The sequence below is a fragment of the Amycolatopsis sp. NPDC031561 genome, from assembly GCF_055580625.1.
Genome location: NZ_JBVILA010000011.1, coordinates 116,187 through 172,251 on the forward strand (window position 1 = coordinate 116,187; position 56,065 = coordinate 172,251).

The window sequence follows — 56,065 nt, forward strand, 5'->3', positions numbered from 1 at the left end:
TTGCCTCTGTTCTTTTCGTTTGTTTGGTTTTTTTTTTTTTTTTCCCTCCCCCCTCCCCCCCCCCCCCCCCCCCCCCCCCCCCCCCCCCCCCCCCCCCCCCCCCCGACGCGCTACCGGCACTTTGGTCGCCCCAAGTACATGAAGGACCCCTTCCTTGCGTCTAGCGCAGTGAAGGGGTCCTTCATGTACTTGGGAAGGTGTGAAGGTCGAGTTCCTTCGGCTGAGCCGAGGGAAGGGGGCCTTCACGCGCAGGCGCTGTGCTTGCTGGGGCGGAAGCGGCGACCATCGAGTCCGTGAAGGCCTCCTTCGCTACCTTCAGAGTAGGAAGGGGGCCTTCACGGACTCTCCCCCGTCCGACCGGCCTCAGGCGTCGCCCGCGTCGGGCCACTGCTGCCCCCGGGTCCAGGAGTCCAGCACCATCAGCGTCTTCGTCCCCGTCACCTGGTGATGCCGCCGGATCTCGTCGATGGTGTGCTGCAGGTGGCCCATGTCCCGCACCCGCAGCCAGACGAGCGCGTCGGGATCGCCCGCGATGGTGAACACCGCCTGGGCTTCCGGCATCCGGGTGGTAGTCCGGACGATCTCGCCGACCTTGGTGGTCCCGGTGAACCGCAGTTCGGTGAACGCCTCGATGCCCCAGCCGAGTTTGGCGTGGTCGATCTGGACGGTGTAGCCGACGATGACACCGTTTTCCTGCATGCGGTCGATGCGGCGTTTGACCGCCGCGGTGGACAGCGTGACGCGGGCCCCGATGTCGCCGAGGGTGCGCCGGGCGTCTTCCCGGAGCAGTTCGAGGATTTCGCGATCGGTCTCGTCGATGAGCTGGTCCGCCATGAGCCAGGATGGTACGCAGACGCAACAGATATCGGCTACCGGCGAAGGTGGGCCGGATATTTTGCGTGATCGGGGGCAATAGACTGCCGCTTGTTGCGGCGGCCCGCGCGGTCGGGTCTCCTGTCGTGACATCGCGTGGGGGTGCCGAAGGAGGCAGGTCTGGTGGAGCAGTTCACGTTGGAGGACCGGTATCTGCGGGAAGACGGCACCGTCTACCTCAGCGGGGTCCAGGCCCTGGTCAGGATGCTGTTCGACCGGGTGCGGCACGATCGCGCCGCCGGGGCGTCCCCCGCGGTGTTCGTCTCCGGCTACGAGGGCTCCCCGCTGGCCGGGTACGACCTCGAGCTCGGCCGCCGGTCGGTCCTGCTCGACAAGCACGACGTCGTGCACCGCCCGGGCCTGAACGAGGAAATCGCCGCGACGGCGGTCATGGGCAGTCAGCTCACCGCGTCGATCGGTTCTTCGCGCGGCGGGGTCACCGGGTTCTGGTACGGCAAGGCACCCGGCCTGGACCGGGCGACGGACGCGCTGCGGCACGCCAACCTCGCGGGCACCGACCCGGCGGGCGGCGCGGTGGCGCTGGTCGGCGACGATCCGAACGCCAAGTCCTCTTCGGTGCCCTGCGCCTCCGAGCTCGCGCTGGCCGATCTGGCCATGCCGGTGTTCTTCCCGTCCGACTCCCAGGACGTGCTGGACTTCGGGCTCCACGCCGTCGAGCTGTCCAGGGCGAGCGGGCTGTGGTCGTCGATGAAACTCGTGGCGAACGTGGCCGACGCCGCGAGCACCGCCCACGTCCGGCCACAGTGGACGGCTCCGGAGCTGGCGTTGCCCGCGTACCGGCACAAGCCCAGTTCCCGCCTGCTCGGCACCACGCTGATGGCGCTCGAACGCAGTCTCTACACCGAACGCCTGCCGCTGGCGCTGGAATACGTGCGGGCGAGCGGGATCAACCGGATCGTCCAGGAAGGACCCGCGGACCGCGTCGGCATCGTCACCGCCGGAAAGTCCTATTTGGACTTGATGCAGGCGCTGCGGCTGCTCGGCCTGGACGCCGACGCGTTGTCCCGGCACGGGATCCGGATCCTCAAACTCGGTGTCATCCATCCGCTCGAACCGTCGATCGTCCGCCGGTTCGCCGACGGCCTGACCGAGATCGTCGTGGTGGAGGAGAAGCGGTCCTTCGTCGAATCGGCGATCAAGGAGGTGCTCTACGGCACCGCCGGCGCGCCCGCCGTGTACGGCAAGACCGGCCCGGACGGCCGCACCCTGTGCACCGAACTCGGCGAACTCGATCCGGACGCGGTCGCCAGGGTGCTCGCCGGGCGGCTGACCGAGCATCACGAGATCCCGTCGGTGACCGCGTGGCGGGGACGACGGAGCCGTGAGCGCATCTCGGTGCCGCTGCTGACCAGGACGCCGTACTTCTGTTCCGGCTGCCCGCACAACTCGTCGACGAAGGTGCCCGAAGGCACCGTGGTCGGCGGCGGCATCGGCTGCCACGCGATGGCGCTGTTCATGGAGCCGGAACAGGTCGGGGACGTGGTCGGCCTGACGCAGATGGGCGGCGAGGGCGCGCAGTGGCTCGGGATGGAGCCGTTCGTCGAGGCCTCGCATTTCGTGCAGAACATCGGCGACGGCACGTTCACCCATTCCGGCAGCCTCGCGGTGCGGGCCGCGGTGGCCGCAGGGGTGAACATCACCTACAAGATCCTCTACAACGCGACCGTCGCGATGACCGGCGGACAGGACGCCGTCGGCGGGCTCCCGGTGGAACGGCTGGCGTCGCTGCTCCTGGTCGAAGGTGTCGCCAAGGTGGTCGTCACCAGTGACGAGCCGAAGCGGTTCCGCGGCGTCCGCCTGCCCGACGGCGTGGAGGTCCGCTCCCGCGACGAACTGCTGAGCACGCAAGAGGAACTGGCCGCGGTGCCCGGGGTGACGGTGCTCATCCACGACCAGGAATGCGCCGCGGAGAAGCGCCGCAAACGACGTCGCGGCAAGCTGGCCACCCCGGCCGCCAAGGTCGTGATCAACGAGCGGGTCTGCGAGGGATGCGGCGACTGCGGCGAGAAGTCGAACTGCCTGTCGGTGCAGCCCGTCAGCACCGAGTTCGGCCGCAAGACCGCGATCCACCAGTCTTCGTGCAATGTGGACTACTCATGCCTGGAGGGGGACTGCCCCTCGTTCATGACGGTGGTGCCCACCGGGAAGAAACACCGTCGGCAGGCCGGGGAGATCACCGCGGCGGACCTGCCGGATCCCGAGACCGGGAGCACCGACTTCTCCGTGCGGATCACCGGGGTCGGCGGGACCGGCGTGGTCACCGTCGCACAGATCCTCGCCACCGCAGCGGTGATCGAGGGCAAGCAGGTCCGGACGCTGGACCAGACCGGGCTCGCGCAGAAGGGCGGCGCCGTCGTCTCGGATCTGAAGATCACCGCCGAGCCGACGCCGCAGGCCCCGAAACTCGCGGCCGGGGAATGCGATCTCTACCTGGCCTGCGACGTTCTCGTCGGCGCAGACCCGGCGCATCTGGCGGTGGCGGACCCCGGCCGGACCACCGCCGTCGTCTCCACGACCGAGGTGCCGACCGGCCGTATGGTCGTCGACACCACCGTCTCCTTCCCTGACGCGGCGGCCGTGCGGGGCGCGATCGCGGAGAGCTCTGCGCGAACCGTGGTGCTCGACGCCAGGGCACTGGCCGAGACCCTGTTCGACGACGACCAGTTCGCCAACATCCTCCAGCTCGGCGCGGCCCACCAGACCGGCGCCATCCCGCTGGCCGCGGCCAGCCTGGAACGCGCGATCGAACTCAACGGGGTCGCCGTCGCGGGCAACCTCCAGGCGTTCCGTCGCGGCAGGCAGCTCGTCGCGGATCCCGACGGCCTGCACGCGGCTGTCGCTCCTCCCGTCGCCGCGACCCCGACGCCGTCCGAGGCCGCTCTCCGCGCCCGCGCGCTCGTGCACACCGAGCCGGGTTCGGAACTCGCGCGCCTGCTGGACATCCGCGTCCCCGAACTCGTTCAGTACCAGGACGCCCGCTACGCCCGGGCGTACGCCGAGTTCGTCGAGCGGGTCCGGGTGCTGGAGGGGGACTCGACCACCGTCACCGAAGCGGTGGCGCGCAATCTGCACAAACTGATGGCCTACAAGGACGAGTACGAGGTCGCGCGGCTCTCGCTCGATCCCGCCGTGCTCGCGGGGATCGAGGCGGAATTCGGGGTCGGCAGCCGCTACGCCTACCGTCTGCACCCGCCCGTGCTCCGCGCGCTCGGGATGAAGCGGAAGATCGCGCTGGGCGCGGGTTTCCGCCCGCTGTTCGTCGCGCTGCGCGCCGGCCGGAAACTGCGCGGCACCCGGTGGGACCTGTTCGGCAGGGCACACGTCCGGAAGGTGGAGCGGGAGCTCGTCACGCAGTACCGGGAAACGATCCTCACCGCGTTCGGCACCGAGAACGCCGATCGCGGCAGGCTTCTGGCCCTGGCCGAGTTGCCCGACCTCGTCCGCGGCTACGAGGACGTCAAACTGGCGAACGTCGAGGCCTACCAACGGGAACAGGCCGCGATCCTCGCCGAGCTCGTCCCGGCGGACAAGCTCGGCGTGAGCGGGTGACCCTGGCGGTCACTGAGCCGGGAACTGCTCGTACCGCTGCGCACGCAGCTGGGCGATGCCGACGTGGTGGTGGTGCCCACGGGAGTTCTTTCGATCGTGCCGTGGGGGTTGCTCGAGCCCTTCCGGGGCCGTCCGGTGACGGTCACGCCGTCGCCTTCCGCGTGGCTCGCCCTCTGCGCGGTGCCCGCGCGCGACACAGCGGACCACGCGGCGATGCTGACGGTCGCCGGTCCCGGACTCGAGCACGCCGTGAACGAAGCGGACCGCGTCGCGGAGGTCTACCCTCGCGCGGAAGTGCCGGCAGGCAACGACGCCACGATCGAGGCGACGTCGAAGCCCTCGCCGAATACGACTCGGTGCATCTGGCCGCGCACGGGCACCATGAACAGGAGAACGTGCTCTTCTCCCGCCTCGACCTCGCAGACGGCCCGCTGATGGCCTACGACGTCCAGCTGCTCGAATCCGTGCCGGACCATGTCGTCCTGTCCGCCTGCGACATCGGCCAGGCGGTGGTCCGTCCCGGGGACGAGATCCTCGGGTTCACCGCGGCGTTGCTCTACAGCGGAAGCAGGACGGTGATCTCCAGTGTGGCCAGGGTCGATGATCGGGCGGTCGTCCAGGTCATGGAGTCCTACCACCGGGCGCTGGCGCGGGGGACGGTGCCCGCGAGGGCGCTGGCCGACGCCACCCGCGGCGAAATGCTGATGCCGTTGGTCTGCTTCGGTCAGTGAAGGAATTGTCCATATCGCTTCCGCAGGCGCAGTTCGTCGATCTGCCGCGAAGTGTCCAGCGTGACACTGACGAGGAACACGAGAACCACCTGCAGGGTCACACCGCCGAAGGGGAGTCGCGGGCTCGCGTCCAGCAAAGCGAGTCCGGCGACCGGGATCAGCGCGATCACTCCGGCGTAGACCGCGCCGAGGAAGGTGATCCGGTGGTACACGTAGCCGAGGTAGTCGGCCGTCCAGTTGCCCGGCCGGATCCCGGGGACGAAACCACCCGTGCGCACCAGGTCTCGGGACACCTGCCCGACGTCCAGCGTTCCCGCCGCCCTGACGAAGGCGAAAAGACCGGCGAGGACGACGTAAACCGCGATCCGCCAAGGAGTTCCTTCGTCGCGTAGCCGGGATCCGGTCCACTCGAGCCAGGTCACGGTGGGCCAGAGATCCGCCGCCAGCACCGGCAGGGACAGCAGCACGGCGGCGAGGACGGCGGGGCTGTTCGCCTGGGCGATCCGCAGGGGTATGTAGGACGGGGTTCCGCCGTAGGCACGCACGCCGATCATCCGCTTCGCGTGCTGGATCGGGATACGGCGTTGTGCCTGCGCGACGACGATCGTCGCCACCATGACCGACAACGCCACGACGGCCATGACCGCGATGGCGGCCCAGCCCTTCGCTTCGTAGAGGCGCAGGAACTCCGCCGGCAGCACCGCCAGGACCTGTACCAGGAGCAGAATCCGGACCCCGTTACCGAAGCCGCGGTCGGTGATCACCTCGGTCAGCCGCAGGACCAGCGCGGTACCCGCCGTCATGCACGCCACCGTGACGGCGATGGAGACGGCGCCGTGGTCGTCGAGGACTTCCCGGCCTCGGAACATGACCACGCCGACAGCGCCGACGAGGCCGAGCAAGACGGTGAGCCGCCGCTGGTATCGAGTCAGCAGGCGTGCGCCGGCTTGACCTTCGGCCCGGAGCGCCGCCAGCCGCGGGACCAGGACGATCAGCGTGCGCAGAACCGGAGCCGCGGCCAGGCAAGGAAGGACACCGAACACGAACACCGGCAGGGTGGACAGCCCGCCACCGGTGAAGAGGTCGAGTAGCCAGTACCAGGGGTCGTCGGTCTTGGGGATTGCTTCGAGCGCGCGGGTGTCCACGTGGGGAGCGGGCAGGTCCTGCCCGAGCCGGAACACCACGATCGCCAGCAGGGTGACCAGGATCCGGTGACGGACGGAGCCGCTGCCCGCCGTCCGCTCGGCACTGTCGTTCATCGGTTGCTGAGGCCTCCGTCGTCGTCCTGCCCGCCATGTGTGGACCACGCTAGGAAGGGCGGATGAAATCCCGATGACACGGCCAGCCTCATGGCGCGGGACGGAGCCGCTCGGTCAGGTAGGCGAGGATCTCGTCTCTGGCCCGCAGCGTGGGATGCCCGTCGGAGTCGACGAGGTGGGCGGTGACGACGCTGTGCGGCGTGCCGACCACGTCACGGAAGAACGGGGGAGGGTCGGTGTTCGCGGCGCCGTCCGGCAGGACACGTCCGTCGAAGGCGTCGCCGAGGAGGGCTTGGTAGGCGGCGAAGCGCTGGCCGGTGCACCAGCGATCACCGTCGAAGCGGTAGGCGAGGACCTTGAGACCGTCACGCGAGACGCGGTCTCGGATCGCGAGCGCGTCTTCGTCGCTGAGTTCGAGTCCGCCGGGGTCGTCCAACGGCAGTGACGGATGATTGACCACGGACGCGATGACGGCGGGTTCGAGCGCCATCGTGAGGGCGAAGTTCCCGGTGAAGCACAGGCCGATCGCGCCGACTCCAGGACCGCCGCACTCGGCGTGGGCCAGCCGCGCCAGCCCGCGCAGCCATGACGTGACGGGGCTGGTGCCGCCGCCGGCGAACGCCCTGAACTCCGCGCTGACACACGCGCGACGGACCACCTGCCGGCCCTCCTCGGCCGTCGGGTAGGCCCCGTCCGTTCCGAAGAGCGACGGCAGGTGGACGGTGAACCCCGCGTCCCGCACCCAGCGCGCGAACCGCAGGACGTGGGGGCTGATGCCCGGCATCTCGGGCATCAGCACCACGGCGGGACCGGAACCCGCGACGTACACCGTCTTCGTCACGCCGTCCACCTCCCGAAGACCGCGGGAGAAATCGGTGATCGCATCGTCGAGGTTTCCGTCCACACTCGTAGCCTGGACCACCGCACCCACCGACGGCGATGGGCCGGATCGCCAGATTCAGGGGTAATCTCGCCATATGCTGCGAGTCGGTGTCCTGGCCTATCCGGGCTGTTTCGCGTCCGAGGTGTTCGGCGTCCCCGATCTCCTCACCATGGCCACGCACGTCGCGGGCCCGGACAACGCCGGATACGAGGTGTCCGTCGTCTCGCCGCGCCGTCGAGTCGTCGCATCGGGCGGTGTGGCGTTGACCGTCTCGTCGCTGCGTGAGGTGGACGTCCTGGTCGTGCCGGGATTCGAGTTCATACCCGGCCAGGACCTCGACGCGAAGATCGCGGGCCTCTCCAAGGAAGTCGCGGCGATCCGGTCCCACGCCGACGCGGGCAACGTCGTAGTCTCGATCTGTGTCGGCGCGTTCCTGCTCGCCGAAGCAGGGCTCCTGGACAGGCGCCGCGCCACCACCTCCTGGCTCTTCGCGGATGAACTGGCTCGACGCCGCCCTGAAGCCGATGTCCGGCCCGAGCACCTGGTCGTCACGGACAAGGGAGTCACGACGACGGCGGCCTTCAGTGCCATGTACGACTTCGCGCTCGGACTGATCCGTGAACACAGCGGCGCCGAAGTGGCGCGGACGACAGCGCGGGTGGCGCTGGTCGACGACGCGCGGTCGTCCCAGACCCCCTACGTCGACGCGCGGCTCCTTCCGCAGCGCGGCAACGAGTTCTCCCGCCAGGTCATGCGACGGCTAGACCAGAACCTGGCCGCCCGATACGACCTGGCGGCCTTGGCGGACACGTTCAAGGTCAGCACGAGGACGTTGCTGCGGCGTTTCGCGGAGGAGGCGGGTCAGAGCCCGCTCGAATACCTGCATTCCTCACGTGTCCGGCGCGCCCGCCATCTTCTCGAAACGACGGACCGCACCGTCTCCGGAATCTGTACCGCGGTCGGATACCGGGACCCTGGGACCTTCGCCGCCCTGTTCGCCAAGCACACGGGACGACGTCCGAGGGACTACCGCGCGGCGTTCCGTCGCGGCGCGGGCGGATAGCCAGGTCAGGCGGTTCCGCCGGGGTTCGAAGGCGGCTCGTCGGCGGCGCCCGCGACGAACCTCTCGGCGGCCGCCGCGTCGACGCCCAGTGAGGACAGCAACCCGGTGCCGTTCTCCACTTCCAGCAACGCCAACAGGATGTGGCCGGTGCCGACGCCGTCGTCGTCGAGCCGCAAGGCCGTCCGGAAGGTCAGCTCGAGCGCTTTCTTCGCACGGACGTCGTACGGAATCATCACCGGATCGGCGTCGGTGCGTGGCGGCAGGGTCGCGACCACCGTTTCCCGTGCGCGGTCGAGATCGACATTCTGCGCCCGCAAGGCATCGGCCGCGGTGCCCTCGGTGCCGAGCAGGCTGAGGACGAGATGCGCGGGGATGATCTCGGCGTTGCCCGCCAGCTTGGCCTCTTGCATGCTGGAGATGACCGCGGCGCGGGCGGGCTGGGAGAACTTCTCGAAACTGTGCGACGGGTTGGCGTCGGGTTTGCCGACGAACCTTTTCTGCGCGGCCTGTTTGGTGACACCCATGCTGCGGCCGATGTCGGTCCAGGACGCGCCAGAACGACGGGCTTGGTCGACGAAGTGGCCGATGAGATGGTCGGCGACCTCGCCGATGTGGTCGGCCAGCAGCATCGCTCCGGCAAGTTGGTCGAGGGCGTCGGTGTGGTTCTTGGTGATCGCCGTGATCAGGTCGTCGAGCCTGACCGGCGGGTTTGCCTGTGTCATATCGTCAACCCTAGGTTGACTAGACCGGTTTCGTCAACCTAGGGTTGACACCTGAGGAGCGGCTGATCCCCGACTTGCGGGTCCGGCGATGTCGTGTCACCAATGGACACGCTCCACTCCAGTGACGTCCCTGAGCCGCGAGAGGACATGTACAGCCTGTGGACCTGACCCTCGTCGTCGTGCTCGGTGTCATCAGCATCGTGGCCGTGGCCGCGTTCTCCGAGCGGCTCAACCTGGCCGCGCCGCTGAGCCTCGTGCTGGTCGGCATCGGCCTGAGCTTCCTGCCGGGCGTCCCGCACCCGGAGGTGGAGCCCGAGCTGATCCTCGCGGGGGTGTTGCCTCCGCTGCTGTATTCGGCGGCGGTGAACATGCCGATGGTCGACTTCCGGCGGAACATCCGGCCGATCACCGGCCTCGCGGTCCTGCTCGTGGTGGGGTCGACGCTGGGCGCGGGCTGGCTGTTCCACTGGCTGATCCCGGACATCGGCTGGCCCGCCGCGTTCGCGCTCGGCGCGGTCATCAGCCCCACCGACGCCGTCGCGGCGACTTCGGTGGGACGGCGGCTCGGCTTGCCGCCCCGGCTGCTGACCGTCCTCGAAGGCGAAGGGCTCGTCAACGACGCCTCCGCGCTCGTGCTGCTGCGGTCCGCCGTCGCGGCGGTCGCCGGGTCGGTGTCCGTCTGGGGCATCGTGGGGGAGTTCTTCTACGCGGTCGCCGTGGCGGTCGGGATCGGGCTCCTGGTCGGAGTCGTCAACGTCCGGGTACGCGCGTTGCTGGGCAACGCCGTGCTCAACACCGCCATCTCCTTCGTGGTTCCGTTCATCGCCTTCCTGCCCGCCGAAGAGGCGGGTGCCTCGGGCATCCTCGCCGTCGTCGTCGCCGGACTGGTGACCGGTCACCTCGCCCCGCGGCACCTGCGTGCGACGGATCGTCTCGCCGAGACCGTCAACTGGCGCACCGTGGCCTTCCTGCTGGAGAGCGGGATGTTCCTGCTGATGGGACTCAGCGTCAAGACCCTCGTCGACGAGGTGCACGAAGACGGCTCGAGCGCTTGGCGCGCGCTCCTCATCGGCCTGGCCGCCTCGGTGCTCGTCATCGTCGCGCGCATCGTCTTCGTCGGACCGCTCGTCGCCGGTCTCTACCGCGAACAACGAAGAGCGGCGCGATTCAAGCCTCGCCTGGAAACGACCCAGGCGGTTCTGCGGGGCGACGAGTCCCATCCCGCCGTCACCGAGCGCCTGGACAAAGCATCACCGCGGCGGGTGGAGAATCTCCGGAAACGGCTCGATCGTGCCGCCGCGGACGTCGAGTTCCGGCTCACCGAAACCCTGGGCTGGCGCGGCGGCGTGGTGCTCGGCTGGGCGGGGATGCGCGGGGCGATCACCCTGGCCGCGGCGCAGACCCTTCCGCAGGACACACCGGATCGCGCGCTGCTGGTCCTGATCGCCTACGTGGTGGCGACCACCACGCTGCTGGTCCAGGGCTTGACGCTCCCGGCGGTCATCCGCGCGGCACGCGTACCCGAAGAGGATCCGGACCGGTTGCGCCGGGAGTACGTCGGTCTCATGACCGAGCTGACCGAGGCGGCCAAGTCCTTTTTGGACGATCCGGCGCTGGAAGACCCGGGCAACGGGCCGTTCAACGAGCGGGTCTTGGACCGGGTGCGGTCGGATGTGCGCATCCCGTCCGGAGCGCGGGCGGGCCGCCCGGAACCGGATCAGGCCGAAAGCGTGTTCCAGTATCTGCGGCTGCGGTTGCGTGTCCTCACCGAGCAGTCCGAACGCCTCCAGCGTGCGCGGTCGAGCGGCCACTACAGTTCGGAGGCCTTGAGCCGCGCGCAAACCTCCCTGGACGTGGAGATGGCCCGCCTCGAGCAACTGGGGGACAAGCCCGCCTCATGACCGGCGACGGCCGCCGCTGATGGTGGTGGCGCCGGCGTAACGGGCCTCGGTGCCGAGTTCCTCTTCGATGCGGAGGAGCTGGTTGTACTTGGCCGTGCGGTCGGAGCGCGACAGCGAGCCGGTTTTGATCTGGCCGCAGTTGGTGGCGACGGCGAGATCGGCGATGGTGGTGTCCTCGGTTTCGCCGGAGCGGTGCGACATCACCACGGAGTAACCTGCCTTGTGCGCGGTCTCGACCGTGGTGAGGGTTTCGGTGAGCGTCCCGATCTGGTTGACCTTGACCAGGATCGAGTTCGCGATGCCGCGCTCGATACCGTCCTCGAGCAGTTTCACGTTGGTACAGAACACATCGTCGCCGACGAGCTGGACGCGATCGCCGATGGCGCCGGTGAGTTGCTCCCAGCCGGTGAAATCGTCCTGGGCGATACCGTCCTCAATGGACACGATGGGGTAGCGCGAGGTCAGGTCGGTGAGGTAGGCCACGTGCTCCTCGACGCTGCGCTTGCGGCCTTCTCCGGTGTAGTCGTAGACGTCGCCGGTGTAGAACTCGGACGCGGCCGGGTCGAGCAGCAGGGCGATGTCTTCACCGGGGGTGTAACCGGACTTCTCGATCGCGCGCAGCACGAACTCGAGCGCCTCGTCGGCGGAGTTGAGATTCGGCGCGAAGCCGCCTTCGTCTCCGACGTTGGTGCTGTGCCCGGCTTCGTGGAGCGAGGCGCGCAGGGTGTGGAACACCTCCGAGCCCATCCGGACGGCGTCGGTGAAGGTCTCGGCGCCGAGCGGGCCGATCATGAACTCCTGGAAGTCGATCGGGTTGTCCGCGTGGGCGCCGCCGTTGATGATGTTCATCATCGGCATCGGCAACAGATGCGCGGATACGCCACCGACGTAGCGGTACAGCGGGAGGTTCCTGGCGGCCGCGGCGGCTTTGGCCACGGCGAGCGAGACGCCGAGGGTGGCGTTGGCGCCGAGCCGGGCCTTGTTCGCGGTGCCGTCCAGTGCGATCAGCGCGCGGTCGACGTCGGCCTGCGCCTCCGCGTCGCGTCCGACGATCGCTTCGGCGATCTCGGTGTTGACGGCGTCGACGGCCTTGCGCACACCCTTGCCGTGGAAGCGGGTCTTGTCCCCGTCACGGAGTTCGACCGCTTCCTTGGTCCCGGTGGAGGCGCCCGACGGTACGGCGGCCCGGCCGAGTGAGCCGTCCGCAAGTTCGACGTCGACCTCGACGGTCGGGTTGCCCCGGCTGTCGAGGATCTGGCGGCCGTGGACCCGGGTGATGACGGTCATGTTCGCTCCTCGATGAGTCGCGCCGGAACACCGGGCCCGAGACGGCCACGGCGTATCGGCTGCGGCGCGACACCCCAGTGAGCCGCGAGACATCCGGGAGACTAGCAGAGATCCACTGAATCGATCCCGAATTCTGTCCGGCCGGCTCGGGGAGCAGGACGCACCCGCCTGACGCGACTACGTTCGCGAAGCTCCCCTGATCGTCTTGCGCCGGGTCTCACGGGCCTTCCGGATGACCTTCACCGATCCCCACCAGGCGAAACCGGTGACGCGCAGCACCGGCGCGCCGATCGCCGACCGTTGCCGCGTCCGGCTGCGGCCGGTCCCGAATCCGCCCATGAGCCCGATTCCCCGGACGTCGACGACGAAGTCCTCCGGGACCACGATCGTGACGCCGCCCATGATCGCGACGGCCCTGATCGTGGAGGGATCGGCGGTGATCTCGGCGTGCCGCAGATCGAGGCGCACGCTGCCCCAGAAGGCGCGGCTGACGTGTTTCGACGGCAGTGGCCCGTCGAACCGTCGTCGAGTGCCCGACATGACGGCGATGGAGGACCGTCCGCCTCGTGAGTCCTCGGCGTCGGTGCTCACCGGAGAGAGATCCGCGACGACCGGCTCGAAGTCCGCGAAGGTCTTCGCCGAGTAGACGGCGTCGAGTCTCGCCTCCAGTTCGGCGGTGGTGATCCGGCCCGCCCCCATGGCCTCGTACAGCAGCTGAGCCACCCTTTCGCGGTCGGAATCAGCCACTCGCCTCGCCGATCGCTCCACTTCAGACATGGTCGCGATTGTAGGGGTCGAGGCCGTTTTTCCTTACCTGTGAAGAAAAAGTGGTCCGACGACCGTGACGCAGGTGAGTGGGTGCCGGAGACGCGGGATGACGGGCGTGACAAAACCTGGCCACGTTACGCCATATAGGGTTCGGGGTATGAGCCAGCAGATCCCCTTCGCCGACCTCAACTTCAAGCTCGCCGTCGTGCAAGAGCTGATGTACAACCAAGACCTCCTGCCGAGGTTCAACCTGCGGGAGTACGCCGCCGCGCAGGGTTTCACCTATGACGACGGGAGCGTCGAGGCAGTACCCGAGGCTCTGGCGTACTTCGAGGCGCTCGAGGTCCCTGTCGAGCTCGCGGAGAAGATCACCGAGATCGAGATGGACGGCGGCAACGAGATCTACCTGGAGATCGCGCCGAACTGGGACGGCGAGGACGGGCTGTTCGACGTCGACGAGTTCGCCGACCTGCGGCACTTTCCCCATCTGAAGTCGATGACGCTGCTCTACACGGGCAACGAGGAGGCGCTGGAGACGTTGCGTGCCCGCGGAATCGAGGCAGACTGGCTCTGAGGCTTCCTTCTCCTCTTGATGTGGAGAAGGAAGCCTCGCGGATCACAGTCGCTCACCCAGTAGTTTCGCCACCTGGGTGTAGACGTCGTCGCGATGATGGGGGAGATGGAGGTCCACCATCCTCGTCTCTCCGTGGACGCGCTTGGCGATGGCGAGCGTGGTCCAGTAGTCGTCCAGTTCGCAGTACATCGCGGCGTCTCCGACTCCGGGAAGCGGTGTGCTCGGGCCTGGGCAGTTCTTGGCCGTGGTGGAGACCGGAGTGTTCGGGTCGGCTTTGGTGAAAGCGAAGAAGTAGAGCCGTGGCGCCGATTCGAGCGGCGGATCGCCGGTTCCGTAGGCACAGGTGTACTTCGGTGCCGTGTCGGTCTTTCCGGGTGCTTCTTCCTTGGCGACGATGCCTGAGGTACCGATGATCTGGGCGAGTTCGCCGGCCCCGAGGAACGGGCAGGCGGCGGTCACCTTCGGAGGGGAAACCGCCGGCGTGAAGGTGGGCGGCGTGCTGCTGGTGGCGGGTTTGCTCGGCGGCGGTTTGCTCGTCGACGACGCAGCCGGCGGCGTGGGACTTTCGTCCGGACCGCCGCAGGCCGAGGCCGCGAGCAGCAGACCGAGCGCGGCGAGAATCCCCCAGGATCTGTCCATTCAGGAAATCTAGCCCTGAGACGCGGGAACTGCCAGGTTTTCGGCAGGCGTGGGGACGCTCATGGTTCGTCAGGTCTTCTTCTTCACTTGTGTGTTGCACATGCCGCTACGGCATGTGCTGTCCTTGGAGGAACCACAGCACGAGAGGCGCCGTTTGCGATGTACCTTTCCTTCACGTCTCCCCGCCACGTCAAGATCGGAGATGCCGCCGCTTTCGCCGGGACAACCCCGCGCGCCATCCGCCACTACCACCAGATCGGTCTGCTTCGGGAGCCTGAGCGCGGTGGGGACGGCCGCCGCCGCTACTGCTACGACGACATGATCCGTCTGCTGTGGATCCGCAAGATGGCAGAGGCCGGCATCAAGCTCGGCGACATGCGGGCCGCGTTCGACGAAACCCGGGACATCGAGGAAAACCTGGACCTCCTGGATGAAACCCTGGCCGCCCAGGAGGCCAACATCCGACGTCAGCGCGCAGCCGTCCAGCGCTTGCGGGCCGTGGGCAGCCCACTGGGACTGCTTTCCGACCTGGTGACGGACAGGCTCAGTCACCTGCCCCCTGGCGCGCTGCGTCCCTCCGACCTGGAGGCCCTGCTGGTCACGGAACGGATCTTCGGCCCGCTGGGCGCCGCCATCCAGGCCGGCCTGTTCATCGCGCTGGCCACCCACCCCGATCTGCGGGCTGAGGAAGACCGTCTCGACTCGGCCGAGGCCGCCCTCGACGACGGTGTCGAGCCGGACGATCCGCGCGTCGAAGACCTTGCCATCCAGCGATACACCCATAACAAGGCCGTGTGGCAGGCCATCGAGGCTGCCGGGCTGGACGCGGACGAGGAGAAGCTCTTCGAGAGCTACGAAGACCCGGACGAGGGAAACGACACGCAGATGAGCGCCCTCGAAGCGTTCACCAAGATGCCGTACGACTTCTCACCCGCCCGGATGCGCTGTATCGAGCGCGCGGGACAACTCCTCGGTCAGGATCTCGTAGACGGCTGACGCCGTCATCCGTGTCGGATCGCGTCGATCAGCATGTGCACGAGTTGCTCCACGGTGACCTGCCACTTGTCTTTCGCCAGATGGCCGCTGAGTTCCATTCCCGCGATGCCGTGCGCACTCGACATCAGCAGTGCGCCGTACCGAGGAGCGTCGGACTCGCCGACCACATCCGCGACCAGCGCCAGGAATACGCCTTCGAGACGGCCCGCGGCCTCCAGCGCGGCAGGCGTATCGGCCGGAGCGCTGAACATCAGCGCGTATCGGTGCGGCAGGCGGCGAGCGACGTCGATCAGCGCCAGAATGGCTCGTTCCAGCCGTATCTCCGAAGTGGACTCGAGGTTCGCGCGAAGGTGCTCGACGTCGTCCGCCAGGGAACCCCACGCGTTGATGGCGAGCTGTGCCAGCAGATGTTCCTTGTTCTCGAAGTGCCCGTAGGGAGCACCTCGTGAGACTCCGGCCCGGGCTCCGACCGCGCGCAGGGTCACAGCGTCAGGGCCGCCCTGGTCGAGCAGCTCGGAAGCAGCGCGGACAAGAGCTTGCCGCGTGGCCTCGGCGGTCTCGGTGCGTGTCACGCCGGCCATTCTAGTTGACAGTGTCATCCGAACTGGGCAGGCTATCCATATGACAGTGTCATATGAGTTGCCCGATCTGACGGGTCGCACCATCGTCGTCACCGGGACGACCTCCGGCCTCGGTTTTGCTCTCTCCGGTGCGCTGGCGACGGCCGGTGCCCGGATCCTGATGACCGTTCGCGACGCCGAACGTGGAGCGGCGGCCGTCGACCAGGTGCGAGCCGGGATCGACGGCGCCGGGTCGGCCGAACCCGTTCTGCTCGACCTGGCAGACCTCTCCTCGGTACGGGCCGCCGCCGCGGAGATCCGGGAACGCACCGGGGACCGGATCGACGCGCTGATCAACAACGCCGCGGTGTCGCTGGGGCCGCACAGCCGGACCCGGGACGGGTTCGAGCTGCAGATCGGCACCAACCACCTCGGCCCGGCCGCGCTGACCTGGCTGCTGATGCCCGCGCTGCGGGCAGCCGGAGACCGTGGGCGCCCCGCACGGGTCGTGACGACGTCCAGCCTCGGCCACCGCACCGGAGGACTCGACCTCGCTGACCTGCATTGGGAGCGTCGGCGTTATTCTCCGACCCGCGCCTACGGGGCCTCCAAGCTCGCGAACCTCCTGTTCGCCGCGGAGCTCGATCGACGGTTGCGCGCCGCCGGCGACCCGGTGCTGTCGATCGCCGCTCACCCGGGACTGACGACGTCACAGCTGCTGACCAACGCGCTCGCCCGCGGGAGCACGTGGAGGTCCCGCCTTCTCGTGCTGCCGGACCGTTACCTCTCGCAGCCGGTCACCGCCGGTATCGCACCCCAGCTCATGGCCGCCACGGGACCGGTCGAAAGCGGCGACTATCTGGGCCCGACCGGACCGTTCGAGATCCGCGGCCCGGCCGGTCCGGCACGCCACTCGGCGGCTGCCAAGGATCGGGGGCTCGCGAACGAGCTCTGGGAGATCACGAGTACCGCCACCGGGGTCGCTCCAGATCCCGGGCCCGCAAGTGACACGTGACCGCGACGGGGAGATGCTGATCCGGGCTTGAAGTCGAGCCGGGGTGCGGGGAGCAATCATTCTCCGGGTATCTCAAAGGGTGCGGGTCATTCAGGTGAATCAGGAGAAGGATCACCGTCGGTCTCGGTGACCGCTGTTAATGTTTCACCTTATATCAGGCGGATCTGGGAAAATCGGTCACCGTGATGCGTTTTCCTGCCGTCGATACAGGGGAGGGCACCACGCATGCGCACTATCGCACTGCACAGAATCGCGGCCGTGGCATCAGCTGCGGCGATCGGCGTCTCACTGCTGGTAGCGCCGCAAGCGTCAGCGGCGACGTGTCCAGCCGGGCATTCCTGTTTTTGGTCGAACGCCAATTACGCCGGCCATAAATGGAACGACGGTGGTCGTAGTACCACCAACTTGGGGGGCAGTCCGCTACACGGGCACGAACATTCCGTTGTACGGTGGCGACGGACTGGAGACCAACGGCAGCTCGATGATCAACCGCGACGGGAATTCGTACGTCGCGGTGTACTACAACTCCGGATACCGCGGTCCCTGTGCCTTCGTGGTATCGAATGGCAACGTGCCCGACTTCAGCAGGGTGCGCTGCCGAACGGCACGCCAATGAACGACCGGATGAATTCCCATCGCTACAACGATCGCTGCGGCTGACGCCCATTCCCGGAGAACTCGAAAGGGCGTAGTCGCGATCGGCCACAAACCGCCGCGCGGCGTGCATCGGGACGGAACGCCTTCAATCTCGCTCTGGTCGGAGCTACCGTGGGGGTACGTCGCCGGGCGGGGGAGCTGTCCCCACCGGATCGAAAAACTTCAGAGCCGGAGTTGATGCATCATGGAACGTCGCTTGTCGGTTGCTACGCACTGGGGCACTTTCGTCGCTGTAGTCGATTCCGGCCGGTTGGTGCGAATCGAGCCGAAGGATGACGACCCTGCGCCATCTCCCATCGGCCCCGGTATGGTGGCGGCGGCCGAGGACAGCGCTCGTGTGCTGCGCCCGGCAGTGCGCAAGGGCTGGCTGAACGGCGAGCCGCGCGTCCCCGGCACGAACAGAGGTACGGACGCCTTCGTGGAGGTGAGCTGGGACCAGGCGATCACGCTGGTGAGCGATGAACTCCGTCGAGTTCGTTCACAGCACGGGAACAACGCGGTGTTCGGCGGATCCTACGGTTGGGCTAGTGCGGGCAGGTTCCACCACGCGCAGGGACAACTCCACCGGTTCCTGGCGTTGGGCGGGGGATACACCGATTCCCGCAACACTTACAGCACCGCGGCTTTGGAAGTCATCCTTCCCCATGTGCTCGGTGGTCATCCGTGGAGCTACCAGAGCCGGATGCCGATGTGGGACGAGATAGCCGAAAACTGTGAGCTCGTGGTGGCGTTTGGCGGGCTGGCCCTGAAGAACAGCCAAATCAACCCCGGGGGGCTGGCCAAGCACCAGACACAGAACCTGCAGCGCCAGTGCCGTGAGGCCGGGGTGCGGTTCGTGAACATCAGCCCCATTCGCAGCGATGTCGCCGACTTCCTCGACGCCGAATGGCTGCCCGTCATCCCCAACACCGACACCGCCGCGATGCTCGGCATCGCACACACGATGCTGGTCAACGGATGGCACGATGAGGACTTCCTGCGCCGGTGCTGCGTCGGGTTCGACCGCTTCGCCTCCTACCTGGTCGGCGAACTCGATGGCATTCGGAAGGATGCCTCCTGGGCGGCGAAGATTACGGGCATCGGTCACGACACGATCACCGACCTCGCTCGGCGCCTCGCCACCCGACGTTCTCTCATCATGGTGAATTACGCGGTTCAGCGGGCAGACCACGGTGAACAACCGATCTGGATGTCCGTCGTGCTGGCCGCCATGGCGGGCTCGATGGGCCGGCCTGGATGCGGCTGGGGCGCAGGTTACGCGACGATGGACGCGACGGGCGTCGTCCCAGACCGCGCCTCCGTGGCGACGATACCGGAGGTCTCCAACCCGGTTCCGGATTTCATCCCTGTCGCGAGGATCGCCGATACCCTGCTGCATCCGGGCGAGGTGATCGACTACGACGGCAGACGCCTCACCTTGCCCGAGCTCCGCCTGATCTACTGGTGCGGAGGGAACCCGTTCCACCACCACCAGGATCTCCATCGGTTGACCCGCGCTTGGCAGACCCCTGACACGGTGGTGGTTCACGAAGCCTGGTGGAACACGACGGCCAAGTTCGCGGACATCGTCCTCCCCGTCGCCACCAGCTTGGAGCGTGACGACTTCGCCGCCGGGTTTTCGGACCCGCACCTCGTCGCGATGCCGAAAGTTCGTGAGCCGGCGGGGGAGTCGCGTACCGATCACCAGATTTTCGCCGCCTTGGCCGCTCGGCTCGGATTCGAGCGGGAGTTCACGGAGTCGCGTTCGGAGAGCGAATGGGTCCGGCATCTTTATGAGCAGACGAGGGCCAAGCTCGGCGCCGATGCCGGATTGCCGGGCTTCGACGAATTCTGGCGAAGCTCCACCGCCGAACTGCCGGCGTTGACCGGACCGTTTCCGGGCAGTTTCGAGGCTCTCCGCTCGGATCCGCGAAGTTTCCCCCTGACGACGCCGTCGGGTCGGATCGAGATCTTCTCGGAGACGATCGACTCGTTCGGCTACGACGACTGCGCCGGGCATCCGAAATGGTTCGAACCGGCGGAGTGGCTTCGTGCAGGTCTGTCGGCCCGGTTCCCGCTGCACCTGATCTCGAATCAGCCCGGCTCACGCCTGCACAGTCAGTACGACAACGGTGGCCACAGCCTCGGTACGAAGATCCGTGGCCGTGAGCCGGTGACGATCAATACGTCGGACGCCGCGTCGCGCGGAATCGAGAGCGGAATGATCGTGCGCGTCCACAACGACCGAGGCAGCTGTCTCGCGGGCGCGATCCTTTCGGACGACGTCATGCCGGGCGTCATACAACTGTCCACAGGAGCGTGGTGGGATCCGGTCCAACCGGGTCTGAGCGGAACACTGGACCGCCACGGCAATCCGAACGTCCTCACCGCTGATCGACCGTGCTCGCGCCTGTCTCAAGGGCCGAGTGCTCTCAGTACGCTAGTCGACGTCGAGACATACGACGGCCCCCTTCCCGATGTGCTCGCCTTTTCACCACCAAGCCTCGCCACTCGAAAGAATGATCCGACCGCCCCCTTCGTCGCACCTCTGGACACCACGTGAAGACTTGAATACCTTGCGTGGCCATGACTGGAGTTCGGGATCTCAAGTACCGCCAATGGTTCAGGGGCGCGGACGTCGACGGCGACGGGGTGATCACCCGTCAGGACGTCCGGTTGATGGGCGAGCGCTACATCGCGGCCCGCGGTGCCGTGCCGGAGCCCGCGACCGCCCGCCGACTGACCGAGGGGCTGGACGCGTTCTGGACCGCCGTGATCGCGCCGATGGACCAGGACGGTGACGGGAAGGTCGATCTGCGGGAGATGACCGAGGGATTCCAGCGGGCGCTGGCCGATCCCACCCTGTACCCGCACCAGGTCGGGCCGGTGGCCGACTGCTATTTCGACCTGATCGACCTCGACGGCGACGGCGAGGTCGATCAAGCGGAGTTCGGGGAGATCTTCGGCCTGGCGGGCAATGTGTCCCCGAAGGACTGTGCCGCGGTCTTCGATGCGTTGGACGAGGACGGCTCAGGAAGGCTGGATCGCACCGAATTCCACCAGGCGCTCGCGGAGTTCTTCTACGGCGACGACCCGGACGCCCCCGCCGCGCACCTGTTCGGCAAGATCCCCGGCTGACCGATCGTTCCGTGTCGCCCGCGGCCCTTTGGTAGATCCAGGTGGGCCATCGTCCTTTGACGACTGAAGCCCTGCCCCTCCGAAGAGGGACAGGGCTTCAGTCCTGCGATAAGCGATGGTGCGCGATACTGGGATTGAACCAGTGACCTCTTCCGTGTCAGGGAAGATCGATCTAGCTCCTGAACAGGCATTTTCTCTGTTTTCACAGGTCTGTGGTCTCTCGTTCCCCCTTGTTGGGGCGGCGTTCGGTCTCCGGCTCGGCGTATCTGGCTGGATGGCCCCCGCTGGTCGCGTCTGCCGTAGACCTGTCGGTCCTGGCGCTGCTGATCGCGATCCGGCAGCTGTCGCTGCGTGGCGCCTCCGCCGAGGTGATCCGACCAGCGCGTCGACACTGCTGGTCTCGAGCGTCGTTACGCTGGCCCTGAACGTGGCCGAACCATTCATCGCAGGCGGGATCGGCCGTGCGCTGTTCGGATGCAGTCGGCCCGGAGTTGCGGGCGCCCGTATGGCGTTCCAGCCGGCCGATCTCAGTGGCCGGGGCAGGCGCTGATGTGCGCCCAGGATGCGGCCGTCGGGACTGAGGGCCACCCCGTACACCGCGCTCCGAGTGTGGGCGGTCAGCGCGGCGAGCTCGGCCGGGGCACGCGGGTCGGTGATGTTCCAGATCCGGGCGGTCAGTGCTCGCCGATATCGTTGTTCGACGTCGACCTGTTTGCAGGTTTCCGACATGTGCGCAGAGGACATGGGCAGCACGATTCGCCGCTCGATCGCCAGAGTGATGATGCGCTGTGCTGCGGCGCGTTCCTGTTCGTTGGGGACACGGTGGGGCTCGTGGATGGTGTTGGTGAGCGTGCTCCAGCGGTTCTGGTCGAGGTAGATCGTGGGGCGGTCGTCTAGCGGGGCGAGTTCGGCCAGTTCGGCCAGTTCGGGGAGTTCGATGACGATGTTGTCGCCGCGTTTGGCCCGAAGATGCAGCTGGTGCGAGTGCGGGTGGTAGGCGGACGAGGTGATGGCGCTGGTCGGTTCGAAAATCTCGCGGGTGCTGGATGCGGACACGACCCGGCCGTCGACGAAGACGATCTACATCGCGCCATCGCGATCGATCCGCATCACCGAAATCGTGTCGAAGAAGGACCGGCTCACAGCGGCGACCGTACAACGCGCCACCGACAACTCAGGCATTCAGAATGCCACTAGGGAAGACCCGATCGCGTGTGGTCGCTGAACTGCCGGTTTCCGTCGAGATGGTCATGCGATGCTCACCGCCTATGTTGTTTCGGCTGACGTATTTCTGCAGCCGCGGAGTCGGTTAGTCGATGCCGGTGAATCCGCTGACAGCGACGACCATGGAATCCGTGGTGTCACGTCCGGTGGCGGACGTCGCGGCAGGTGTCACGAGAGAGGTGCACGCGAATCTCGTTACCGTCAAAGGCAGAACGTTACGAAATTCGCGCCTTTCACAATATGCACTCTCGATAGCTCATGTTCAGGTCTCCCTCCTTGTCGGAACCACCCCTTTGGTCAGGGACCGTTGTCGAGTTCCTCGGCGAAGATGGTCTCGATCTTGGAGTCCGCGTGGCGCAGAAGCCGGCGAACATGGCGGATCAGCATCATGCTCCCGCCGGCGGCCACGACCGCCATCGATCCGAGGGCCGGATCGATGGGCACGAGCACGACCGCGAGCACCAGCATCGTGATCACGATCGCCCACGGGCGGGATCTGCGCGCGTGCCGGGGGCGGTAGCGGAACGCGTGGACGGCTCGAAGAACCGGGGAATAGATATGGCTGCTCATTGTGGGCGTCACCTCAAGGGAATCACTTTCAGTGGAACGCGGGCCACTACGCACCACGCTGCGTCACTTCAGAACGCTCGAATAGGTCGACCTGCAGTGTGTTTCGTTTACACATCGTCGCGACGTACACCTGATCGGCCGATCTGGTTCACTCCAACGCGCACGTGGAACGTCTCAGATGTCGATTCAGGCACAATCGCGGAGGGTTGCAAGTCCTGTGCCACAACTCGACCTTGGTTCGCTGACCTGCCGTTTTCTGTCGCGATGGTCATGCGATGCTCACTGCCTGTGTTGTTTCGGCTGGCGTTTTGATCGTGGTGCGGTTGTGTGGCTGGCTGGGTCCGCTCACTTGTTCCTCGACGGCCAAGGATGTCGAGGTCCTGGTGCTTTGCTACGAGCTGTCGGTCCTGCGCGCCAGGTCGGCCGGCTGCGGCCCTCGTGGCCGGATCGCGCGATCTTGTGGGCACTGACGCGGCTGCTGCCCCGTCAACTGCGCCGGCACCGCATCGTGACACCGGGCACGCTACTGGCATGGCACATCGCCGTCTGATCGGTTCGGTGTGTCGGTCGAGTCCAGGTCGCTGCCTGGGCAGATGAGGACCGGATCGCCTCATGACCCGAGAGTTGTATTGACCGACCGCCCGTCTGGTTGATGTGTCCAGCCTCGGTGTGTTCGCCCTCCGACGCGCACGCGCACGGTCCCTCGATAGTCGGCTTGGGGAATATTCGGATAGCCGTGGCGAACAACGGCTCGATAGATGTCTTCGGATATAGCCGAAAGGCGGTGTCGAGTGCTTCGCCCAAACACCCTTGGCGGTCGTAGTGGATATCTCCGGGTGTTCCTCGGCGTCACCGGGTAACCCGAACGTTCGGCGATAGTCATGACCGAACTTCTGCGACCACACGCCGTGGTTGCCGAAGAGTCCTTGGTCCCTCTGGATCGAGTCTCCCGATTCTTTCCACACAGGAGAAGGAGCACGAGATCCGTTCCCCTCACGGTGTAGGTGACTGGACGATCAGAAGTGGGCAGGTGGCGTGGTGGATCAGCGCCTGGCTCGTCGACCCCGTCAGCATGCCGGAGAAGCCACCGAGGCCCCGGCTCCCGACCACGAGCAGCTGGGCGCCGGCGGAGTGGTCGAGCAAGCAGCGCACTGGATGGTCCCGCGCCACGACGCGCCGCACCGCCACGTCCGGGTACTTTTCTTGCCAGCCGGCGAGCCGTTCCGCCATGAGTTCACTTTCCTTCGCCTCCATGGCATCGACATCGTTGAGCAGCTGCCTGCCGAGGGTGTGCGCGAAGCCCGCGGAGAGCGAAAGCCAACTGTGCACCGCGACCAGATCCGCTCCTCGCGACGAGGCCTCGTCGAAGGCCACCGCGATCGCGGGCTCGTTCGCCGGTGAGCCGTCCACACCGAGCACGACCGGGCCGTTTTCACGGCCGCCGCCGCGGACCACCACGATCGGGCACCGGCCTCGTGCGACCATCGCCACCACGGTGGAGCCGGTCAGCATGCCGCTGAACCCGCCCAGTCCCCGGGAGCCGAGCGCGACCAGCCGGGCGCCTGCCGACGCCTCGAGCAGCTCGGTCACCGGGCCGCCCGTCGTCAGGTCGGCGTTGATCTCCAGATCGGGATGGGCCGCCCGGATCGCGGCGTCGGCGTCGGCGAGCCACTGACGGCCCTGCGTTTCCAGTACCTCGGAGAACTCGTCCGGTGGCCGGGCACCGGTGCCGTAGGACAGCGCGGGCGGCGACACGGCATGCACGACTCGCACCGGCAGATGCCGGCGCGCGGCCTCGTCGCCCGCCCAGCGCGCGGCCTGGAGTGCCGAAGCCGATCCGTCCACGCCGACGACGATCTGCTGCCTGGTTGTGTTGTCGGCCATGAGAGGAACTCCTCGAGTGTCGCGAACTTGTGGAAACCCGAGTGTGTTCCTCCGGGAAACCTTGGCACTAGAGGATTCCACCGCGTTTCCCAGGGACCTTCCTCCCGGTGATCCGGGGACTCCGGCACCAGCGTCCAGTCCGCATGACGGCCCATGCTCTGGGCACAACCGAAAAGGAGCCCATGATGTCCGTCCAGGACCGCGGCCCGTCCCTGACCACCCCCTTCATTCCCGACCAACCGCAGCAGAGGACAGCCGGACGGCCTCAGCCGGCCTCCGCCGCTTTCGGCTCGGCACTGGCCGTCCTGCGCATCGTGATGGGCCTGACGTTCCTCTGGGCCTTCCTCGACAAGATGTTCGGGCTGGGCTACTCCACCAGCTCGGCGCAGGCCTGGATCAGCGGCGGCTCGCCGACCAAGGGATTCCTCGGCCGCGTCCAGGTCGGCCCGATGCAGTCGATGCTGCGCGACTGGGCCGGTGCCGGCTGGGCCGACTGGCTGTTCATGCTGGCTTTGCTCGGCCTCGGCGTCGCCCTCCTGCTCGGTGTGGCCTTGCGCCTGGCCGCTGCCGCGGGCACCGTCCTGCTCGCTCTCATGTGGATCGCCGAATGGCCGCTCGCTCAGTCCACTTCGGCCGGGACGGCGACATCGTCGACCAACCCGCTGATCGATTACCACCTCGTGTACCTCGTCGTGCTCATCGTGTTGGCCGCCTTCGCCGCGGGCGACACCTGGGGCCTCGGCCGCCGCTGGGCAAAGCTGGATCTCGTCCGCCGCACCCCCTGGCTCCGCTGAGCATGCCCCGTTCCATCCACAAAGGACACTGGTGTGCCGGTGAGCGACAAGGCCGGCACACCGTCACCACAGCAGACAGCAGGAGGAAGACCATGCGCACCAGCGCGACAGTAGGCGAGATCATGACTCGGGAAGTGATCACCGCGACGTCGGCCACTCCGTTCAAGGACCTGGTCGCAACGATCGTCACCAACGGCATCAGCGCGGTCCCGGTCGTGACTCCGGAGGGTGCATTGCTCGGCGTTGTGACCGAAGCGGACTTGTTGTGCCGTCAGGCGCACCAGGACGACCAGCTCGGCGCGGGCTGCCCGCACTTCGCCGGCCATCTGACGCGGGAGGACTGGCGGAAAGCGGCCGCGCAGACCGCGGCCACGCTGATGACCCCGGCGCCGCGGACCACTACCCCGGGTGCCACTCTGCCGGAGGTCGCGCGGCTGCTCACCACGAGCGGTGTCCGCAGGCTGTTCGTGCTCGACGGTGAGCAACTGGTGGGAGTCGTCGCGCGGCGAGACCTCCTGCGCACTTTCCTGCGCACTGACGAAGAGCTGCGGACCGACGTCGACAGCGTTGTCTTCGACGACACGCTGCACGCCGACAAGAACGCCGTGCTCGCGAGCGTCGAACGCGGGGTGGTCCTGCTGACCGGTCGACTCGAATACGAAGCCGACGTGGCCACCGCGGAACGCCTGGCCCTCGCCGTACCCGGCGTCGTGGGGGTCAAGAACCGGATGGACTTCGTCTGGCAGGGCCGGAGTCCGCGGCACACCGCCGGCTGACCGCGCGAGCATGGCGGAGGTTCCTCACGTGCAGGCCGACTGCCAGAACGAGCAACGGCACGTGGATCGCCGGCAGGTTCCGGGCGAACCACCGCGGCAGGAAGACGTCGGTGACCGAGCCGTGGTCAGCACCGAACGATTCGGCGACCTCGGTCAGCGGACACCGGAATCCGTTCACCGCGAAGACGAGACACTCGATGGCGACCACTCCACCGGCAAACGCGGCTCGCCGATCCGATCGCTTCGCCAACCCCGAGTACAGGACGTACGAGAAGCAGGACTCGATGGCGAACCAGGCCGTCGTGTGCACGACTTTGACCGCCACGAGCACTCCCGGGTGTCGGCCTCGCCGGGGTTCGCCGGCATCGTGCACACCACCCGGCAGAAGACGCGCTTGCATGACCGCAGTGTCGATCGGTCACGGCGCGGTCCGGTACCGCTGGAGGTCCCGGTCACCCGGGACGGACGGCCCTCTTCCCGGTTCCCCCTCCGAAGGGTGCCGAAGGTCCCGGATCGGCGGGGCCCACGGCACTCCCGTGCGGGACGAAGCCGTACCAGGCTGGGAGTGTCCACCCACCGGCTTGGAGCCGCACGATGATCCTCACCGACTTCCCGATACTCACCACCGCCTGGAGACGGCGGTGAGAGCGCCGTCGCCGCACAACACCCAACCGTGGTTCTTCGAACTGAACCCCGGTGTGGTGGAGGTGCATCTCGACGAAGACCGGGTGCTCGAAGTGCGACCCCGACGGGCGGGAGGCCAGGCTCGCCTGCGGCACTCGATCTGCCCGGTCGTCGTGATTCCGCCGCTCGCGCGGACGTCGGACCGGGTCGAGACCGCGTTGGTGATCGGCGTGGTCCTGGCTGCCCTGCCGGCCCTGCTCATCGCGGCGGCACACCGGTCCGCGAGAAGTCCGCGATACCGGCCCGCTGGACGGCCGACGGCGTAGTCAGAGACGTGCCGATCAACGTCGAGAACGGTGCGCTCGATGCTCGGCAGGTGTCGCGACGCCGCGTGGACCCGCGAGTGGCGGGTGTCGGACGAGTGGACCACGGCCTGAAGAACGGGCCCCTGACAAGGAGGAAACCGATGCGTGCGTCGGAAATCATGACCAGCCCCGCGGTGGCCACGAGCCTCGGCGTCGAGCTCGGTTTCGCGACGTGACGTCGGCGAGAACCGTGCTGCTGACCGACGGTGCCATGATCACCGTCCGCCCGCTGCGCGCCACGGACCTCGACGCCGTCGCCACTCTGCACCACCGGTTGACCGAACGCGACCGCTATTTCCGGTTCTTCACCCTCAACCCCGCGAATCTGGACACGCTGGCCGGGACCATGGTCGAGGGAGCCGGGTTGGGTGCCTTTCGCGGTGACGACCTGGTCGGGGTGGCGCACTATCACCTGCTGCCGGAGAAGGGCAGCGCTGAGGTCGCGCTCGCCATCGACGGGACCGCGCAGGCTCACGGCGTCGGCACGCTTCTGCTGGAGCACCTGGTATCGCTGGCTCTGACACAGGGAGTCCACCGGTTCGTCGCCGTGATCCTCGCCGAGAACAGCCGGATGGCACGGGTCTTCTCCGACCTTGGCCTGCCTTGCACGATCAGCAGCGATGGGCCGGAACGGGACGTCGAACTCACTCTAGGAGGCCTGGACGAGTACGTGAAGCGACGCGAGGAGCGAGAACGGGTCGCCGACGTGGCCAGCCTGCGTGCGGTGCTGACTCCGGCCTCGGTGGCGGTCGTCGGTGCCGGACGCCGGGCCGACTCGGTGGGACGGGCCATCTTGCGCAACCTTGTCGACGCCGGTTACGACGGCGAACTGCACGTCGTGAACCCGAACGCCACAGAGATCCTCGGCGTGCCGAGCGTGCCCACCGTGTCGGACATCGCCCGAGCGGTCGAACTCGCGGTCGTCTGCGTACCCGCGGAGGCGGTCCTGGACGTCGTCGAGGAGTGCGGGAGCCGGGGGGTGCGCGCGATCGTGCTCGTCACGGCGGGGCTGACCGGCACCCCGGCGGGGGAGCGCGTCCGTGAAGCCGTGCGCCGCCACGGGATCCGGCTCGTCGGTCCCAACTGCTTCGGGGTGGCCAACACCTCACCGGTGGCACGGCTCGACACCACGTTCGCCCGCGGCGTCGCTCCACGCGGCCGTATCGGCGTCGTGACGCAGTCCGGTGGCTTCGGCATCGCGTTGCTGGAGTCGCTCGGCGCTCTCGGCCTCGGTGTGTCCACAGTGGTCTCGACCGGCGACAAGTACGACGTCAGCGGAAACGACCTGCTGCGCTGGTGGCGCCAGGACACCGAGACCGACATCGCCGTTCTGTACCTCGAATCGTTCGGCAATCCCAGGAAGTTCAGCAGACTGGCGCGTGCCCTGGCGAGGGAGAAACCCGTGGTCGCCATCCGCGGAGCGGACACCGCGGCCGCGCAGCGGGCTGCCGCGGCGCACACGTCGTCGACCGCCGTCCCGGCCGCGACGAAGCTCGCGCTGTTCGACCAGGCCGGGGTCCTCGTCGCCGACAGCGTCACCGAGGTCATCGGGCTGCTGGCCGCCTTGTCCTGGCAGCCCCTGCCCGCCGGAGACCGGGTCGCGGTGGTGAGCAACGCCGGCGGTGCCGCCGTTCTCGGTGCGCAAGCGTGCAGCGCCCACGGCCTGCTCATGCCCGAACTGGGTCCGGACACGATCGCCGCGCTGCGCGGTCTCCTGCCCGGGCACGCGAGCATCGGCAACCCGCTCGACACCAGCGCCGCCGTCACCCCGGACACCTTCGCCGCGTGTGTGGCGGCGGTGCTCGCCGACGACGTGGTAGACCTGGTGATCGCGGCCGGTGTCCCGACAGGGGTCGGCGATCCGCTCACCGCGGTGGCCATGACACCCGGTCAGGAGAAACCACTGTTCATGGTGCGGCTCGGCCAGCTGGAGTCGGTCACCGAGCACCACGGCGTCCCGAGCTACGGAGACGTTGAGGAAGCCGCCTGGGTCGCGGCGAAGCTGGCCGCCCGTGCCCGCTGGCTCAGCGCCGGTGAGGGTGTCGTGCCGGAACTGGCCGGTATCGACCTGAGCGCCGCGACACTGCTCGTCGATGACTACTGTGACGGGCACCCCGACGGCGGTTGGATGTCCACTGAGGACAGCAGGGATCTCTTGCGGTGCTTCGGTATCGGCTTCGCGAAACGCGGGGACGGAGATCGTGAACTGATCGTGCGCGCCCAGGCGGACGACGTCTTCGGGACCATGGTCGTGCTGGGTCTGGGCGGGGTGGACGAAGCCCTCCTCGACGACCGCGTGACCGCGCTCGGCCCGTTGACCTCGGCCGCCGCCGACACCCTGATCGACGGCCTGCGCAGCAGTGAGAGCCTCTTCAGCGCGAACGGGCCGCTGGACAGGGACGCCGTTCGCGACATCCTGCTGCGCGTGGGCCGTCTCGCCGATCTGCTGCCCGATGTCGCCGACGTCGATCTCGACCCGGTGCTGGCGTCTGCGGAAGGGGCCGCGGCCGGAGGTGCCCGGATCCTGGTCCGGAGACGACGACGGCCGGACCCCTACCTCAGGGCGCTGCGAGGCTGAAACCGCGTGTCGCGAGAGGTCAGCGAAGCCAGGGGTTGCGCTCCACCAAGGACATTCGGGACCAGTTTTCTCCGAAACCCCAGCGGTTCCCCGCGGCATTGGCCGCGAGCGCGATCAGCACGATCGCGTAGATGACGTGGTAGTCGATGATCGGGTTGGTCGACATCGTCGGCTCGCCCACGGTGGTCGTCCGGTCCAGGGGCCACTCGGCGACCCACATGAACAGCATCATGACGGCACCGGCCGCGGCGGAGACCCGCAGCCCGATTCCGAGCGTCACGGCCACGCCGATACTCGGCAATCCCAGCATGAACAGCCAGTCCGCCCAGCCCGCGCCCGCCCGCCTTGTCCGCGAACGCCCACAGGAACAGCAGGCCGGCGGTGATCCGCAGGACGGCGAGGCTCCTCTCGTGGTGAAGGGTGTGGTCGGATGCGCGCGTCTGTTACTGCGTGGAGTCGTGCTCTCGGGCCGAAAGGGACCGCCGGTGCGCGCGCCATCGTTTGTCCAGCTCGACCAGGACCCAGCAGACACTGGCGACGCCGGCGATGGCCACCCACTCGGACCAGCCGATCGGGGCGGTCTTGAACAGGGAATTCATCCAGGGGGCGTAGGTGAAGGCCATCTGCAGCGCGATGGTGACGGCGATGCCGAGAGGCAGCCACAGGTTCTGGCGCATCCCCGCGAAGACCCGGGGACGCTCGGGAGAGCGGCAGTTGAACAGGTAGGCGATCTGCGCGGCGACGAAGAGGTTCACCGCGACCGTGCGGGCCTGCTCCACCGGGACTCCGGCGGCGAGGCGCCAGCTGAAGACGGCGAACGTCCCGCCCAGCAGCAGGGCGGACACGAGCAGGATCCGACTCACCAGCGCGGTGGTGAGCAGCGGCAGGGCGGGTGGCAGCGGTGGCCGCGTCATGATCTTCGGTTCACGTGGCTCGAAGGCCAGGGTGAGGCCCAGCGCGACGGCGGTGGTCATGTTGATCCACAGGATCTGCACCGGCAGGATCGGCAGCGTCGTGCCCACCAGCGTCGCGGCGAGGATGACCAGGCCTTCGGCCAGGTTGGTCGGCAGCGTCCAGGCGATGAACTTGCGCAGGTTGTCGAAGACCGACCGGCCTTCTTCGACCGCGGCGGCGATGGAGGCGAAATCGTCGTCGGCCAGCACCATGTCGGCGGCCTGCCGGGCGACCTCGGTTCCGCCCCGGCCCATCGCGACACCGATGTCGGCGCGGCGCAGCGCGGGCGCGTCGTTGACGCCGTCGCCGGTCATGGCCACGACATGCCCTTGGTCTTGCAGCGCGCCGACGAGGGCGAGTTTCTGTTCGGGGGAGACCCGGGCGAACACCGAGGTCTGCTCGGCTACCTCCCGCAGCCGTTCCGGGGCGAGGTCGCGCAGGTCACGGCCGGTGACGGCGGCCGGATCCAGTCCGAACGAGGTCGCGACCGCGCTCGCGGTGGCGGGGTGGTCGCCGGTGATCATCTTGACCCGCACGCCCGCGGCCCGGCAGTCGGTCACCGCCGCGATCGCCGCCGGACGTGGCGGGTCGTGCATGCCCTGCACACCGAGAAGCGCGACCCGGCCCGCGAACAGGGCCTCGGTCAGCTCGCAGTCGCCGGCGGGGAGATCGACCGAGCCGGTGGCGAGTACCCGCAGGCCGTCCCAGGCCAGCCGGTCCGCCGCGTCGAGCAGCTCCTGCGCCGCGTGCGGGTCGGCGGCGAAACCCGCGAGTCGTTCGACGGAGCCCTTCAGGTAGACCGTGCGGGTTCCGTCGGCGTGCTCGTGCAGGGTGGCCATGTACCGGCGGTCCGAGCTGAACGGGATGGTGTCTTCCCGCGGTGGGACATCGCGGGCTGTCAAGCCGGCTTTGCCCGCGCTGACGGCGAGGGCGGCCTCGGTGGGGTCGCCGACCGGTGACCATCGGCCGTCACTGAGTTCGACACGTGCGTCGTTGCAGGCCAGGCCCGCGAGCAGGCACGCGCGCAGCGCGGTGTCGTCCGGGAGCGGGTCACCGTCGGGGCCGTACCCGGTGCCGGTGACGGCGAACCGCCGGCCGCCCGCGACGACCGTGGTGACGGTCATGGCGTTCGCGGTGAGGGTGCCGGTTTTGTCGGTGCAGATCACCGTGGTGCTGCCCAGGGTCTCCACGGCGGGCAGGTGACGGATGACCGCCTGACGGCGGGCCATCCGGGCGACGCCGATCGCGAGGGTCACCGTCACCGCGGCGGGCAGTCCCTCGGGGATCGCGCCGACGGCGAGCGCGACGGCGGCGGTCACCACGTCGGTGAACGGTTGCCCGCGCAAGGTTCCGACCAGCGCACCGACCGCGGCGAGGGCGAGGATCACCACGGTGAGGATGCCGCTGAACCTGGCGAGCTTGCGGGTCAGCGGAGTGTCGACCGGGCGGGTGGTGGAGACCAGATGGTGCACGCGGCCGATCTCGGTCGCGGAGGCGGTGGCGACGACCAGACCGCGACCGCCCCCAGAGGTCACGAGCGTGCCCGCGTGGGCCATGTTGGTCCGGTCGGCCGGTTCGGTGTCCACCGGCAGGTCTCGTGTGTCTTTCGCGGCGGGTTGCGATTCGCCGGTGAGAGCGGACTCGTCGACCCGCAACTCGCGAGTGGACAGCAGCCGCAGGTCGGCGGGAACCTGGTCGCCCTCGTCGAGCAGCACGAGATCGCCGCGCACGAGGTCGGCCGAGGCGATCCTGGTGGCCACTCCGTCGCGGACCGCGGTCGCCTCGGTCCGCCCCGCCGCGGCCAGCGCGTCCAGGGCCCGCTCGGCGCGGCCCTCCTGGAGGAAACCGATCACGGCGTTCACCACGACGACGCCGAGGATCACGCTCGCGTCGACGACCGTGCCGAGCAGGCCGGTCGCGGCGGCGGACGCGAGCAGGATGTAGATCAGCGGGTGGTTGAACTGGCCGGCGACCCTGACGAGCACCCCTCGGCCTTCTGGCGACGGCAGTTCGTTGGGACCGTCACCGGCCAGCCGGGCCAGCGCGTCGGACAGGGACAGGCCGCGGTCGGGATCTGTCCCGGTGGCGGCGAGATTCTCGTCCACGGCCAGGACGTGAGAGGCGGTCATCGTGGTCCAGTGGAGCGTGCGCCGCACGGCGGCCAGGTGACAGTGCCGAGCTGAGCCTGGCTGGTGGAACCGGGCATCGTTCCGCTCCCATCGCTCGTCGTCGAGTCGAAGCTAGGCGCGCGGAACGGGTGCCGTCCGGTGCCATTGGTCCCGGATGAGCGGGACCTCGGCGGTACCGATCGTCACTATCGGAGGGCGCGCGCAAGGAGTGGACTCGGACGATGGTCGGAGCAGTCCGACGCGTTCCGGAAGAAGGCGAGGGATGCGGCAACCTCAGTCCACGCCGCGGCGTCGACGAGGTGCTCGGACGCGGCTTCTGACGGAAACGGGCCCGGATCGGACAACCGAGAATCGAAGATGGAAACGGGGACGTCATGCCGGAACAGCCGGGCAGGACCGTGATCGTCGGGATCGACGGGTCGGAGTCCGCGCTGCGGGCGGTGCGCTGGGCTGCCCGCGAAGCACGCCACCGCCGTGCCGGACTGCGCCTGGTCCACGGGATCGACGAGGAAGTGCTCAGGTACCCCCGTCCGCTGCCCACCCACGGCGAACTGACCGGGAAAGCGCGGTCGCGCGGGCATCGCCTGCTGCGCCGCGCCCGCGACGTCGCGCGGGAAGCCGAGCCCTCGGTCGACGTCGTCGCCGTCGTGCGGAACGAGGGCCCCGCGCCCGCACTGCTCGCCACGTCGGAAGACGCGGCGTTGCTGGTGCTGGGTACCGGGGAGATCAGTCTGCTCGGCCGGGCACTGGTCGGCTCGGTATCGATCGCCGTGACCACACACGCCCCGTGTCCCGTCGCGGTGGTCCGCCCGCACGTCGCCGACGACGACGTTCCGGCGCAAGGCCCGGTCGTCGTGGGTGTGGACGGTTCCCCGGCGAGCGACACCGCGCTCGCGCTCGCCTTCGAGGAGGCGTCCTGGCGCGGCGCGCCACTGACCGCCCTGCACTGCTGGGACAACGCCTTCCTGCCGGTCCTGTTCGCCGAGGCGAAGTGGACCCTCGACACCGGCGGCATCGCGGAGCGGGAGACGGAAGTCCTGGCCGAACGGCTGGCCGGCTGGCAGGAGAAGTACCCGGACGTACGGGTGGAGCGGGTGGTCCGCCACGGCCGGGCGGCCGAGGAGCTCCTCGGGTACGCCGACCGCGCTCAACTACTGATCGTCGGCAGCCGTGGCCGGGGCGGGGTCGCCGGCCTGCTGCTCGGCTCCACCAGCCTGCGGGTCCTGTCCGGCGCCCTCTGCCCGGTGATCGTCGCCCGCCCGTGCAACGGCGGGAACCGGTGACCAGCGCGGGTGTCGTCCGCGATCCGGCGGGTCTCACCGACGCGGAGGCGGCGGCCGCGCTGCGGCGGGACGGACCGAACGTCCTGCCCGCGCCGAAGCGAAAGCATCCGGCGCTCGTGCTGGCCGGTCAGTTCGTCCACTTCTTCGCGATCATGCTGTGGGTGGCCGCCGCGCTCGCGCTGATCGCCGGGATGCCCGCGCTCGCCATCGCGATCGCGGTGGTGGTCCTGCTCAACGGGGCGTTCTCGTTCGCGCAGGAATACCGCGCGGACCGGGCCGCCGAACGGCTGCGCGATCTGCTGCCGGTGCGGGCGACGGTGCGCCGCGGGGGACGTGCGGAGGTCATCGGGGCGGTGGACCTGGTCGTCGGCGACGTCGTCCTGCTCGAAGCAGGGGACCGGGTGTGCGCCGACGGACGGCTGGTCGAGGCCGGACGGCTGTCGGTGGACGAATCCATGCTGACCGGCGAAAGCCGCCCCGTGCGGCTGGAGCCGGACGGAACGGTCCACGCCGGAACCTACGTCACCGAAGGCCACGCCGCCGCCGTGGTGACCGCCACCGGCGCCCGCTCACGGCTGGCCGGGATCTCCGCGGTGACCGCGGACGCCGTCCGGCCCCAGAGCCCGCTGACCACGCAGCTGCACCGGGTGGTCCGGCTGATCGCCGTGATCGCCGTCGTCGCCGGGTGTGTCTTCTTCGTCGCCGCGCTCGGACTCGGCCGCACCGGAACGGAAAGCCTCCTCTTCGCGATCGGGGTGACGGTCGCGCTCGTCCCCGAAGGGCTCCTGCCGACGGTCACCCTGTCCCTTGCCCGCGCGGCGCAGAAAATGGCCGGCCGCAACGCTTTGGTGCGTCGCCTCGAAGCCGTCGAAACCCTCGGTGCCACCACCTTCATCTGCACCGACAAGACCGGAACCCTGACCAGGAACGAAATGTCGGTCGTGCGGGTGTGGACACCCGCCGGGACGGTGCAGGTCACCGGCGAGGGATATCAGCCCACCGGTGACCTGCACGGAACACCGGAAGCACTGGCCGCCACGACCACGCTCGCCGATTCGGCGGCGAGGTGCTCACCGGACGCGCACGCGACCGAACAGGCGGGTCACTGGAAACCGGTCGGCGACCCGATGGAAGTCGCCCTGCACGTCCTGGCCGCCCGCTCGCGGGTTCAGGCCCCGCCGTCTCCGATCGAACGGCATCCGTTCGACCCGCATCGGCGGCGTTCTTCCGTACTGGACCAGGACGGACTGCACGTGTCCGGCGCGCCGGACAGCATTCTGCCGCTGTGTGTGAACCTCCCCGACGGCGCGGAAGACGCCGTCACCGCGATGAGCGACCAGGGCCTGCGGGTCCTCGCCATCGCCCACCGCCATACCGTGTCCACAGAGGACGGTGAAAGCGAGCTGGATCTACTCGGCCTGGTCGGTCTCCAAGACCCGCCGAGACCCGACGTCAGCGCCGCGATCGCCTCGTGCCGGCGAGCCGGGATCCGGCTGGCGATGATCACCGGCGATCACCCCGGCACAGCGGCTGCCATCGCGGCCGAAGTCGGCCTGCTGGGCGACAGAAAACTTGTCGTGGAAGGAAAAGACCTGCCCGCCGACGACGGCGAGCTGGGCGAACTGCTCGACGTCGACGGCGTGGTCGTGGCCAGGGTCGCCCCGGAAGAGAAACTGCGCATCGCCAAGGTGCTGCAGCAGCGAGGCCACGTCGTCGCGATGACCGGCGACGGGGTCAACGACGGTCCCGCCCTGCGCACCGCGGACATCGGCATCGCGATGGGAGCTTCCGGCAGCGACGTCGCCCGCGAGGCCGCGGACCTCGTCCTGCTCGACGACCATTTCAGCACCATCGTCTCGGCGATCGAACTCGGACGGGCCACCTTCGTCAACATCCGCCGGTTCCTCACCTACCACCTCACCGACAACGTCGCCGAGCTGACACCGTTCGTGGTGTGGGCGCTCGCCGGCGGGCAGATCCCGCTCGCCATCACGGTGCTGCAGGTGCTGGCCCTCGACATCGGCACCGATCTCCTGCCCGCCGTCGCACTCGGCGCGGAGCCGCCGAACAAGCGCACCATGAACGGCCCGCCGCGTGGCGGTTCACTGATCGACGCCCGCCTGGCCCGCCGCGCCTTCGGTGTGCTCGGGCCCGCCGAGGCCGTGATGTCGATGGCCGCGTTCCTGATCGTGCTGCTCGCCGGCGGATGGTGGTTCGGCGATGCGCCCGACCCCGGTCTGCTGGCCGTGGCCTCGGGGACCGCGTTCGCGGCGATCGTGCTCGGCCAGCTGGCCAACGCCTTCGCCTGCCGCAGCGAGTCCCGCTGGGTCGGCCGGGTCGGCGTACGCGGGAACCCGCTGCTCATGTACGCCATCGTCTTCGAACTCGGGATGCTGGCCGTGTTCCTGCTCCTACCGCCCCTGCCCGGGCTTCTCGGCGGCGCCATCCCCAGCCCGCTCGGCTGGGTGCTGGCCTTCGCCACCGTGCCGGTGGTCCTGCTCGCGGACACCCTGCACAAGGCATTCCGGGCGCGGACCCGCTAAACGGGCCCGGGTATGACGGGCTGGTCGTGAGTGGAGCTGAAGGGACCTTCACCACGAGGCGACCGGTTTTAACAACATCTGGCCGGTCCCATCGTGTTCTGCCTGCCCGAGCGGTGCCGGTAACTCAAATGTCGTCGTCCGTATCCGGAATGGAGTCCGATGATGACGTGCTGGCCCCCAATGTCCGCCCTGGATCCCGATTCGCTCGATGGCGCCGAGTGCACGGGGAGGGCAGTACTTGACGCGCTGCATCGCGGCCTTCCATGACCGGGCAGTGACACTCTTCACGCACAGAACGAGTGTGCGCAGACCCCGCAACCTTCCCGCGAGCGGCGGACAGTGAAATCCGCGATCGAGCCCATGTTCGATCGCGGATGCGAGGCACCCAGGGGTGCAAACACCGACGCGCCCCGCTACCTCGCGTGCCTGCAGTTCGCCCGGACCGGTGAGCAGCCCGGTCCTCGCTGGCTAACGTTTGACCCGGTGCAGGGGCGCCCGCCAGTCCGGCGTGGCCGGACTACGACTCGCAGAGCGCCAGAGAGGTGCACCTCCGGGATAGGAAACGAGGCCTTCACGGACTCTCGGAGTGCCGGAATCCATCAGTGGCTTCGGTAGCGCAGCGGGCCGGCCACGGGCTCACCCAGCGGACGGAGCACCTCGCGCCGGTCCCGGCGAGGCGTCGCAGGAAGGGGATCGGCATTGACCGGCGCCCAGCCGGTCCGCAGGACCATCTGTGGGCACGTGCCGCCGGTGACCATCTCCTGAACCTGCCGCCGGGTGCCCGCGAGCTCCAGCGGCTCCGTGAGCGTCGCGGTCGCGAGCCCGAGACTCGTCGCGGTGAGCAGGACGACACTGGTCGCCTCCCCAGCACGCAGCCAGGACATCACGTCGTCCGAAGCCGTGCTCAGCACGAGCAGGACGGTCTCCGTGTCCTCTGCCGACACTCCAGGGGCCTGCTCGAGGCCGGGATCGGCGAACGCGCGCGGCGACACCGCGCCGGGGGTGTCGTCCGGTGCGGGCGCGTTCGCCGCGGGGACTCCGTCGGGAGCGAAATGCCGTCCGCTCCAGGCGGCCAGTTCGGTGCGGTAGGCCGGATCCGCGGCGTGCGTGGCGGCCGCCTCCTCGATCGCGACGACCAGCCGGTGGCGGGCCGCGTTCGCCGCGGGCCGCAGGATCGCGCCCTCGTCGGCGGCGCGTGTCGCCAGCAGCTCCAGATGCCCCTTCGGTACCGGCCAGGAACTGTGGCGCCGCCGGTCGGTGCGGCGGCGCGGGATGGCCGCCGCGAGCGCGATGTCGTCCTGCGTCGGCTCGTGCCGGTGCAGTTCCACGGCGGCGAGGTGGTCCGGCTCGCCGGGGTCGGGCAGCCGGTGCACCTCGGCTCGCCAGCCGAGCGCGGCGAATCCCACCCGGAGGTGGTGCAGGGTCGCGCCGCAGCTGAGCATCAGGTCTCGTCCGTCGGGGTCGGTTTCCGGCAGCTGTCGCGTGCGATCGGCGTAGAGGTGCAGTGTCCGGTCACCGCACCGCCACTGCCAGGGCTGGGAATTGTGCACCGAAGGCGCTCGGATAGCGAGAGCCACCGCGCTGTCGACGGTGAAGTCGTCGGGAAGGCCACGATCCATCAGGAGTACCTGCCAATGCGGTAGGGAACCGGTGTTTCCCATCGTGGTCGGGCGCGCGGACGTCGAGGAGGGTCGGAGGGCCCGGCTGACAGGGCCCTTCGTTTCTGGCCCTGCGGAGGGAAGAGCTGGATCGTCGAGATGTCAACTTCATAGTGAGGAGGCGTCGTGAATCAGGCAGTTCGTGTCGAAGCCACGCTCGATCACGGTCTGTCCCGCGGGCTGTGGCTGGTCAAGTGGTTGCTGGCCGTCCCGCATTACCTCGTGCTCGCGTTCTTGTGGTTCGCGTTCGTTCCTGGTCGACGGGGACAAACAGGAGACGATTCTTCGCGACGGCGAACTGGCGCGGGGCTGGGGCGCGGTGCTCGGCAAGGGATTCGCGCGGCTGAAGTAGGCATGACCGAGTTTGCCACCAGCCTCGGCAGGGAAGCCGAAGGTGGCAGGGGCACTAACACACTGTGTCCCAATGAAATCCTGCGATGTTTCCTCACGCGATCGCGACGTTTCGGCGTGAGAGCGTCTCTTGGCTGTGCAGGCAAGCGGGAACTTCCCGTGAACGCCTGAATCCACAAGGAGTCACCATGACGAACGCCGTCAGCACCACCACCGTGAAGTCACCGGCCTACTCGAATCCGGCTGCCGCGGTGACCGAGGTCAGCGCGCTGACCTCGCCGCAAGGCGCCACCACGATCACCGATGTCGTCGTGCAGAAGATCGCGGGGCTGGCCACTCACGAGGTGTCCGGCGTCTACGCCCTCGGCGGTGGCGCGGCCCGGGCGTTCAACGCGTTGCGTGAGCGGATCCCGGGTGCGACCGCCTCGGCGGGGCAGGGTGTCGCCGTCGAGGTCGGCGAGCGCCAGGCCGCCATCGATTTGCAGATCGTCGTCGAGTACGGCGTGTCCATCGCCGATCTGGCTCGCTCGGTGCGGCGCAACGTGATCGGCGCGGTCGAGAAGATGACCGGGCTCGAGGTCGTCGAGGTGAACATCAACGTCTCCGACGTCCACATCCCCGGCGAGGACGAGAACGAGACCACTGTGGACACCGGCCGGGTTCTGTGAATCGCCACTAGCGTCGAGGAGTGGCCATGAGCTACACCCATCTCGGACTTCTGGCCGGCCTCGTGCTCGGTCTGGCCGCCGCGTTTGGCGGCTTCTGGGCCTTCCTGCTCGTTTTCATCCTCGGCGCGGCCGGTCTCCTCGTGGGACCTCGAAGCGCTCCTGCGGGCGCTGGTCCCGGACGTGACCCTGTGGACAGACGGCGGAGGAAAGGGCCCCTGCCACCAGCCTCGAACCCTGTCCACGGCCGCGAGGCCGTCGCGCGGCGACTGCTCGTGGCCGTGGCGTCGAACCTCGACTCGGTCACCAACCCCGACAAGCTGACCCGCCTCCCCAGCTCCCACTGCCCTGCGCCGTCAAGGCAGGCTCAGCGTTGACCGGGTGACGAAAAAGAGCGCCGATGATGAAGTAGCTTCGAGGACTGCACGCAGGGACTGTGGGAGTCATGCTGGCGGCCGCGCTAGCCGTGTCGGCGCACGCCAAGACCGAGATCGTCGGCGGCACCCGTGTGGGCATGGCATCCGCGTGGCAACCATGAGTCGTCGGGCTCGTGGTTGCCACGCTGGGATCTAGCGGACGGCTTGGAACTGGGTGATCCAGGTGGTGTGGTAGGTCATGGCCTGGCATCGGATGTCGGTGTCGGGTTTGAGTGTCACGGCGTCGGTGAGTTTGTAGGGGAAGTTGGCTTCGCTCACGGCCAGGGTCGGCTGTAGTGGGTCCGCGCCTGCGTTGGAGAGTTCGAGTTGGCCTTGGCAGTAGGGTTTGTCGGTTTCGTTCGCGACGGTGTCGATCACGACTTGGCCGGGGGTGACGGAGGTCAGTTTGATCTTCACGTTGGCGTTGGGGTTGGACAGTGTCAGGGTGACGTATCCTTTTTCTCCGGGCAGCAGGACACCGGTTTGCGCGCCGGTCACGGTGGCGGGGGACATTGCCTCGGCCGAGCCGGACACTCCGCCCGCGGTGCTTTCCTGGACGAACGCGGCGATCGCGAAACCGCTGAGGCCGAGGACTGTGCCGGTGATGGCGAGAACGATGACGGGCTTGGCTTTCTTGGTGATACGCATGGTGATTCTCCTCCTGGAGGATGGAACCCGTGACCGGGCGGCCATGGAATAGGTGGGCAGGGTTGTACCGGTCGGTGCAGGCCTGAGGTGTCAGGGCCGGGTCGGCGGGGCCGACTCGCTTGGGCCGGGCGGCTCGTCGACGGGCGCGGTATCAGACGGCGTAGATGTGGCAGGCGTTGTTTCGGGTCCGGCCGGAGTGCCCGGCTGTTCCGCGGATGGTTCAGGGGGTGCGGTCGTGGAGCTGGTTGTCGCTGGTGCGGCGCGCGTGGCGTGGGCTGGTGTCCAGCTCCCGGTGGTGCCGTCGATTGACACCGTCACCGTGATCCGGTCGAACCCGGCGGCCACCGCGACACCGTTCGCGGCTGCCGGGGAGCCGAGTTCGAGGGCGACGATCAGCGCGAGGACCGCTCCTCGCCGACGACCGCGATCGTTCAGTGTGGGACATGCGAGTTGCCGGCCAGATGGAGGCATGATGGGTCGCTATTCCTCTCTGCAATTCCGGGCCGAGTCGATTCGGCTGGCCCGGGGAAGACCGCACCCTCGCCACAACTGGGGTAAAAAAACGTGGTGCGCGGCAACGTCTCGTAGACGTGCTCGCCGATTGCTGAAGCTGGCGGATATCCTGTCAAAGTCTCGATCGTTGTCGAGCAGGTGAACCGCGTGCCTTCACTGATGAACTCGACCACGTCAGGAATATTGTTACGTAATATCGTTGAGCACTGTTGAAGTGTTATAAATCGTCGAAATCGTGCGCGCCGACTTCGGGGCGAACACTTCGTCAGCGCTGTCGACCCAGACTGGTCTCGCCTCGAGGCCCCGGCAACGAAACGAGCAACGGCGGCGGCTACGAGTCCTTCACCGGCAGCCTGGTTTCGACACGTGGTGTTCCGGCAAGGCGGCGGCATCTTCATGGGCGAACCCGGTGGCGACAACCAGGATAGTCTTGATCGTGGTGACGGCATCAATATCTACAGCGCAGAGCATGCCGTCGTTAATACGCCCGGGCTTGAGTACGGGAGGCGCCTCTGAACGACGAAACGCCACCGGCGGCGTTGTACGTGCCGACAAATGTGTCCGTGCAGGTCAAGTGCTGTCGGTGGGTGACCGCTCGCGGTCCGGCGTGATTGCGTCTTTGTGCTGGTTCGCTTCGTCTATCTCGCCGTTGTCCACGTGTTCGCTGTGTTGCGGCTACTGTCGATGACCGACCGCGAGAGGGACGCTGAGATCCTTGCCCCGCGCCACCAACTGACCATCTTGCAACGACAGCTCGGTGACCAGCGCCCGCGACTTCGGCCTGAGGACAGGATGTTCCTTTCAGCGTTGCTGGTGCCGCCGGCGCGCGGGGTGTTGCGTCGGCTTCGGCTTGTGGTCAGCCGGACACGGTGCTGCGGTGGCATCGCGATCTGGTGAAACACCGTCATGCCCGTGTGGCGTGAATCGTGGGCCTGGGCGTCCGCGTGTTCTCACCTCGATCCGTCGCATCGTTCTCCTGTCTGGGGCCCTGTCATGATTTCCGTGTAAGCCACGGAAATCATGGCAGGGCCGCTGATCATGATGCCCAGGCCGAGGCGTAGCTCGGCGTGCACCCGTGGAGCGCCGTAGGTGCCGCGGGAGCGGGCATGGATCTCGGCGATCACCCCGGTCAGCCACTCCCGACGCAACGCCGCCGACGACATCGGCCTCGATCGCCACTCATAGAACCCGGAATGACTCACCTCCAGCAGCCGGCAGGCCAGCTTCACCGGTAGCCCTCGCTCCGCGAGCCGGGCGACTACCGGGAACGCCCTTGTGGGTCGCCCTTCAGCTCCTCGTAGATCTTCGAGGCCTCGCGCAGGACCTCCAGTTCGGTCTGCAGCTGCCGGATCCGCCGCTTCGCGGCCGCCAGGTCCGCGTGCTCAGCGCTGCTCAAACCGGGACTTTCTCCGTGGTCGACACGATCCTGCTTGACCCAGTTGTGCAGGCAGGACTCGCTGATCTCGAGCTCACGCGCGGTCTCCCGGACCGACTTGCCAGCCCGGACCAGCCCTGACCAGAGCGACCGCCCGAGTCCGGAACTCAGCGGGATAAGCCTTCGGCATGATCGACAGCCTCCCAGACGACAAGCCATTAACTCCACAAACCCGAGTCCGTCATCTAGGGGCAACGCCACCGTGTCCGGCGAACGGGGGAAGCTCAGTTCAAGCGTCCTGACGGGACGTGGGGGAGCAGGTCGGGTTTCAACACCGAGAAGGCCGCCGAAGCCTGGGGCGTGGAGCAGGAGGCGTTGATCCGCCGCAACCTGTGGCTGGACCCGCGGGAAGCGGAGATGTTGTTCGGTGTGTTCGCCGAGGAGTTCATGGACGCGGTCGGTCCGCGGCTGGAGCCGACGACGCTGGCGAAGTACCGGTCCTTTCTGGACAACCATCTACTGCCGCAGTGGTCGTCGTGGCCGCTGGCCGGGATCTTCAACAGTTACGTGGAGATTGGGAAGTGGCTCTCGGAGTTGCATGAGGACTACGCGGACTCGTCGGTGTCGTCGATCTTCTCGTTGTTCTCCACGATCCTCGGCGCGGCGGTCAAGGCACGGAAGATCCCGGCGAACCCGTGCGCCGGGATCCGGGTCACGTCGGGCGAGTTCGAGATCGAGAACCTTGTCGCGACGCCGGTGCAGGCACTGCGGGCGGCGATGTGTCTCTACGAGAGCGGACTCGGGCTCGCCGGGTTCGTGCTCGGGTTGCTCGACTTCTACACCGGTTCCCGCTGGGGCGAGCTGGTCGGCCAGCAACGCCACGAGTACGACAGCGAAGCGCGGTCGATCCAGATCCGTGAGCCGCTGAAAGAAATCGGTGGACGTCTGTTCAAAGGCGGTCGCCGGGTAGACATCTCGCAGCTCGCTGATCTCGGGCCGCGGCCGACTCGTCCGGTGACTCCGCGGCGACAGGGAGGTCGGGCGAAGAAGGACCGGACGAAGACCCCGACTGGTACGCGGAGCGTGGAGTTGCCGCCGAGTATCGCAGTTTTCTACGAAGAGTTGATCGACAGTCACAGCTTCCCGTTCGTGCCCTGCAGCGCTGAGGGAGCCCCGTTGAGGCGGTCGAACTTCCGCAACCGGCACTGGCGCCAGGTGTGGGATGGCAGTGACGCTGAACACACACGGTCTGCGGAAGTGGTGCAGCCGATCCTGCTGACGTTCACCTTCCACGAAGGACGGCACAGCCACAGCACCTGGCTGGCCGAGGACGGCATCCCCGAAGTCGCCCGGCGAGCGCGGCTGGGGTCAGAAGATGAAGGGCATCGCGCGTGTCTACGACCACGTGACCCCACTCATGCGCCGCCAGATTCTGCAAGCGCTGGAGACCCGCTGGATCGGGTCGCTGGTCGCGCTCACCCCAAGTGAGCGCACGAAGCTGGGGGAGTGGTTCCCGCACCTGCACGCCACTTTCCGTGACGGGCAGCTGGAGACGGCCCCGAGGGCCATCGCCATTTCATCGTCCTTTAACGACTGAAGCCCTGCCCCTCCGAAGAGAGACAGGGCTTCAGTCCTGCGAAAACAGATGGTGCGCGATACTGGGATTGAACCAGTGACCTCTTCCGTGTCAGGGAAGCGCTCTCCCGCTGAGCTAATCGCGCGAGGTGGAGACGGGATTCGAACCCGTGTACACGGCTTTGCAGGCCGTTGCCTCGCCTCTCGGCCACTCCACCGTGTCAGGCCCGAGAAGGCCTTCCGAGCGGATGACGGGATTCGAACCCGCGACCCTCACCTTGGCAAGGTGATGCGCTACCAGCTGCGCTACATCCGCACATCCTCGGTACGGTTTGAGAGTTTCTACCTCGCGGTTTTGCCTCTCACCCCGTCGCCGTGGTGTGTGTGAACACTATCCGACCCCGAAATCGGCCCTGCAACCGGGGTGCCACTTGCTGTTCGCAAGCCCGTCATCAGGACAGATCGTTGGGGATGAGGTGCGTGAGGGCGTCGTCGACGTCGACCCACAGGTGCTCGTTGCCCGGCAGCACGACGTCGTAGGTCCTGTCGAGGAAGTCGGCCAGCTCCTGAGCGGACGCCTCGAACATGGCGTGCCCGGACGGCGAGTTCAGTTCGATCAGGACGGACTCGGGGTCTTCGACGGAGGGGCGGATGCGTACGTCGCCGTCGCCCGCGTCGGCCAGGAGGCCGTCCGCGAGGAGGTCGCGCGCGTAGACCCACTCGACCCAGCCGGCGCGGCCGGTGCGGAAGGCGGCGACGACCGCGTAGGGGTCGCGTGTGTCGTATCGCAGTTCCACCTTGACCGGAACCGCGGGTGTCCGCGGCGCCAGGAGGTCGAACACCGCCGTCGAGCGGAGCGTCACGTGATCGTTGCGCATCGTCCTACCCTTCGTCTCCTTCCCGGCCCGGTCGAACCGAGTGGCGATGATGTGACGCATCGGCCGGGCGATCGGAACGCGGTTTTGCCGCAGATCACCCGGACGGGGTCATCGGACCCCGGGTTCCTGCTTCGTCACCCCATCATCACCCGCGCGACGCGCAGCCCTACATGCGCCCTGCAGGCAGTCCACATGTACATACTGCGCGGTTTAGTCGTCACGCGATAGCACCGTCGCACGAATGTCGAAACGCGTCGCGGGCGCCCCCCGGCCCTGACAACCCCGGCTAGCTCGTGGTTGTTCGCTCCGTATTTGCTGGTGAGCGGAGTGTGGTCGGCGCGAACCACCCGTTTGCAGGCCCCCTAAAGTCGTGCGGTAGAGTCGGCCGGACACCGCGAGCGGGCGATTAGCTCAGCGGGAGAGCGCTTCGTTCACACCGAAGAGGTCGCTGGTTCGATCCCAGTATCGCCCACCGGATGAAGGCCCTGGACCACTCGGTCCGGGGCCTTGATTCATTCTCGGACACTGTCGGCGGCGAGCCGTCCGGCGGCATTCGATCCCCAGGTCGGACGCGGGTTATGTGGGGGCGGTACTTCTACCGTCGCGGGCGGGCGCGTCGATGCGGCCGAATCGCCCTGGTGTGAGGGCGATGGCAGGGAGAGCCGGTTCGAAGATCTTCGGCGGCGGCGGTTCCGGCCGGTGTGGACATTCGTCGGAAACCACGTGTCGCGCGACGAAAACGTCGTGTGAGCCATCCGTCGAGACGACATTGTGATCCTCGGCACTTAGCACCCCGTGAGAAGGTCCAGACCACCTTCGAAGTGATGCGGGGCACGGGAGACCGGCTCACCCGTCCGGCTCCGGGGAGGGGGGTGCCGTGATGCTGACGTGATGTGACGAAACGCCACTCCGGTGACCGATTGACAAGGTAGGTCCGCGCGCCGTGAGCGCGCCTCCCCCGTCGCGGTGCTCCGGAGGTGTGAAATCCACTGTGGACCGGCCGGAGATCGACTTCGGCAGACCGTCCACTGTGGAGTTTTCGGGGCTGTTCGGCCGTTCGGGCGCGTGGTGCTCCAAGTGGCCGGGAAAGCCGGGAATTCGTGACTACTTTGCGTAGTTGTTCGGCGGATACGGTCTATTACGCATCGTCATCATCTTGTTATCAACACGGCATTCATTTGCCTGAAGCTCGGACAGGGTGTGGCTGGAAATCCTTGTAACGACGGCCGGAGAGTTGCCGATACCTTGGCGTGTGTCGCCCCATCGGCCGCTGAGGAACCTTGAGAATCGATCACTCTTCGAAATCGCTCTCATTTACGCAGCGTGTTGGTCCGGCGTTCGGGAATCCCCACTCCGGGAGGTCTGATGGAAGAGTCGGTGCGGCCGTCGTCCACCGTTAACGGGACGCCGCAGCACATCGACCTTCAGTCGATCCCGCGTCCCCCGCAAAGGGGCGCGGGCAGCGCCGCGGCAGTCGACACCACGTCGGCACGGCCGCCTTACGCGGCTTGGGAATCGCGCTACCGTGCCTGGGTCATCGGTAGTGACGTTTTCACCGCCTTCGCGCTCATCGTGATGAGCGCCTTCTTGATCGATCGATCCGATCCGCACGACATGCACGCGCTCGGCACCGCCGCCGCTTTCTTGTTCGGGTTGTCGGTCTGCCGGGCCTGGAGTCCGCGAGTCCTCGGCGAGGGCGCGGAGGAGTACCGGACGCTGGGGCGTGGCCTGGTGGCCACCGCGGTCCTCGTCGCGCTGGGCGGTCTGCTCTTCGGGGCGCTCGCCGTGCAGCCGTGGGTCTTCATCGTCGTCCCGATGATCTCGGTCTTCATGTTCCTGCAGCGGTACGCGCTCAGACAGGTGCTGCACCGGCGCAGGCGGCTCGGTGAGTGCCTGCTGCCCGTACTCGCGGCGGGAAGTCCCGACACGGTCGCCGATCTCATCGCCCGCACCAAGGCCGACCCCCATGTCGGCTGGCGGGTGGAAGCCGTCTGCACGTACAGCGGCGCCGGCGCGGAGCGGGGGAGCGGTGAGGTGGAAGGCGTCCCGGTCGTCGGGAAGCTCGACGAGCTCGCGGGCCACGTCCGCCGTGGCGGCTACCGGGTGGTCGCCGTGACCGCGGATCAGCACTGGAACCCGAAACGCCTGCAGCGGCTCGCCTGGGACCTCGAAGGGACCTCCGCCGAGATGGTGGTCGCCCCGATGCTGATGGAGGTGGCCGGTCCCCGGCTGAACGTCTCCGGGGTGCTCGGCATGCCGCTGCTGCGGGTCACCGCGCCGATGTTCACCGGCGGCCGCCGTCTGGTGAAGGAAGTGCTCGACCGGTTCGGCTCCACGCTGCTCCTCACCCTCGTTTCCCCGCTGCTGCTGGCGATCGCGATCGCGATCAAGCTCGACGACCGGGGCCCGGTGATCTACCGCCAGCGCCGGGTGGGCCGTGACGGGCACACCTTCACCATGCTGAAGTTCCGCACGATGGTCACCAACGCCGACAAGCTCAAGCAGGACCTGCAGTCGGACAACGAAGGTGCCGGACCGCTGTTCAAAATGCGCAAGGATCCGCGGGTCACGAGGGTCGGCGGCATGCTCCGCCGGTACTCGCTCGACGAGCTGCCGCAGCTGTTCAACGTCGCGAGCGGGCGTATGTCGCTCGTCGGTCCCCGCCCGCCGTTGCCGGAGGAGACCGCGAAGTACGCCCCCGACGCGCGCCGCCGTCTGCTGGTCAAGCCGGGGTTGACCGGGCTCTGGCAGGTCAGCGGCCGCAGCGACCTCAGCTGGGCCGAGAGCATCCGCCTCGACCTGCGCTATGTCGAGGACTGGTCGCTCGCCCTGGACCTGGTCATCCTCTGGAAGACTTTCCGGGCCGTGGTGCAAGGGCGAGGGGCCTACTGACCTTTTCGCCGCGTCGGCCGCCGTTCCTTCCGGGACGGCGGCCGATTCTTGTGATCGACCGCACACGCAGAGGTAGTTGAAGTAGAAATAGTCAAGCGCTCAACTAGGTTGTGACGAGTACAGGAAGCGTACGGAAGGAAGATCCACCCATGACCACCAGCGTTGAGTCGGCCGAGACCCTGAACCTCCCGCAGGACGTGCAGGACCTGCTGTTCCGCGAGGCCCGCACCGCGAACAACTTCAGTGACGAGCCGGTGACCGACGAGCAGATCCGCGCGATCTACGAACTGGTCAAGTGGGCCCCGACGTCGATGAACAACCAGCCGCTGCGCGCGCTGGTGATCCGGACCGAAGAGGGCAAGAAGCGCCTCTCCCCGTTGATGTCCGAGGGCAACCGCGCGAAGACCGAGGCCGCTCCGGTGACCGTCGTGCTCGCCGCCGACACCGAGTTCCACGAGAACCTCCCGCGCGTGTTCCCGCACTTCCCCGGCGCGAAGGACCTGTTCGCCGACGAGGTGGGCCGCATCGAGACCGCCAAGCTCAACGCGCTACTGCAGGTCGGCTACTTCATCATCGGCGTCCGCGCCGCCGGGCTGGCCGCCGGCCCGATGACCGGCTTCGACCGCGAAGGCATCGACAAGGAGTTCTTCTCGGACAAGCCGTGGAAGTCCCTCGTCGTGATCAACGTCGGCAAGCCGGGTGAGAACCCCTGGTTCGACCGCCTGCCGCGGCTGGACTTCGACGAGGTCGTCGAGACCGTCTGACCTCGTCGCTCGATACGCGAAGGCCTCCTTCCGATGGGAAGGAGGCCTTCGTGGTCGTTGGGGTAATGCGCGTGAGACCTGTCGTGGCTGACGACTAACATCACAGCAAAGTTGTACAACTTAGCCAAGGAGATCATCGTGTCCCAGCCGTCGTCAGTAGCAGCCGTAACCGCCTCGCGCGTGGTGGTACCGGCGGGCACTACGGCGGGCACCGCGGTCCGCGAAGCCGGGCTGCCGACCAAGGGGCCGGACACGATCGTCGTCGTGCGCGACGCCGAGGGCAACCTCCGCGATCTGGCCTGGGCTCCGGAGTCCGAGGTCGAGGTCGAAGCCGTCGCGGCGAACACCGACGACGGCCGCAGCGTCATCCGCCACTCGGCCGCCCACGTGCTCGCCCAGGCCGTGCAGCAGCAGTTCCCGCAGGCCAAGCTCGGCATCGGCCCGCCGGTCAAGGACGGCTTCTACTACGACTTCGCCGTCGAGACCCCGTTCACCCCGGAAGACCTGCAGGCGCTGGAAAAGCGCATGAAGCAGATCGTGAAGGGCTCGCAGCAGTTCTCGCGCCGCGTCTTCGATTCGGTCGACGAGGCGAAGAAGGAACTGGCCGACGAGCCGTTCAAGCTCGAACTGGTCGACCTCAAGTCCGAAGACTCCACAGTGGACACCTCCGAGGTGATGGAGGTCGGCGGCGGCGAGCTGACCATTTACGACAACCTCGACCCGCGCACCAAGGAGCGCGTGTGGAGCGACCTCTGCCGCGGCCCGCACGTGCCGACCACCAAGTTCATCCCGGCGTTCAAGCTCACCCGCGTCGCCGCCGCGTACTGGCGTGGTGACGACAAGAACCCGCAGCTGCAGCGGATCTACGGCACCGCGTGGGAATCCGCCGAGGCGCAGGACGTCTACCTGGAGCGCCTCGCCGAGGCCGAGCGGCGCGATCACCGCAAGCTCGGTGTCGAGCTGGACCTCTTCTCCTTCCCCGACGAGATCGGCTCGGGGCTGCCGGTGTTCCACCCCAAGGGCGGGATCATCCGGCAGGAGATGGAGAACTACTCGCGTCAGCGGCACGTCGAGGCCGGGTACGACTTCGTCTACTCGCCGCACATCACCAAGGGCGCGCTCTTCGAGACCTCCGGTCACCTCGACTGGTACCGCGACGGCATGTACCCGGCGATGCACCTCGACGCCGAGCACAACGAGGACGGCACGGTCCGCAAGCCCGGCCAGGACTATTACCTCAAGCCGATGAACTGCCCGTTCCACGACCTGATCTTCCGCTCGCGCGGGCGTTCCTACCGGGAACTGCCGCTGCGGATGTTCGAGTTCGGCTCGGTGTACCGCTACGAGAAGTCCGGCGTGATCCACGGGCTCACCCGCGTCCGGGGCATGACGCAGGACGACGCGCACATCTTCTGCACCCTGGAGCAGGTCCCCGGTGAGCTGAAGTCCCTTTTGGACTTCGTGCTGAACCTGTTGCGCGACTACGGTCTCGACGACTTCTATCTCGAACTGTCCACCCGGAACGAAGAGAAGTACATCGGCTCGGAAGAAGTCTGGGCCGAGGCGACCGAGGTGCTGCGCACCGCCGCCGTGGACTCCGGGCTCGAACTGGTGCCGGACCCGGGTGGCGCGGCGTTCTACGGGCCGAAGATCTCCGTGCAGGCCAAGGACGCGCTGGGCCGCACCTGGCAGATGTCGACCATCCAGCTGGACTTCATGCTGCCCGAGAAGTTCGAGCTCGAGTACACCGCCGGTGACGGCAGCCGTCAGCGTCCGGTGATGATCCACCGCGCGCTGTTCGGCTCGATCGAGCGGTTCTTCGGCGTGCTGACCGAGCACTACGCGGGTGCGTTCCCGGCGTGGCTGTCGCCGGTCCAGGTGGTCGGCATCCCGATCACCGAGGATCAGGTGGAGCACCTGCGCGGGGTCGAGAAGGCGCTGCGGTCCAAGGGGATCCGGGTCAACGTCGACGCGAGCGACGACCGGATGCAGAAGAAGATCCGCACCCACACCACGCAGAAGGTGCCCTTCATGCTCATCGCGGGTGCGAAGGACGTCGAGGCGGGCGCGGTGTCGTTCCGGTTCCGTGACGGCGGCCAGATCAACAGCGTCCCGGTGGCCGACGCGGTCGAGGCGATCGCCGGTTGGGTCCAGCGTCGCGAGAACTCCTCGCCGACGGTGGCGGGCTTGGAGACGGTCCTCCGGTGACGGGCCCCGATGGCCCTGAAGTCGTCGGACAGGACGGTGTCGGGGTTCCGGACGCGTTGCAGCGCCTGTGGACCCCGCATCGGCTCGCCTACGTCCAGGGATCGAAGCGACCCGACGAGGGCTGCCCGTTCTGTCATCTTCCCGAGAAGAGCGACGAGGACGCGCTGATCCTCGCGCGCGGGAAGACGGTGTACGCGGTGCTGAACCTGTACCCGTACAACCCCGGCCACCTGATGGCCGTGCCGTACCGCCATGTCGCGGACTACACGGATCTGACGCCGGAGGAGACCGTCGAGGTGGCGGAGTTCACCCAGCGCGCGATGTGCGTGATCAGGGAGGTGTCGTCGGCGCACGGGTTCAACATCGGGATGAACCAGGGCGTGATCGCCGGCGCCGGGATCGCCGCGCACCTGCATCAGCACGTGGTGCCGCGGTGGGGTGGCGACGCGAACTTCATGCCGGTGATCGGGCACACGAAGGTGCTGCCGCAGCTGCTGGGGGAGACGCGGCAACTGCTGGCGGATGCCTGGTAGTTCCGGTTCGCGTGGCCGGACCCGAGTGTCATGAAAGGGGCTTTCAGGACGTTTTTCGTCCTGAAAGCCCCTTTCATGACATCTGGGGCCACGAGCTCAGGCGTTGAGCGCGGCCTGCAGCTCGATGTCGATCTTGACCTTCTCGGACAGGAAGGCGTTGCCCTCCGGGCCGATGCCGAAGTCGCGGCGGTTCACGGTGGCGGTGGCCGAGACGCCGAGGGTGGTGGCGTTGTCGTTGGCCGGGTTGGTGCCGATGCCGTTGAACTCGGCTTCGAGCGAGACCGGGACGCTCTTGCCGCGCCAGGTGAGCTCGCCGTCGATGACGTAGTCGCCGCCGTCCTCGCGGATGCCGGTCGAGCGGAAGGTGATGACCGGGTGCTCGTCGACGTGGAAGAAGTCCTCGGACTTGAGGTGCGTGTCACGCCCGTCGACACCGCTGGCGACCGACGAGGCGTCGATCTCGACGGTGACCGTGGAGTCGAGGATGTTGTCCGCGGTGACGACCTCGCCGGTGAAGGCGGTGAAGTTGCCGCGGGACTTCGCCAGGCCGAGGTGCTTCACGGTGTAGGCGATGTCCGAGTGGGCGGTGTCGACGGTCCACTTGCCTGCGACGTAGCCCGGGATTTCGGTGGTGGTCATGAAGTCGATCTCCAAAAGTCTCTGGTCTGGCTGTGGTGAACCCTCGTCTGGTTGAGCGCTCAACCACGACTGTAGCGCAGTTTGGTTGAGCGTTCAACCAGGGGTAGAATGGGTGACATGTCCGAACCCCGGTGGCTCTCCGACGAGGAGCAAAAAGTCTGGCGCGACTTCTCCGCGGCCACGCGGATGCTGCAAGCGCATCTGGAGGGCCAGCTCCAGCACGAGGCGGGCATGCCCCACACCTACTACGAGGTGCTCGTGGCCCTGTCCGAGGCGCCGGGCCGCAGGCTGCGGATGAGCGAGCTCGCCGACGCGCGCAAGGCGTCGCGCAGCAGGCTCTCGCACGCGGTCGCGCGGCTCGAGGCCAACGGCTGGGTGCATCGTGAGTCCTGCCCCACCGACAAGCGCGGTTCCTGGGCGGTGCTGACCGCCGAGGGATTCGCCGCGCTGGAGAGGGCCGCGCCCGGGCACGTCGAGGCCGTCAGGGAGAGCCTTTTCGACCCGCTGACCCCCGAACAGGTGAAGGCACTCGGGGAGATCAGCGCCGCCGTCCTGGGGCGGCTGTCGCCGAAATGTGCCGCCGCGGAGGCGGAACTGGCGCTGCGGGAAGGCAATCTCGCCGAGTTCGGAGAGACGGCCGAACTGGCCAAAGCGGACTGAGCGAAAGCCGGTCCAGGGCGGGCACGACGACGGGTGTCGGTGCGGGTGGATAGGCTTCGGACGCCCAACCGACCCTGCTGCTTAGGTGCACCTGAAGAACCGATGCTCAACATTTTCGCGCGCGCCTCCGTTTCCCGCGTCACCGACCCCATGGGGAAGGTGCTCGTGCGCGCCGGCCTGACCCCGAACGCGATGACCGTCATCGGCACGGCCGGGGCGGTGCTCTGCGCGCTCGTGTTCTTCCCGAACGACATGCTGCTGTGGGGCACCTTCACCGTCTGGGGCTTCGCGATGCTGGACCTGCTCGACGGCGCGATGGCCCGCGCCCGCGGGTACGGCACGGCGTTCGGGGCCGTCCTCGACGCGACCTGCGACAGACTGGTCGACGGCGCGCTGTTCGCCGCGATCGCGTGGTGGTGCTTCGTCCACGACGACAACCGCCCGGCCGCGGCCGCCGCGCTGATCTGCCTGGTGCTCGCGCAGGTCATCTCGTACGTCAAGGCCCGCGCCGAGGCTTCCGGGCTGGAGGCCGACGGCGGCCTCGTCGAGCGCGCGGAGCGCCTGATCATCGCCCTGGTGGGAACCGGACTGCACGGTCTGGGCGTTCCGTACACCGTGGACATCACCCTCTGGCTGCTCGCGGTGCTTTCCGTGATCACCCTTCTGCAGCGGACGGCCGCGGTGGCCAAGGCCGCGAGGGCCGCCAAGGCGGCCGGGCCACCCGCCACGGAAGGCGGCTCATGACCGGGTTCTCGCAGCGGCTGGGCGACTTCGGCTACGCGGCGGGCTGGCGGCTCGCGCGCTGGCTGCCGGAGCAGGTCGGCTCGGTGACTTTCGGCCTCGGCGCCGACCTCGCCGTCCGGCGGGACGGCGGAGGGGTGCGTCAGCTGCGGAGCAACCTCGCCAGGGTCGTGCCTCAGGCCGACGGCGTCGAACTCGACGAACTGACCCGCCGTGCGATGCGGTCCTACGCTCGCTACTGGCACGAGATGTTCCGGCTGCCTTCGATGGACCACAAGGAGGTCAGCCGCAAGGTCGCCCAGTCGATCACCGGGGTCGAGAACCTCGACGCCGCCCTCGCCGAGGGCAACGGCGCGGTGATGGCGCTGCCGCACAGCGGGAACTGGGACGCGGCGGGTGTCTGGCTCGCGGACTACCTCGGCGGTTTCACCACGGTCGCGGAGCGGCTGAAACCCGAATCGCTGTACCAGCGGTTCGTGTCCTATCGCGAATCCCTCGGTTTCGAGATCGTGCCGCTGACCGGCGACAGTTCCGCGATGCGCGTACTGCTCAAGCGGCTGCGGGAGAACAAGGCGATCTGCCTGGTGGGCGACAGGGACCTGACGAACTCCGGGGTGCCGGTCAAGTTCTTCGGCGAGCAGACCAAGATGCCGGGCGGACCGGCCCGGCTGGCCGCCACCACCGGTGCCGCGCTGATCCCGGCGGGCTGCTGGTTCACCGAGGACGGCTGGCAGATCCGGTTGCACCCGAGGATCCGGGTCACGAACCGGTCCGAGGTCCCGGCCGCCACCCAGGCGCTGGCGGACATCTTCGCCGGTGACATCGCCGCGCATCCGGCCGATTGGCACATGATGCAGAAGTTCTGGCTCTCCGACTTCGAAGCCGGGGAACAAGCCGCCCTCGGCGAAGCGAGTTGAGCCGATGGCTCAGGCGCGCGTCATGAAGATCGGGATCGTCTGCCCCTACTCGTTCGACGTGCCGGGCGGCGTCCAGGGGCACGTCATCGACCTGGCCAGGGCGCTTCTCGCGCGCGGGCACGAGGTCTCGGTGCTCGCGCCGGCGGACGAGGACTCCGACGTCCCGGATTTCGTCGTCCCCGCGGGGAAGGCGCTCGGCATCCCGTACAACGGCTCGGTCGCGCGGCTGCAGTTCGGCCCGGTGTCCTACGCCCGGGTGCGGCGGTGGATCCGTGACGGCGACTTCGACGTCCTCCACCTCCACGAGCCCGCCGCGCCGAGTCTTTCCCTGCTCGCGCTGAAGGTCGCGGACGGCCCGATCGTGGCGACCTTCCACACCGCGACGACGCGTTCGCGCACGCTGGCGGCGTTCCAGCCGGTGCTGCGGCCGCTGCTGGAGAAGATCACCGCGCGGATCGCGGTGTCGGCGCTGGCCCGCCGGGTCCAGGTCGAGCACGCCGGTGGAGACGCGGTCGAGGTGCCCAACGGCGTCGACGTCGACTTCTTCTCCCGCGCGCTTCCGCTGGACGGCTACCCGCGAGCGGGCGGCACGGTCGGGTTCGTCGGGCGGTACACCGAGCCTCGCAAGGGGATGGGTGTGCTGCTGGAGGCGTTGCGGATGCTGCTGCCGGAGTTCGAGGACCTGCGGATGCTGGTCGTCGGCCGCGGCGACGCCGATCAGCTCCGCCGTGAAGCGGGGCCGGAACTGGCGTCGCATATCGATCTGCTGGGCCAGGTCGACCACGAGACGAAGGCACGGGCCCTGCGCAGCGTCGACGTCTACTGCGCGCCGAACACGGGCGGCGAGAGTTTCGGGATGATCCTCACCGAGGCGATGGCGGCGGGCACCCCGGTGCTGGCGAGCGGCCTGGACTCCTTCCGCCGGGTCCTCGACGACGGCAAGGCCGGGATGCTGACCGAAACCGGCGACGCGGCGGCGCTGGCCGACGGGTTGCGTGAGCTGCTCGGCGATCCGGCACGGCGGGCGTCGCTCGCGGCGGCCGCGGGGGAGCGGGTCGCGATGTTCGACTGGTCCGTGGTCACCACGCAGGTCTTGCGCGTGTACGAGGCGGCGATCGCCGCCGACCCCCGGCGGGTCGGCGCGGGCGAACGCGAGTTCAGCCGATGACGACCTGGGTGTGGCTCGGCGGCCTGGTGGCCGTGATCGTGGTGCTGGGCGGGCTGTTCCTGCTCGCGACGGCGAACCGGCTGGACCGGCTGCACGTCCGGATGGACGCGGGCTGGGCGGCGCTCGACGCGGCCCTCGCGCGGCGCGCCGTCGTCGCCAGGGCGGCCGCGGTGATCCTGGAGGACGAAGAACTGCGCGCGCTGGGCGAGCGGGCCGAGCACGCCGAGCGCCCGGATCGCGAAGCCGAGGAAAGCGAACTGACGTTGCGGCTGGCGCACGTCGACCGGACGGCGTTGCCCGCCCCCTTGACCGAAGACCTGAACGACGCCGAGCACCGCGTCGTCATCGCGCGGCGGGTGCACAACGACGCCGTCCGGGACACACTGCATCTACGGCGGCGCCGGAAGGTCCGGTACTTCGGCCTCGCCGGCACCGCCAGGCTCCCGGAGTACTTCGAAATCGCCGAACCCGACGTGTAGGAGGACTGCCCCATGACCGAGCGGGTACTGGTCGCCGTGTTCGCGACGCCGGTGGCGTCCTTCCTTCTGCGCTACGGCAAGGACCTCGGGTACACGCCGGTGTTGTTCGATCCGGACGGCGCACGGGCGACAGACGTCGAGGGCGGCTTCGAGGCCGTCTCGACGGTGCCGGACCTCGGAGCGGACGCCGACGTGGTCGTCACCGATCACGACCGGCCCGAACTCGGCGAAGTGCTCAAAGCGGTGCTCGACCACCCGGCCCGGTGGGTCGGCGTGCTGGGCAACCCGCGCCACGCCGGCCCGCATGTCGTCGCGCTCCAGGCGCTGGACGTTCCGGCCGCCGAGATCGCCCGCGTGCATCGCCCGGTCGGGCTGAACATCGGCTCGCGTACGCCGCCGGAGATCGCCATCGCCACCCTGGCCGGTCTGCTCGCCGACCGGAACGGGCGTCCCGGCGGTTTCGAGTTCAGCAGTCAGGCGCAGCCTGTCCGTTGAGGGTGGCGGCGGGGCGGGGTCTGGGCTAGAGCGCCACCGCTCCTTCCGGCATCGGCTCGAACCGGGCGTGCTTGCGGGTGAAGGTCGCCGTGCCCGAGGTCAGCGAACGCAGGTCGATCGCGTAGCGCAGTAGTTCCGCCGCGGGGACCTC

The 56,065-nt window shown here is 68.0% G+C and carries 51 protein-coding genes, 4 tRNA genes and 3 pseudogenes (1 of these 58 running past the window's edge); 34 read left to right on the top strand and 24 right to left on the bottom strand.

What is annotated here, in order from left to right:
* Positions 1–363 precede the first annotated feature (363 nt).
* The gene (locus ACZ5IK_RS22755) at positions 364–834 is read right to left on the bottom strand and encodes an Lrp/AsnC family transcriptional regulator (RefSeq protein WP_101608525.1); all 471 of its coding nucleotides are present in this window, start codon (positions 832–834) and stop codon (positions 364–366) included.
* Between the two features lie 162 nt (positions 835–996).
* On the opposite strand from ACZ5IK_RS22755, the gene ACZ5IK_RS22760 reads away from it, so the two are divergent.
* Entirely contained in the window at positions 997–4,443 is a 3,447-nt protein-coding gene (locus ACZ5IK_RS22760) for an indolepyruvate ferredoxin oxidoreductase family protein (RefSeq protein ID WP_465489476.1), read from the top strand.
* 356 nt (positions 4,444–4,799) lie between these two features.
* Complete coding sequence (locus ACZ5IK_RS22765) at positions 4,800–5,174, top strand: CHAT domain-containing protein (protein WP_465489477.1); 375 nt, start codon at positions 4,800–4,802, stop codon at positions 5,172–5,174.
* On the opposite strand, the gene ACZ5IK_RS22770 is transcribed toward ACZ5IK_RS22765, so the two are convergent.
* Positions 5,168–6,433: a preprotein translocase subunit SecY gene (locus tag ACZ5IK_RS22770; protein ID WP_465489478.1), complete on the bottom strand. Its 1,266-nt coding sequence runs from the start codon at positions 6,431–6,433 to the stop codon at positions 5,168–5,170. The two genes, ACZ5IK_RS22765 and ACZ5IK_RS22770, sit on opposite strands and share 7 nt — an antisense overlap.
* Positions 6,434–6,521: 88 nt before the next feature.
* Positions 6,522–7,274 (bottom strand): dienelactone hydrolase family protein, encoded by a 753-nt coding sequence (locus ACZ5IK_RS22775; RefSeq protein ID WP_465489479.1) that lies wholly within the window; start codon positions 7,272–7,274, stop codon positions 6,522–6,524.
* Positions 7,275–7,410: 136 nt separating this feature from the next.
* Here ACZ5IK_RS22775 and ACZ5IK_RS22780 point away from each other — a divergent pair, with 136 nt between their 5' ends.
* The gene (locus ACZ5IK_RS22780; RefSeq protein ID WP_465489480.1) at positions 7,411–8,379 is read left to right on the top strand and encodes a GlxA family transcriptional regulator; all 969 of its coding nucleotides are present in this window, start codon (positions 7,411–7,413) and stop codon (positions 8,377–8,379) included.
* A gap of 5 nt (positions 8,380–8,384) precedes the next feature.
* Here ACZ5IK_RS22780 and ACZ5IK_RS22785 read toward each other — a convergent pair whose 3' ends face one another.
* Positions 8,385–9,101, bottom strand: a complete 717-nt coding sequence (locus ACZ5IK_RS22785; protein ID WP_465489481.1) for a Clp protease N-terminal domain-containing protein — start codon at positions 9,099–9,101, stop codon at positions 8,385–8,387.
* Positions 9,102–9,259: 158 nt separating this feature from the next.
* On the opposite strand from ACZ5IK_RS22785, the gene ACZ5IK_RS22790 reads away from it, so the two are divergent.
* Positions 9,260–11,002, top strand: a complete 1,743-nt coding sequence (locus ACZ5IK_RS22790) for a cation:proton antiporter (RefSeq protein WP_465489482.1) — start codon at positions 9,260–9,262, stop codon at positions 11,000–11,002.
* Here the strand turns inward: ACZ5IK_RS22790 and eno are convergent.
* Positions 10,997–12,289 carry a phosphopyruvate hydratase gene (eno, locus tag ACZ5IK_RS22795; RefSeq protein ID WP_465489483.1) on the bottom strand — a complete coding sequence of 431 codons (1,293 nt, stop codon included), beginning with the start codon at positions 12,287–12,289 and terminating at the stop codon, positions 10,997–10,999. The two genes, ACZ5IK_RS22790 and eno, sit on opposite strands and share 6 nt — an antisense overlap.
* A 177-nt stretch (positions 12,290–12,466) precedes the next feature.
* The gene (locus ACZ5IK_RS22800; protein WP_465489484.1) at positions 12,467–13,066 is read right to left on the bottom strand and encodes a DUF1707 SHOCT-like domain-containing protein; all 600 of its coding nucleotides are present in this window, start codon (positions 13,064–13,066) and stop codon (positions 12,467–12,469) included.
* Between the two features lie 148 nt (positions 13,067–13,214).
* On the opposite strand from ACZ5IK_RS22800, the gene ACZ5IK_RS22805 reads away from it, so the two are divergent.
* Positions 13,215–13,631, top strand: coding sequence for a DUF6892 domain-containing protein (locus tag ACZ5IK_RS22805; RefSeq protein WP_465489485.1), 417 nt, complete (start codon positions 13,215–13,217; stop codon positions 13,629–13,631).
* Between the two features lie 42 nt (positions 13,632–13,673).
* On the opposite strand, the gene ACZ5IK_RS22810 is transcribed toward ACZ5IK_RS22805, so the two are convergent.
* Entirely contained in the window at positions 13,674–14,270 is a 597-nt protein-coding gene (locus ACZ5IK_RS22810; RefSeq protein ID WP_465489486.1) for a hypothetical protein, read from the bottom strand.
* A 159-nt stretch (positions 14,271–14,429) separates the two neighbouring features.
* On the opposite strand from ACZ5IK_RS22810, the gene ACZ5IK_RS22815 reads away from it, so the two are divergent.
* Positions 14,430–15,266, top strand: coding sequence for a MerR family transcriptional regulator (locus tag ACZ5IK_RS22815; protein WP_465489487.1), 837 nt, complete (start codon positions 14,430–14,432; stop codon positions 15,264–15,266).
* Positions 15,267–15,271: 5 nt separating this feature from the next.
* Here ACZ5IK_RS22815 and ACZ5IK_RS22820 read toward each other — a convergent pair whose 3' ends face one another.
* Positions 15,272–15,847, bottom strand: coding sequence for a TetR/AcrR family transcriptional regulator (locus tag ACZ5IK_RS22820; RefSeq protein WP_465489488.1), 576 nt, complete (start codon positions 15,845–15,847; stop codon positions 15,272–15,274).
* Positions 15,848–15,887: 40 nt separating this feature from the next.
* On the opposite strand from ACZ5IK_RS22820, the gene ACZ5IK_RS22825 reads away from it, so the two are divergent.
* From ACZ5IK_RS22825 to ACZ5IK_RS22850, 6 genes and pseudogenes are all read left to right on the top strand, one after another.
* Entirely contained in the window at positions 15,888–16,841 is a 954-nt protein-coding gene (locus tag ACZ5IK_RS22825) for an SDR family NAD(P)-dependent oxidoreductase (protein WP_465489489.1), read from the top strand.
* Positions 16,842–17,066: 225 nt separating this feature from the next.
* Positions 17,067–17,186 (top strand): annotated as a pseudogene (locus ACZ5IK_RS22830) (hypothetical protein); the annotation flags it as partial.
* Positions 17,187–17,226: 40 nt separating this feature from the next.
* A complete protein-coding gene (locus tag ACZ5IK_RS22835) occupies positions 17,227–17,457 on the top strand; it encodes a peptidase inhibitor family I36 protein (RefSeq protein ID WP_465489490.1) in 231 nt (76 codons plus the stop codon).
* Positions 17,458–17,682: 225 nt separating this feature from the next.
* A complete protein-coding gene (locus tag ACZ5IK_RS22840; protein WP_465489491.1) occupies positions 17,683–20,040 on the top strand; it encodes a molybdopterin-dependent oxidoreductase in 2,358 nt (785 codons plus the stop codon).
* A gap of 23 nt (positions 20,041–20,063) precedes the next feature.
* On the top strand, positions 20,064–20,615 hold the full coding sequence (locus tag ACZ5IK_RS22845) for an EF-hand domain-containing protein (protein ID WP_465489492.1): 552 nt from the start codon (positions 20,064–20,066) through the stop codon (positions 20,613–20,615).
* A gap of 1,009 nt (positions 20,616–21,624) precedes the next feature.
* Positions 21,625–21,840, top strand: a complete 216-nt coding sequence (locus ACZ5IK_RS22850) for a hypothetical protein (RefSeq protein ID WP_465489493.1) — start codon at positions 21,625–21,627, stop codon at positions 21,838–21,840.
* Between the two features lie 296 nt (positions 21,841–22,136).
* Here the strand turns inward: ACZ5IK_RS22850 and ACZ5IK_RS22855 are convergent, their stop codons facing one another.
* Together ACZ5IK_RS22855 and ACZ5IK_RS22860 are read right to left on the bottom strand one after the other, a co-directional pair.
* Positions 22,137–22,409 (bottom strand): hypothetical protein, encoded by a 273-nt coding sequence (locus ACZ5IK_RS22855; protein ID WP_465489494.1) that lies wholly within the window; start codon positions 22,407–22,409, stop codon positions 22,137–22,139.
* 993 nt (positions 22,410–23,402) lie between these two features.
* Positions 23,403–24,293 carry a universal stress protein gene (locus ACZ5IK_RS22860; RefSeq protein WP_465489495.1) on the bottom strand — a complete coding sequence of 297 codons (891 nt, stop codon included), beginning with the start codon at positions 24,291–24,293 and terminating at the stop codon, positions 23,403–23,405.
* Between the two features lie 185 nt (positions 24,294–24,478).
* Here ACZ5IK_RS22860 and ACZ5IK_RS22865 point away from each other — a divergent pair, with 185 nt between their 5' ends.
* Both ACZ5IK_RS22865 and ACZ5IK_RS22870 read left to right on the top strand, forming a co-directional pair.
* Entirely contained in the window at positions 24,479–25,087 is a 609-nt protein-coding gene (locus tag ACZ5IK_RS22865) for a DoxX family membrane protein (protein ID WP_465489496.1), read from the top strand.
* Positions 25,088–25,209: 122 nt separating this feature from the next.
* On the top strand, positions 25,210–25,863 hold the full coding sequence (locus ACZ5IK_RS22870; RefSeq protein ID WP_465489497.1) for a CBS domain-containing protein: 654 nt from the start codon (positions 25,210–25,212) through the stop codon (positions 25,861–25,863).
* On the opposite strand, the gene ACZ5IK_RS22875 is transcribed toward ACZ5IK_RS22870, so the two are convergent.
* Positions 25,805–26,188, bottom strand: coding sequence for a hypothetical protein (locus ACZ5IK_RS22875; protein ID WP_465489498.1), 384 nt, complete (start codon positions 26,186–26,188; stop codon positions 25,805–25,807). The genes ACZ5IK_RS22870 and ACZ5IK_RS22875 overlap by 59 nt on opposite strands.
* Positions 26,189–26,457: 269 nt before the next feature.
* Here ACZ5IK_RS22875 and ACZ5IK_RS22880 point away from each other — a divergent pair.
* The 3 genes and pseudogenes from ACZ5IK_RS22880 to ACZ5IK_RS22890 form a co-directional block, all read left to right on the top strand.
* Positions 26,458–26,640: pseudogene (locus ACZ5IK_RS22880) on the top strand (Acg family FMN-binding oxidoreductase); the annotation flags it as partial.
* Between the two features lie 181 nt (positions 26,641–26,821).
* Positions 26,822–27,028 carry a hypothetical protein gene (locus tag ACZ5IK_RS22885; protein ID WP_465489499.1) on the top strand — a complete coding sequence of 69 codons (207 nt, stop codon included), beginning with the start codon at positions 26,822–26,824 and terminating at the stop codon, positions 27,026–27,028.
* Entirely contained in the window at positions 27,025–29,430 is a 2,406-nt protein-coding gene (locus ACZ5IK_RS22890) for a bifunctional acetate--CoA ligase family protein/GNAT family N-acetyltransferase (protein WP_465489500.1), read from the top strand. The genes ACZ5IK_RS22885 and ACZ5IK_RS22890 overlap by 4 nt, the downstream gene beginning before the upstream one ends.
* A gap of 19 nt (positions 29,431–29,449) precedes the next feature.
* On the opposite strand, the pseudogene ACZ5IK_RS22895 reads toward ACZ5IK_RS22890, so the two are convergent.
* Both ACZ5IK_RS22895 and ACZ5IK_RS22900 read right to left on the bottom strand, forming a co-directional pair.
* Positions 29,450–29,837 (bottom strand): annotated as a pseudogene (locus ACZ5IK_RS22895) (hypothetical protein); the annotation flags it as partial.
* Positions 29,838–29,873: 36 nt separating this feature from the next.
* Complete coding sequence (locus ACZ5IK_RS22900) at positions 29,874–32,540, bottom strand: cation-translocating P-type ATPase (RefSeq protein WP_465489501.1); 2,667 nt, start codon at positions 32,538–32,540, stop codon at positions 29,874–29,876.
* Between the two features lie 347 nt (positions 32,541–32,887).
* Here ACZ5IK_RS22900 and ACZ5IK_RS22905 point away from each other — a divergent pair, with 347 nt between their 5' ends.
* Both ACZ5IK_RS22905 and ACZ5IK_RS22910 read left to right on the top strand, forming a co-directional pair.
* Entirely contained in the window at positions 32,888–33,796 is a 909-nt protein-coding gene (locus ACZ5IK_RS22905) for a universal stress protein (RefSeq protein ID WP_465489502.1), read from the top strand.
* The gene (locus ACZ5IK_RS22910) at positions 33,793–36,339 is read left to right on the top strand and encodes a cation-translocating P-type ATPase (protein ID WP_465489503.1); all 2,547 of its coding nucleotides are present in this window, start codon (positions 33,793–33,795) and stop codon (positions 36,337–36,339) included. Before ACZ5IK_RS22905 ends, ACZ5IK_RS22910 begins: the two co-directional genes overlap by 4 nt.
* Positions 36,340–36,938: 599 nt before the next feature.
* Here the strand turns inward: ACZ5IK_RS22910 and ACZ5IK_RS22915 are convergent.
* Positions 36,939–37,958, bottom strand: a complete 1,020-nt coding sequence (locus ACZ5IK_RS22915; protein WP_465489504.1) for an Acg family FMN-binding oxidoreductase — start codon at positions 37,956–37,958, stop codon at positions 36,939–36,941.
* Positions 37,959–38,139: 181 nt separating this feature from the next.
* Here ACZ5IK_RS22915 and ACZ5IK_RS22920 point away from each other — a divergent pair, with 181 nt between their 5' ends.
* From ACZ5IK_RS22920 to ACZ5IK_RS22930, 3 genes are all read left to right on the top strand, one after another.
* Positions 38,140–38,349, top strand: a complete 210-nt coding sequence (locus ACZ5IK_RS22920; protein ID WP_465489561.1) for a hypothetical protein — start codon at positions 38,140–38,142, stop codon at positions 38,347–38,349.
* Between the two features lie 187 nt (positions 38,350–38,536).
* Entirely contained in the window at positions 38,537–39,016 is a 480-nt protein-coding gene (locus ACZ5IK_RS22925; RefSeq protein ID WP_465489505.1) for an Asp23/Gls24 family envelope stress response protein, read from the top strand.
* A gap of 26 nt (positions 39,017–39,042) precedes the next feature.
* Positions 39,043–39,390, top strand: coding sequence for a DUF2273 domain-containing protein (locus ACZ5IK_RS22930; protein WP_465489506.1), 348 nt, complete (start codon positions 39,043–39,045; stop codon positions 39,388–39,390).
* 192 nt (positions 39,391–39,582) lie between these two features.
* Here ACZ5IK_RS22930 and ACZ5IK_RS22935 read toward each other — a convergent pair whose 3' ends face one another.
* The 4 genes from ACZ5IK_RS22935 to ACZ5IK_RS22950 form a co-directional block, all read right to left on the bottom strand.
* The gene (locus ACZ5IK_RS22935; protein WP_465489507.1) at positions 39,583–40,077 is read right to left on the bottom strand and encodes a hypothetical protein; all 495 of its coding nucleotides are present in this window, start codon (positions 40,075–40,077) and stop codon (positions 39,583–39,585) included.
* Positions 40,078–40,932: 855 nt separating this feature from the next.
* Positions 40,933–41,121, bottom strand: a complete 189-nt coding sequence (locus ACZ5IK_RS22940; RefSeq protein WP_465489508.1) for a hypothetical protein — start codon at positions 41,119–41,121, stop codon at positions 40,933–40,935.
* A gap of 419 nt (positions 41,122–41,540) precedes the next feature.
* Positions 41,541–41,819, bottom strand: coding sequence for an IS3 family transposase (locus ACZ5IK_RS22945; protein WP_465489509.1), 279 nt, complete (start codon positions 41,817–41,819; stop codon positions 41,541–41,543).
* Positions 41,820–41,848: 29 nt separating this feature from the next.
* Positions 41,849–42,184, bottom strand: a complete 336-nt coding sequence (locus ACZ5IK_RS22950; RefSeq protein WP_465489510.1) for a transposase — start codon at positions 42,182–42,184, stop codon at positions 41,849–41,851.
* Between the two features lie 141 nt (positions 42,185–42,325).
* Between ACZ5IK_RS22950 and ACZ5IK_RS22955 the strand changes: the two genes are divergently transcribed.
* Positions 42,326–43,453: a tyrosine-type recombinase/integrase gene (locus tag ACZ5IK_RS22955; protein WP_465489511.1), complete on the top strand. Its 1,128-nt coding sequence runs from the start codon at positions 42,326–42,328 to the stop codon at positions 43,451–43,453.
* 158 nt (positions 43,454–43,611) lie between these two features.
* On the opposite strand, the gene ACZ5IK_RS22960 is transcribed toward ACZ5IK_RS22955, so the two are convergent.
* The 4 genes from ACZ5IK_RS22960 to ACZ5IK_RS22975 all read right to left on the bottom strand — a co-directional run bounded on the left by ACZ5IK_RS22960 (position 43,612) and on the right by ACZ5IK_RS22975 (position 44,418).
* A tRNA-Val gene (locus ACZ5IK_RS22960) sits at positions 43,612–43,686 on the bottom strand.
* A 1-nt stretch (position 43,687) separates the two neighbouring features.
* Positions 43,688–43,758 (bottom strand) — tRNA-Cys (locus tag ACZ5IK_RS22965).
* A gap of 25 nt (positions 43,759–43,783) precedes the next feature.
* Positions 43,784–43,856: transfer RNA gene (locus ACZ5IK_RS22970), tRNA-Gly, on the bottom strand.
* A 136-nt stretch (positions 43,857–43,992) separates the two neighbouring features.
* A complete protein-coding gene (locus tag ACZ5IK_RS22975) occupies positions 43,993–44,418 on the bottom strand; it encodes an SsgA family sporulation/cell division regulator (RefSeq protein ID WP_020672550.1) in 426 nt (141 codons plus the stop codon).
* Positions 44,419–44,818: 400 nt separating this feature from the next.
* Between ACZ5IK_RS22975 and ACZ5IK_RS22980 the strand changes: the two genes are divergently transcribed.
* From ACZ5IK_RS22980 to ACZ5IK_RS23000, 5 genes are all read left to right on the top strand, one after another.
* A tRNA-Val gene (locus tag ACZ5IK_RS22980) sits at positions 44,819–44,890 on the top strand.
* Between the two features lie 893 nt (positions 44,891–45,783).
* Entirely contained in the window at positions 45,784–47,310 is a 1,527-nt protein-coding gene (locus ACZ5IK_RS22985; RefSeq protein WP_465489512.1) for a sugar transferase, read from the top strand.
* Positions 47,311–47,459: 149 nt separating this feature from the next.
* The gene (locus ACZ5IK_RS22990; protein ID WP_465489513.1) at positions 47,460–48,074 is read left to right on the top strand and encodes a malonic semialdehyde reductase; all 615 of its coding nucleotides are present in this window, start codon (positions 47,460–47,462) and stop codon (positions 48,072–48,074) included.
* Between the two features lie 138 nt (positions 48,075–48,212).
* Positions 48,213–50,282 (top strand): threonine--tRNA ligase, encoded by a 2,070-nt coding sequence (gene thrS / locus ACZ5IK_RS22995; RefSeq protein ID WP_465489514.1) that lies wholly within the window; start codon positions 48,213–48,215, stop codon positions 50,280–50,282.
* Positions 50,279–50,815, top strand: coding sequence for an HIT family protein (locus ACZ5IK_RS23000; protein ID WP_465489515.1), 537 nt, complete (start codon positions 50,279–50,281; stop codon positions 50,813–50,815). The genes thrS and ACZ5IK_RS23000 overlap by 4 nt, the downstream gene beginning before the upstream one ends.
* A gap of 96 nt (positions 50,816–50,911) precedes the next feature.
* Here ACZ5IK_RS23000 and ACZ5IK_RS23005 read toward each other — a convergent pair whose 3' ends face one another.
* Positions 50,912–51,454, bottom strand: coding sequence for a YceI family protein (locus tag ACZ5IK_RS23005; RefSeq protein WP_410600830.1), 543 nt, complete (start codon positions 51,452–51,454; stop codon positions 50,912–50,914).
* A 117-nt stretch (positions 51,455–51,571) separates the two neighbouring features.
* On the opposite strand from ACZ5IK_RS23005, the gene ACZ5IK_RS23010 reads away from it, so the two are divergent.
* The 6 genes from ACZ5IK_RS23010 to ACZ5IK_RS23035 all read left to right on the top strand — a co-directional run bounded on the left by ACZ5IK_RS23010 (position 51,572) and on the right by ACZ5IK_RS23035 (position 55,914).
* Positions 51,572–52,114 carry a MarR family winged helix-turn-helix transcriptional regulator gene (locus tag ACZ5IK_RS23010; protein ID WP_465489516.1) on the top strand — a complete coding sequence of 181 codons (543 nt, stop codon included), beginning with the start codon at positions 51,572–51,574 and terminating at the stop codon, positions 52,112–52,114.
* 102 nt (positions 52,115–52,216) lie between these two features.
* Complete coding sequence (gene pgsA, locus ACZ5IK_RS23015) at positions 52,217–52,858, top strand: phosphatidylinositol phosphate synthase (RefSeq protein WP_101607335.1); 642 nt, start codon at positions 52,217–52,219, stop codon at positions 52,856–52,858.
* Complete coding sequence (locus tag ACZ5IK_RS23020; protein ID WP_410600831.1) at positions 52,855–53,772, top strand: phosphatidylinositol mannoside acyltransferase; 918 nt, start codon at positions 52,855–52,857, stop codon at positions 53,770–53,772. Before pgsA ends, ACZ5IK_RS23020 begins: the two co-directional genes overlap by 4 nt.
* 22 nt (positions 53,773–53,794) lie before the next feature.
* Entirely contained in the window at positions 53,795–54,940 is a 1,146-nt protein-coding gene (locus ACZ5IK_RS23025) for a glycosyltransferase family 4 protein (protein WP_101613143.1), read from the top strand.
* On the top strand, positions 54,937–55,419 hold the full coding sequence (locus ACZ5IK_RS23030; RefSeq protein WP_465489517.1) for an NUDIX hydrolase: 483 nt from the start codon (positions 54,937–54,939) through the stop codon (positions 55,417–55,419). Before ACZ5IK_RS23025 ends, ACZ5IK_RS23030 begins: the two co-directional genes overlap by 4 nt.
* Before the next feature lie 12 nt (positions 55,420–55,431).
* On the top strand, positions 55,432–55,914 hold the full coding sequence (locus ACZ5IK_RS23035; protein WP_465489518.1) for an XdhC family protein: 483 nt from the start codon (positions 55,432–55,434) through the stop codon (positions 55,912–55,914).
* A 25-nt stretch (positions 55,915–55,939) separates the two neighbouring features.
* Here ACZ5IK_RS23035 and ACZ5IK_RS23040 read toward each other — a convergent pair whose 3' ends face one another.
* Positions 55,940–56,065 carry the final stretch of an elongation factor G-like protein EF-G2 gene (locus tag ACZ5IK_RS23040; protein ID WP_465489519.1) on the bottom strand. The gene runs 1,983 nt beyond the window's last position, so 126 of the gene's 2,109 nt are visible here — the last part of the coding sequence; the start codon falls outside the window, past its right edge; its stop codon occupies positions 55,940–55,942.

Bases quoted from the DNA above. Each gene is read 5' to 3' on its own strand.
- ACZ5IK_RS22755 (WP_101608525.1), bottom strand. From the start codon at position 834: ATGGCGGACCAGCTCATCGACGAGACCGATCGCGAAATCCTCGAACTG.
- ACZ5IK_RS22770 (WP_465489478.1), bottom strand. From the start codon at position 6,433: ATGAACGACAGTGCCGAGCGGACGGCGGGCAGCGGCTCCGTCCGTCAC.
- ACZ5IK_RS22780 (WP_465489480.1), top strand. From the start codon at position 7,411: ATGCTGCGAGTCGGTGTCCTGGCCTATCCGGGCTGTTTCGCGTCCGAG.
- ACZ5IK_RS22785 (WP_465489481.1), bottom strand. From the start codon at position 9,101: ATGACACAGGCAAACCCGCCGGTCAGGCTCGACGACCTGATCACGGCG.
- eno (WP_465489483.1), bottom strand. From the start codon at position 12,289: ATGACCGTCATCACCCGGGTCCACGGCCGCCAGATCCTCGACAGCCGG.
- ACZ5IK_RS22800 (WP_465489484.1), bottom strand. From the start codon at position 13,066: ATGTCTGAAGTGGAGCGATCGGCGAGGCGAGTGGCTGATTCCGACCGC.
- ACZ5IK_RS22805 (WP_465489485.1), top strand. From the start codon at position 13,215: ATGAGCCAGCAGATCCCCTTCGCCGACCTCAACTTCAAGCTCGCCGTC.
- ACZ5IK_RS22810 (WP_465489486.1), bottom strand. From the start codon at position 14,270: ATGGACAGATCCTGGGGGATTCTCGCCGCGCTCGGTCTGCTGCTCGCG.
- ACZ5IK_RS22815 (WP_465489487.1), top strand. From the start codon at position 14,430: ATGTACCTTTCCTTCACGTCTCCCCGCCACGTCAAGATCGGAGATGCC.
- ACZ5IK_RS22820 (WP_465489488.1), bottom strand. From the start codon at position 15,847: ATGGCCGGCGTGACACGCACCGAGACCGCCGAGGCCACGCGGCAAGCT.
- ACZ5IK_RS22825 (WP_465489489.1), top strand. From the start codon at position 15,888: ATGACAGTGTCATATGAGTTGCCCGATCTGACGGGTCGCACCATCGTC.
- ACZ5IK_RS22840 (WP_465489491.1), top strand. From the start codon at position 17,683: ATGGAACGTCGCTTGTCGGTTGCTACGCACTGGGGCACTTTCGTCGCT.
- ACZ5IK_RS22845 (WP_465489492.1), top strand. From the start codon at position 20,064: ATGACTGGAGTTCGGGATCTCAAGTACCGCCAATGGTTCAGGGGCGCG.
- ACZ5IK_RS22850 (WP_465489493.1), top strand. From the start codon at position 21,625: ATGGCGCTGGTCGGTTCGAAAATCTCGCGGGTGCTGGATGCGGACACG.
- ACZ5IK_RS22855 (WP_465489494.1), bottom strand. From the start codon at position 22,409: ATGAGCAGCCATATCTATTCCCCGGTTCTTCGAGCCGTCCACGCGTTC.
- ACZ5IK_RS22860 (WP_465489495.1), bottom strand. From the start codon at position 24,293: ATGGCCGACAACACAACCAGGCAGCAGATCGTCGTCGGCGTGGACGGA.
- ACZ5IK_RS22865 (WP_465489496.1), top strand. From the start codon at position 24,479: ATGTCCGTCCAGGACCGCGGCCCGTCCCTGACCACCCCCTTCATTCCC.
- ACZ5IK_RS22870 (WP_465489497.1), top strand. From the start codon at position 25,210: ATGACTCGGGAAGTGATCACCGCGACGTCGGCCACTCCGTTCAAGGAC.
- ACZ5IK_RS22905 (WP_465489502.1), top strand. From the start codon at position 32,888: ATGCCGGAACAGCCGGGCAGGACCGTGATCGTCGGGATCGACGGGTCG.
- ACZ5IK_RS22915 (WP_465489504.1), bottom strand. From the start codon at position 37,958: ATGGATCGTGGCCTTCCCGACGACTTCACCGTCGACAGCGCGGTGGCT.
- ACZ5IK_RS22925 (WP_465489505.1), top strand. From the start codon at position 38,537: ATGACGAACGCCGTCAGCACCACCACCGTGAAGTCACCGGCCTACTCG.
- ACZ5IK_RS22930 (WP_465489506.1), top strand. From the start codon at position 39,043: ATGAGCTACACCCATCTCGGACTTCTGGCCGGCCTCGTGCTCGGTCTG.
- ACZ5IK_RS22935 (WP_465489507.1), bottom strand. From the start codon at position 40,077: ATGCGTATCACCAAGAAAGCCAAGCCCGTCATCGTTCTCGCCATCACC.
- ACZ5IK_RS22950 (WP_465489510.1), bottom strand. From the start codon at position 42,184: ATGGCTTGTCGTCTGGGAGGCTGTCGATCATGCCGAAGGCTTATCCCG.
- ACZ5IK_RS22975 (WP_020672550.1), bottom strand. From the start codon at position 44,418: ATGCGCAACGATCACGTGACGCTCCGCTCGACGGCGGTGTTCGACCTC.
- ACZ5IK_RS22985 (WP_465489512.1), top strand. From the start codon at position 45,784: ATGGAAGAGTCGGTGCGGCCGTCGTCCACCGTTAACGGGACGCCGCAG.
- ACZ5IK_RS22990 (WP_465489513.1), top strand. From the start codon at position 47,460: ATGACCACCAGCGTTGAGTCGGCCGAGACCCTGAACCTCCCGCAGGAC.
- ACZ5IK_RS23005 (WP_410600830.1), bottom strand. From the start codon at position 51,454: ATGACCACCACCGAAATCCCGGGCTACGTCGCAGGCAAGTGGACCGTC.
- ACZ5IK_RS23010 (WP_465489516.1), top strand. From the start codon at position 51,572: ATGTCCGAACCCCGGTGGCTCTCCGACGAGGAGCAAAAAGTCTGGCGC.
- pgsA (WP_101607335.1), top strand. From the start codon at position 52,217: ATGCTCAACATTTTCGCGCGCGCCTCCGTTTCCCGCGTCACCGACCCC.
- ACZ5IK_RS23020 (WP_410600831.1), top strand. From the start codon at position 52,855: ATGACCGGGTTCTCGCAGCGGCTGGGCGACTTCGGCTACGCGGCGGGC.
- ACZ5IK_RS23025 (WP_101613143.1), top strand. From the start codon at position 53,795: ATGAAGATCGGGATCGTCTGCCCCTACTCGTTCGACGTGCCGGGCGGC.
- ACZ5IK_RS23030 (WP_465489517.1), top strand. From the start codon at position 54,937: ATGACGACCTGGGTGTGGCTCGGCGGCCTGGTGGCCGTGATCGTGGTG.
- ACZ5IK_RS23035 (WP_465489518.1), top strand. From the start codon at position 55,432: ATGACCGAGCGGGTACTGGTCGCCGTGTTCGCGACGCCGGTGGCGTCC.